The organism is Rhodococcus sp. ARP2 (assembly GCF_001029585.1).
Taxonomy (GTDB): domain Bacteria; phylum Actinomycetota; class Actinomycetes; order Mycobacteriales; family Mycobacteriaceae; genus Rhodococcus_F; species Rhodococcus_F erythropolis.
The window spans coordinates 1-57,671 of sequence record NZ_LEKE01000044.1 but is presented as its reverse complement, the minus strand read 5'-3'; the positions used below and the strand labels follow the sequence as shown (position 1 = coordinate 57,671).

The following is a 57,671-nucleotide window of genomic DNA, read 5'->3' as shown; positions in this document are numbered from 1 at the left end:
AAGGCGTAGAGCATCGTAGGAACGACGAATGTAGCTGTGACTCCGTCATTTTCGATTGCGTCGACAACCCTGTCCGGGTCGAACGACCTGTGCAACTCGAAGCTTGCACCTCGCTGCAGACCGGGTGCGACGAGCAGACCGGCAGCATGAGACATCGGCGTGGTGAGCAGCATGGTGGTATCAGCCGGCCACTCCCACGTGGTGCAGGCCCAGGCATTGGCGACCAAAGATCGGTCCCTGAGCATGACGCCCTTCGGCTCACCGGTAGTTCCACCGGTGTAGAAGAGATACAAAGCTCGACCCTGACCGCCGAAGCCTGAACCTGTTCCCGCCGTAGCCAATTCACACGCTGATTCGAGGGCTGACAGTGACATCACTCGAGTCTGCGCCGCTTCGGCGCGCGCCTGGAACTGTCCGTCGGCAACCAACAGGAGATCGGTACCACTGTCTTTCAGCACCATCCTGTCGTTCTCTTCGGTCGCGAGCGGATGGAGGGCCGTGTAGCGCACGCCTGCCAGACACGCCGCGGCCATGACCGTGAATGCTTCAGGACACGGACCCGCAAGCAGGGCTACCCCGCCTCCGTCCGGCAGAGCGAGGCTACTGAGGACACCTGCAATCCGCTCTATCTGTTCAGCGGTCTGCCGATACGTCAGCTCGGCCCGATCACCGTTCCGATCCGTGAATCGAAACGCGATGTGGTCTGGTCGGCGTCGCAGCGCCGACAGAATCAGATCCGCATATCCCGCTTGCTCGTGCAAGCCTGGCGCCATCGGTTCATCGTTCATCATGTCCGCGTTCATCGTGGCCCTCCCAAGATCGTGACCGCGGCGACGGCTTCCTCGATGCCGTAGAGACCTCCGCCGTTCTCTGCGACCGCGATTCGAGCCCCGGGAACCTGTCGCCGCGCTGCTTGTCCACGCAACTGCGTGACAAGTTCGAAGACCTGCGCTAGTCCCGTTGCCGAGACCGGATGACCACGGGATTCGAGCCCACCTGACGGATTGACCGGACGCACGCCTCCCAATGAACTCGCACCGGACGCAGACCACGCGCCGCCCTCACCGATCGGGCAGAACCCCAAATTCTCGACCTGCTGTACTTCACCGAAGGCCGTGGCGTCGTGGACCTCTGCCACATCCACATCGCCTGGCCCGACTCCGGCTTCCTCGTATGCGCTCATTGCCGCTCGGCGACCGATGTGACTCTCGACGTCACCTGCGGCCCGATCCGTGCCTGACACCAAGCTGCAACCGAGTACCCGCGCCGCCCGCCGAGAGGAATCATGCCTTCGCGCAAAGTCTGCAGTGGTCACAACAATTGCCGCCGCACCGTCACTGACGGGCGAACACATCGGAACGGTCAGAGGCCACGCGACTCGCCTCGCGGCAAGCACCTCGTCGACAGTGAAGGGTTTGCGAAAGTGCGACCACGGATTGTCTACGGAATGCGCATGATTTTTGGCTGCTACGAACGCGAGTTCGAACTCGGTCGTTCCGAATCTCTCCATGTGCGCCCGAGCAAGAGAAGCGTAGATCTCCATGAACACCGACCGCTCACCCTGCGATCCGAGTTCACCCGGCACCGGAGCGGAGAGTGAGGCAAGGCCGGCGAGCGTCTCGTCGCGATGCGCAACGTCGAGTGCACCGTCGAACACCTCCAGACTTCGAGCGGGATCCGAGCACACCAGCTTGTCCACCCCGACCGCCAATGCGACCTCGGACAGACCGGCGCGAACGTGGGCGATCGCCAGCCAGAGTGCCGTTGCCCCGCCGGCGCAGGCATTTTCGACATTGACGACCGGGACTCCACCGAAACCGTAAGGCCTCAAGGCAATCTGGCCTGGGATCATGTGCTGCCGGTCGATCGCCTTCTGACTGACGGTCGCGTAGAAGACTGCACCGACGTCACCGCGGGTCAGGCCCGCGTCTTCGACGGCGTCGATCGCTGCACGCCCCGCCAATTCCGAGGCCGAGGTATCCGCGTGCCGCCCGAAGGGAGTCGCGCCGACACCGAGAACCATGACTTCGCCGCTCACGCCACCACTCGATTCCTCAATACACCGAGGCCGGCGACCTCGAGTTCGACTACGTCTCCCGGTTCGAGGAACCGCCCGTGTTCCAAGCCGCATCCACTCGGCACGGTGCCGGAACAGAAGACTTCACCCGGGTACAGCCGCGTGGAAGTCGAGGCGAACGAAATCACGTCCTCGAAACGATGGTCCATGTCGGCGCTGGTTCCTCGGCTCACCTCGTCTCCGTTGATTCTCGCGGTCATCTCGAGCTGGTACGGGTCACCGACTTCGTCGGCCGTCACGATCCAGGGGCCGAGGACATTCGCGTTCGAAAAGTCCTTGCTCTTACTGAGACCGAGTCCGGTGGAGATCTCCTCGAGCTGAGTATCGCGGGCGCTGAAATCGTTGAAGATGGTGTAACCGAAGATATGCGCAGGGGCATCCGCTCGTGAGATGTCGCTTCCACCGCGCCCCAACACACAGGCGAATTCGAGTTCGTAATCGCGCAGGCTCGAGTACTCGGGCCACACGACCTCAGATTCGTGTCCGGTCACCGCCAATCGGTTCGCTATGTAATACAGCGGGCGCTCCAACTGGATCTTCGGCAGTTCGACGTCCTCGAGTGCGACCCCTTGAATTCGGGCGCGAGCGTTGCGGAAGTGATCCATGAAGCAGCCGAAGTCTCGGATCTGGACCGGCTGAGGTAGCGGCGACATCCAGCGCACGTCACCCGCGTCGACGATCGCACTTGCCGGCTGCTCGTCTGCGAGCCGATCCAGGATCTCCCGTGCCGCCGGACCACCTTCGATGATTGTTTGCATGGTTTCCAGTTCTGGAGCCGGTTTACCCGTCACATCATGATGAGCTCGCTCGAGTAACAACAGTTGCTCGCCGCTGCCCGTCACCAGAGCCGTCTGCTGGGTCTTTTCGTACTCGACGGTCGCAAGTTTCACTGTGAATCAATACCTTTCACTGAATTGTTCGTTAGGTGAGGCGGGAATTCTGCTCAGACGAACGCGACCACACGAGCCGGGGCAGCGCTGGCTCGCGCAAGCTTGATCGGGAAAAACGCCACGTGAAATCCCGAGGGCGGAAGCACGGCGAGGTTCGCCAGTTGCTGAACGATGAATACTTCACGTTCGCGTCCGGCCCGGTGCCCGTCCCAGAGAACCGAGTTGTCGCCGGTGTCTCGAAATTTCTGTGCCATGACTGCAAAGCTCAAGTCCCAGCCGGCAGCGTCGGTGCCCAGCACCTTCGCGCCTTGCTCGGCGAGAAACAGCGTGCCTTCGCGACTCATCCCTGGATACTGAAAGAACCCTGGATCAGCTAAGGTGAAGCTCTCTTGTCCGGTACGGAGCAACACGGCACCACCCTGGGGAACGGACGCACCGTTTTCCGCCAGGGCAGCCTTCAGCGCGTCCACCGAGATCGGCTGATTCGCCTCACACCGGCCGCGCAGGTCGAGCACCACTGTCTCGCAGAATAATTCATCCAACGCGATGTCTGTGATCGTGCGAGAAGGCTTACCCTCCGAGGTTGATCCGTAGTGCAACGGCGCGTCGACGTGTGTGCCCAGATGGCTGTTGAACTCACTCAACATCTCCGATCCCCACCCCTCACCGTCCGGAAGATCATGAACTCCGCACTGCAGTGCTGCCGCGAACTCGTCGCGTCCGGCACCTGCGGGGTGCGAGTAGGTCACCGAGGGGGCAACGACGGAAGCCAGTGCCTTCAAACCCTCGGGGAGCAATTCCCGATCGGCCGGATCGAGAGTTCTAGTCAGATCGATGAGTTCCATGTCCGCCCATTCCGTTAAGTTATTGGACGCTCAGCATAGAACTGGACGATCAACATAGGCAAGAGGGTGTCGCGAGAGGAATACGGCCGGTCGATGGCCGGCCTCGTAGCATGAGTGCGGTGCGCAGGTCTCGGCCCCGACGGGCACGTCGACGTCACCGCGTGCCGGAATTGGCTGCACTCGAGAACGAAAGAAGGCAGGAACACCGAATGGCGTCGACACGCAAGCAGGAGATTTCCGAGGAAACCAGACGGCGACTGGTGAAGGCCGCGGCCGAACTGGCTGCGGAAGGCGGGTCGGCCGCTATGTCCGTACAAGCCGTGGCGGAAAGATCCGGCATCAGCCGAGGGTCTGTGGCCTGGCACTTCGGATCGAAAGACGGGCTTCTACGAGCCGTCGTCGAAGACGCATTCCGGTGGGGCATGGAGAAGTTGCGCGCAGAGTTGGCATCATCCTCGGCGACCGGAATCGAAGCATTGATCGAAGCCAACTTCGTGTTGATGTCGTACCCCGAGGCACGAATTTTCTCGACCATCCTGATCGAAGCCGTGATTCCCGGGTCCACCATCCGCGAGACCTACGCAGAGCAGTACGTCGCAATGCGAACACTGTACGCGGACTACCTGCGTTCGATCGACACACCGGTCGCCAATCCGGAGTTGGTTGCCGTCACCCTTCTGGCCGGCACTCTCGGGATCAACCTCCAACATCGCCTCGATCCCGACAACGTCGATCGACGTTCGGCGGTAACCGAACTCGAATCGATCTATGCCCGCGCGATGGCATCTACCGCAACGTCAGGGCACGAGAATCCGGCAGCACACGAGAATCCATAGGCGAACCGGAAGTTCAACTTCCCGAACAACTTTCGCCCGCAGCCTGGGGCGGGATCGCATCGAGCCTGGAGCGAATGAACCTGGCGACGTCACGTAGCGCGGCGCGGCTCTCCGGCAAGCCAGGCCAGACGGCGGGAAATGCGTGAACCTGGCCGTTCCAGATCTGCAGCGAGCACGGCACCCCCGCGGCGGCGAGCCGTTGCGCCATCACCTCCGAATCGACTCTGAGCACCTCGGATTCGGCGGCGATCAGCAACGACGGCGGCAACGCGGCAAGATCGCCGTCGACGGGCGAGTTCGTCTGTCCGCCAAGCTTTCCGATCGCCATCAATGCCGACACCGGGGCGATCACGTCGCGTCGAGCGTTGGCATGGACCGATTTGGTGGTGCAATCGAGATCGAGGAGCGGTGAGAGGCCGACAAGACCGGCCGGAACCTCGAGCCCCGCGGAAACTGCTGCAAGCGCCGTCGCGAAGACCAGGAAACCTCCGGCCGAATCACCAACGAAGACAACCTTTTCCGGCAAGGCTCCCTGTTCGAGGAGCCACCGGTACGCATCCAGACAGTCGTCGACGGACCCGCTGATGCTCGTGCTCGGCAACTGCCGATACGCGATGTGCAGGACCGGAAGGCCGGTTCGCTTGGCGATGCCGGCAACGACCGGCCGATGCGTGTTGAGCCCGCAGCACATGAACCCGCCGCCGTGCAGGTAGAGAACTACACCCTCGCGCAGATCAGCCGTCGAGCCTGCCGTCCGGACGAGTTCACCGTCGAAACCTGGAAAACGAATCGCTTCCCGATCGATCCCGGACGGAATGCGTACACCCGCGGCCGAGTCCAGAACTGCGGCGCGGCGCATGGCGCCAGGCGTCAGCGGCGCGATCCCGACCACGGGCCGAAGCATCCATCGACACGCGTTGTAGAGGACCTGCGATTCGATACTCGGCCTGCCGTATCGAGTTCCGGTCCTACGACTGACTGTCGGCAACAGAGACATCTGTCCAGATTAGAAGCGATCAGGCACCGAAGAGGTCGACTTCGTCGAGATCGTCGACGATCGTGACCTTTCGTTTCCGCCCGCCGATGACCTTGCCCAGACCACGCAGTCCACCGGACTGAGCTTTCGGGGCGGGCTCGATGCGCTGCGGCGCAACTCTCGTCCGCGCTGCACGCTGTACGGGCTTGGGTGCGGGAGCTGATGCCGGTGCCTCCGGAACGACGGGCGCCGCCGGAACCTCGGGTTCGGGAATCTCTGCTGGAACGACCGCTTCCGGCTCCACGAAGCCCTGAGCAACCGGCGCCTCGGGCGCGACCTCAGCGACCTCAGCCACCTGCTCCACCTGCACCGGTCCGTCGATCACCGGGATGTCCGACGCCCAGCGGACCCGATACTCGAGGCCGCGCGATGCCAGTTCACGCGCGAGATCCGCGTGCCAGACCCCGTCTTCGCCTTCGCCGTATGCCCGTGCGTCGGAACTGACCCAGATGACGTCGACCTCCGGGTTGCGGTCGGCGAGATCGAGCACGGTCAGCCAGTTCAGCGTCGCCGGGTAGCCGTCTCGCTTCTTCTTGTCGGTATAGGGCCGACGCAGCGAGATCGCCCTCTCGGCCACCTCGAGATGCGACACGTCGACTGGATCGACCACTTCGACGCCGATCGCCACGAGGTCTTCGATCACGTCGTCGACATAGCCGTCGGCCTTGTCGTGAGCTGCGTCGACGAATCTGGTGAGGTCGCGCCGCAATCCCAGTCGGTCGTACATGCGCGCCTGGACGCTCAGGGCCGCGATCATCTCCGCCGATTCCTCGCGATAGCGACTCGCAACTTCGAGAACGACCAATCGCGGCACGACGACGCGGTGTCCGAGTGCGCGAGCGTCGGCGATGGCGGCGTCGAACCGTGCGCCCCTGGTCAGGGCCGAAGAATCGAGAACGATGATCATGGGCTCGATTCTCTCCCACGAAACCGGACGAATGCGCTAATCCACCCCGAACCGTTACTTGATCTTGAAGATCACTGCCCGCTGAACGATGAAGTTGATGACCGTCGCGGTGCCCTGTGCGATGACGAAGGCCAGCGGTGTCCGCCACCAATGTTCGTCGAAGACATGGACCATCACTTCGTTGAGTCCGACCTGGACCGCAAAAGTGATCGCATACAACGCGACGACAGCGATGAAGCGGGCGCGAGAAGGCTCGGCCTTGAACGTCCACCGACGATTGATGAGGTACGCCGTCGTGGTGCCTGCGACGAAGCTCAGCGATTTTGCGGCGACGCGCGGCAATCCCAACGCAAAGAGCAGTACGTACAGCCCGTAGTCCACGACCGCCGACAGCCCACCCGTCGCGACGAACCGGACGATCTGCGTTTTCAGGTCCATCGCGTCGTCGGCGATGTCCGTCGTGACAGGAATCTCGACGGGCAGCGGGACGTGGGGTTCGTGCTGGTGACTTGCAGGTGTTTCGGGCACGACGACGAGAGTAACCACTCGAGTCGGAGCCGTCGGCACTACTCCCAGGTAACCTCTACCTTGATGTCCACGACAGCAGAAGAGACGCCGAAGCCGGCTCTCCACACCCAAGCCCGCACCCTCACCGGTTGGGGACGCACCGCCGCCACCACCGCACAGGTGCTGTCCACCCCCGACGTGGAAGTGATCGCGAACGCGGTCGCCCAGGTTGCGGAACAGAACGATTCCAAGCCCTCGCATCTGCGACGCGGCGTCATCGCGCGCGGCCTCGGCCGCTCGTACGGCGACCCGGCGCAGAACGCCGGCGGGCTGGTCATCGACATGAATGCACTCAGCCGCATTCATCGCATCGATCGCGACACCGCTCTGGTGGACGTCGACGCCGGCGTGAATCTGGACCAGCTGATGAAGGCTGCTCTGCCGTTCGGCCTGTGGGTTCCGGTCCTGCCGGGTACTCGCCAGGTCACGATCGGCGGCGCCATCGGCTCGGATATCCACGGCAAGAACCACCACAGCGCGGGCAGCTTCGGCAACCACGTCGTGTCGTTGGATCTGCTGACGGCCGACGGCAAGGTTCGCACTCTCACCCCCAAGGGCGGGCGCAACGATCCCAAGGCCGCGCTGTTCTGGGCCACGATCGGCGGCATGGGCCTGACGGGCATCATCCTGCGCGCCACCATCAAGATGACACCGACCGAGACGGCGTACTTCATTGCCGACGGCGACGTCACCAACAGCCTCGACGAGACCATCGCGCTGCACAGCGACGGCAGCGAGGCCAACTACGAGTACTCGAGCGCCTGGTTCGACGCGATTTCCGCGCCCCCGAAGCTCGGCCGTGCGGCAGTCTCGCGCGGATCGTTGGCGAAGCTCGACCAGCTTCCGGCCAAGCTGCAGAAGAACCCGCTCGCCTTCGATGCGCCGCAGTTGCTGACGTTCCCCGATGTCTTCCCCAACGGGCTGGCCAACAAGTTCAACTTCACCGCGATCGGTGAGGTCTGGTTCCGCAAGTCCGGCAAGTACCGCGGCAAGGTCCAGAATCTGACGCAGTTCTACCACCCGCTCGACATGTTCGGTGAGTGGAACCGGGCGTACGGATCCAACGGATTCCTGCAGTACCAGTTCGTGGTTCCGCCGGAGGCCGTCGACGAATTCAAGAAGATCATCGTCGACATCCAGCGCAGCGGGCACTACTCGTTCCTCAACGTGTTCAAGCTCTTCGGCGAGGGCAACCAGGCGCCGCTGAGCTTCCCGATCCCGGGCTGGAACATCTGCGTCGACTTCCGCATCAAGCCGGGCCTGAACGAGTTCGTCACCGAACTCGACAAGCGTGTCCTCGAATTCGGTGGGCGCCTGTACACGGCCAAGGATTCGCGGACGTCCGCGGAAACTTTCCACGCCATGTACCCGCGCATCGACGAGTGGATCGCGACGCGCCGCAAGTACGACCCCACAGGCGTTTTCGCCTCCGATATGTCCAGAAGGCTGGAACTGTGATCAACGCTGTAGGTAACCCGCAAACCGTTTTGCTTCTCGGTGGAACCTCCGAGATCGGCCTCGCCATCTGTGAGGAATACCTGAAGAAGGCGCCGCTCCGCGTCATTCTTGCGGCACTTCCCGGCGATCCGGGACGCGAAGCTGCGGTCAAGCAGCTCGAAGCGAAGGGTGCCACCTCGGTGGAGCTCATCGACTTCGACGCCGTTGATTTCGAATCGCACCCGAAGGTGATCGACCAGGCGTTCTCGAACGGGGACGTCGACGTCGCGATCGTCGCCTTCGCATTGGACGGTGACTCCGAAGAGCTGTGGCAGAACCAGCGCAAGGCGGTTCTGGTCGCAAACGTGAACTACACCGCGTCCGTCTCGGTCGGTGTTCTTCTCGGCGAGAAGATGAAGGCTCAGGGCTTCGGCAAGATCATCGCGATGTCGTCGGTTGCCGGCGAGCGCGTCAAGCGTGCCAACTTCGTCTACGGCTCCACCAAGGCGGGCCTCGACGGTTTCTACCTCGGACTCGGCGAGGCTCTCGCGGAATTCGGACCGCAGGTCACCGTCGTCCGTCCCGGCATGGTGCGCACGCAGTTCAGTGCCCACGTCAAGGAAGCTCCGCTGACGGTCAACAAGGACATCGTCGCGAAGCTCGCTGTTGCCGCCTCGGACAAGGGCAAGGAAATCGTCTGGACTCCCGGCCCGTGGCGTTTCGTCATGATGGGTCTTCGCCACGTGCCGCGCCCGATCTTCCGGAAGTTGCCGGTTTAAGCTCCTCCCGTGCCAGAAACAACGACTGCTCCGAGTACAGAACTTTCGACCCCGTCGCCGTGGCGTAATGCCGCGGCGACGGTGGTGGAAATGGCCCTCGGAGCGCTGGTCGCCGCTGTTGTAGCCGCTGTCGGGCTCTTTGCTTTCGGCCGAGTGCAGTGGCCGGCGTTCACGTCTTCCAACGTCACGCAGGCCGTCACGACGGTGCTGCAGGTGCTCTGCATCGCAGTGGTCGGTGTTGCGGTTCTGATGTTCCGCGCCCGCAAGGCCGAGCGGGTCGCAAAACTCCTCTCGTGGGCCGGGCTCTCCGGTTTCGTCACCACGACGCTCGGACTTCCCCTGGCCGCGACGAGTCTGTATCTGCACGGCGTCTCGGTCGATCAGCAGTTCCGGACCGAGTACCTGACCCGGCTGACGGATTCGGCTGCGCTGCAGGACATGACGTACGTGGATCTGCCGCCGTTCTACCCGGCCGGCTGGTTCTGGATCGGTGGACGCGTCGCGAACCTGCTGGGCATGGACGGTTGGGAAGCGTTCAAGCCCTACGCGATCGGCTCGCTGGCTGTCGTCGCCGTCGTCGCACTCGTGTTGTGGACCAAGCTGATTCGACGCGATTGGGCCGTCGTTGCAGCGTTGGCCGTCACTGCCGTCGTGTTGGCGTACAACTCCCCCGAGGCGTACGGCGCCGTCATCAACCTCCTGATCCCGCCGGTGCTGATCCTGGCGTGGGGGGCTCTCGATCGCCCGGGTGCCTCTCGATTTGCCGGAGCCGGCGCAATTCTCGGGACGGGCCTGTTCCTCGGTTTCGCCGCAACCGTCTACACGCTGTACCTCGGATTCGCCGCATTCGCCGTGACTCTGATGGCAGTCGTTGCCGCAGTACTTGCCGCCCGCGCTCAGAACACGTGGAAAGCCGCACTGGGTCCCCTTGTCAGGCTCGCCGCAATCGCGATGATCTCGGGTTTGGTCGCTCTGACGGTCTGGGCGCCCTACCTGTTGAAGGCACTCTCGGGTGCCACTGCAGAATCCGGCACGGCAATGCACTACCTCCCCGATTCCGGTGCGGTACTGCCCTTCCCGATGCTGAGCTTCACCCTCGTCGGCGGACTGTGCCTACTCGGCACGGTCTGGCTGATTTCTCGTTTCCTCTTCTCCCGCCGCGCCCGGGCACTCGGTATCGGTGTCATTGCCGTGTATCTGTGGGCACTGCTGTCGATGACGTTCACCGTTGCCGGCAGTACGCTCCTCGGTTTCCGACTGGAGCCGGTTCTGATCGGACTCCTTGCCGCCGCCGGCGTGTTCGGATTCTTCGAGTTCGCCGGTTGGATCGTCCTGGCCACCAGCGAAAATCCCCGCGTCAAAGCGGTACTGGTTGCACTCGGTGCCATCGGAGCCATCGCCTTCGCGCAGAACATCCCGCAGGTGCTGGCGCCGGATATCGCTGTGGCATACAGCGATACCGACGGCAACGGCGAGCGCGGGGACAAGCGACCTCCCGGGGCCGAAGCCAATTACGCGGACATCGACCGGATCATCCGCGAACAGTTGGGACGTGAACCCCATGACACGGTGGTACTCACCGCCGACATCGGCTTCCTGAGCTTCTACCCGTACTTCGGTTTCCAAGGTCTGACGTCGCACTACGCAAACCCCCTCGCCGATTTCCGTGCCCGCGCCGCACTGATAGAGCAGTGGTCGGAACTGAAGACCCCTGACGAACTGATAGCTGCGCTGGACGCGTCGCCGTGGCGAAGTCCCGACGCCTTCGTCTTCCGCCAGGGCGCCGACGGGTACACGCTGCGGTTGGCCGAGGATGTCTACCCCAACGACCCGAACGTCCGCCGCTACACGGTCACGTTCCCCAAGGAACTGTTCGACGATCCTCGTTTCACAGTCACCGAACAGGGTCCGTTTGTGGTCGTTACCCGCTCTGACGCGAGCTAACCAGGAGATACGTCACAAAAGGCTTACCGTCGGGGTCGTTGACGCGACCCCGACGCACCCCTAACTTCATACCGTGACCCGAACCGATGCCCGAGCGGCAATGATCGATGCAGCCGAGCGTCTGGTTGCCGAACGAGGTCTGGCCGCTCTGACGCTTCGTGATGTTCAGACCGAAGCCGGACAGGCCAACAAATCGGCTGCGCAGTATCACTTCGGTTCACGTGAAGGTTTGCTGGCGGCCGTCGTCGAGTCCAGAATGCGACCTGCCGGTGAGCGTCGACGCGAGTTGCTCGACACGATCGATCTCGACGCGAATCCACCGACGATGCGTGCCCTCGTCGAGGCTCTCGTGCTGCCGTTGGCGGAACAGACAATCTACCGCGAGGGCACGTTGTACGCACGGTTCCTGGTGCAGTCGATCTTCGACCCGGCCATGTCGTCGACCATCCGTGATCACATGCAGGCCGAGAGTTTCCGCGAAGTTCAGCGGCGGATAGTCGCTGCGTCCTCGTTGCCGGCAGAGATCGCCGAACTTCGGGCGGCAACTCTGACCGTGCTCGCCGTCGTCACTTTTGCCACGTGGGAGGGTCGCGTCGACAGCCGAGAACGTGCTCACGTGATTGTTGCCGACCTGATCGAAAGTTGCCTCGGAGCACTCTCGGCCCCGGCTGCGCAAATCTGACACGCTGTCCGGCGAGTTTGTTTCCGAAACTGCCGGGGTACTCAGCCCCTCCAAGCGCAGTCGAGCAAACGGCCGCATCAACCACCGGCGGGGTAGGTGATGACAGTGAGCGAACTCGTTACGCAAAGCCGCGAGCTTGTACCGCATCGTGCAGTTCTCGATTCCGCAGAACATGTTCTGGTCATTGCGCGCGGCAAACCGTTCGGGCGCGAGCAGGCCTTCCACGAAGTGTTGAGCGTCGCGATTCGCAATCGCATCGAAGTACTCACCCTGGCAAGGGCTCTCATCGACGTTTCCGAGTCCCGCGACTACCGCGCGATCCCGACCGACACCGCACACACCGTTGCGGTGCTCGAATGGGGTGAGCTACTCGAGATCCCGACCGAACACCACGAGAAGTCCAGAGCCGAATCGGCTGGAGACGCCGATGAAACGAACGACTTCGACGATCCGATCGAGCCGGAGTATCTGGTCGAGACCGACGTGGGCGGACGCGTCGTCTTCGTCGCCCTCGCGTTCACGATCGGCGGGATAGTCGGATTCTTCGCGCACGACTGGGCGCTTCTGCTTCTGATCACCGCCGTGTACCTCGTGTGGATCGCGGCACGGCTGGTCGCGAAACTCGTCAGTGTTTCCCGCAGTGCCCATTGGGCGGACGCCGAGCCTATTCGTGGCACCGATTCGACAACTCACAACTCGGAACGCTCCCACCACCACGCTGTTGCAGCGTGAGGGCGGGAGCGCCGGTACTGCACTACAACCGTTGCGGCACACCGTAAGTGACGACGGTATCGCCATTCGACGTGACAGCCTTCGCGTAGGGCCTGATGGTTACCGGCCCGATTGCTCCCTGTACGTATCCGTGAACTCCGGAGAGCCGGACGGCTGCTTCAGGTCCGTCGAATTCCTGGTCTTCGAGTAGCGCGACGTCGGTGATACCGCCCGGCGCCAGATCGACGTCCAGTTCCTGTGAAGGAATGATGTCGCCGCCGATGGCGAACCCGTTCGAAATGTCCAGGCCCAGTTCGAAGTCCGGAACCAGACCGATACCGAGGTTCGTTCCGCTCTCGACTGCCCAGTCGAGGCCGGGACTGTTGAGAACAACCGTCGCGCCGGTCAACGCGATCGGGTAGCCGATTTGATAACCGATCGTCAGCTTCGTTCCGGTGAAGCTTGCCGCGTCCGGCCCGTCGATCTTCACGCCGGCAACCCCGTCGTGGAAGAACTCGACGCTCAGCGGTGAGCTGTCGAGAGGCGGAAAGACGTGGATAGCGGTATCAGCCTGATAGACCTCTATCCGATTTCCTTTGACGTCGGTGATCGAACTGGTGTTGTCGACGCCTGCCGACGCCGTCCCACCCCCCAGGACAACGGCCAGTAAGGCCACTGCTCCCACTGCGCTACTGCGAACTGCTGTCTTCGACATGCACAAGCACCATCCCATCCGGTATAGGCCCCGGACGTAGGTTCCAACTCTTCGTCGAGGATGGGATTCGTCGGGGCTGCCTGAACAAACGCGAGCAAGATCCTTGTTGCGATACCCCGGTCACGAACCCGTCAAACGATGCACGAAAACATTACTTTCCGGACAAGTCGGGTGGCCCGGTTTGTCCCGTCGACTGCGCCCGCTCGCGGACGCGAACCGTTTTGTTCGTTACTCTGACAGAGGAAGTTATCGAATCGAGACCTAAATAGGCCACCCCGAACTTCTGAGAACTGCCACTTCAGGGATGGGCGCCAGAACCGAAAGGCACCGACTGCATGACCGAGACCTTGCCCGACGTCCAACTGCTCGAAGAAGCACGTCCAGGGCGAGTCCGTTCAGCAGTGCGGCGCTCGGTCGTCCAGCGCGGGCGTCTTGTCGACCTCGCGATCATGGCGACGTTCACCGTTGCGGCGATCTACGTGATGTCGAACCTGTGGAGCGATCTGCAGTCCGGCTATCTGTTCAACGCGGGCCGCGACCAGGCCATGTGGGAATGGTTCTTCGCCGACACCGCCCACGCGCTCGCCCAGTTCCGCAGCCCGCTGTTCAGTGACCTGCAGAATTACCCGCTCGGCGTGAACCTGATGGCCAACACCGCGATGTTCGGCATCAGCATCCCGCTGGCCCCGATCACGCTGATTTTCGGACCGACGGCCACGTATGCGATCGGGCTGACCGCCGGACTCGGCGGCACCGCCATAGCTTGGTACTGGGCATTCTCGCGGCACGTACTGACCGGTGTCTCCGTCCGCTCCAAGATCGCCGCCGCCGTCGGAGCGGGGTTCTGCGGATTCGCGCCCGCCATGATCTCGCACGCCAACGGTCATCCGAACTTCGTCGCTTTCTTCGTACTCCCCTTCATCTTCTTGCAGGTAGTACGCATCTCGAACGGCAAGCGTCCGGTTCGCGACGGAATCGTTCTCGGCCTACTCGTCGCGTGGCAGATCTTCCTCGGCGAAGAGCCGCTCCTCATCTTCACGATGTCAGCCATGGTGTTCGGCGCCGCCTATGCACTGCCTGACCTGGCCAAGTCGCGCCAGGCGATCAAGCGCGCGATGCCCGGTCTCGTGATCGGCGGCGCGGTCACACTCCTGATCACCGCGGTGCCGCTGTGGTCGCAGTTCTTCGGCCCTGCGAGCTACGACGGCGTCTCACACGGTCAGGCCGGCAACGACACCGCTGCACTCACCACGTTCCCGACCGAATCGGTCGCGGGCGATCCCGAGGGCGCGGAGTTCCGGATGAACCCGACCGAGGAGAACGCGTACTTCGGATGGCCGTTGGTGCTCCTGCTTCTCGGCGCAACGGTGTGGCTGTGGCGCATCCGTCTGACCCGCGCTGCCGCCGCCGTGATCGTGGTGATGGGTGTGCTCTCGCTCGGTTCCGAACTGACCATCGACGGTGACAAGACCGGCATCACCCTGCCGTGGAAACTCCTCGCCGACTTGCCGTTGTTCGAATCGGTGCTCGAATCCCGATTCGCCATGGGCGCGATTCCGGCGATCGGGCTGCTGCTCACCCTCGGCACCTACCGCGCTTTTGTCGAACTTCGTGGACCGCGCCGCACGGCAGCCGGTGTCTGGCTGGTGGCACTCGCCGTCGCGATGATTCCCCTGATCCCGACCCCCATCGACGCCGATCAGCGATCTGCGACGCCCGAATTCATCACCAGCGGCTCGTGGGAGAACTACGTCAGCGACGGCACCCTGGTGACGGTCCCCGTCGCGAGCGCCGAAGACGCCCGCGCACTGAGCTGGCAGGTCGACGCCGACTTCGGCTTCCCCATCGCCGGCGGGTACTTCGTCGGCCCGGATTCGAAGACCCGCGCCGGAATCTACGGCGCCGAGTCCCGGCCCACCTCGACCCTGCTGGTCAATGCCAAACAAACCGGCAAGGTCCCGTTGATCGATGTGGGCACCAGAGCGAACGCCCTGACCGACCTGCGGTACTGGCACGCCGACGTACTGGTGCTTCCCCGATTCTCCGGCGACGACGCCCTGCGCCACACGGTCGACGAGCTGGTCGGCTTCGACGCCAAGCGCGTCGACGACGTGTGGGTGTGGGACGTACGAGACCTCGTGAGCGGCAAGACCTCCAACCAGAGCTGAGCGGGTTGATCAGCGGGTCATGATCACCGGACCGTCTTCGGTGATCGCGACAGTGTGCTCACTGTGCGCAGCCCTGGCGCCCGAAACGGTGCGAAGGGTCCACCCGTCGGCGTCGTGCCGGTAGTCGTCGGTTCCGTCGGCGATGAGCATCGGTTCGATGGCGATGACCAGGCCGGGCCGTAACCGGAAGCCTTTGCCTGCTCGACCTTCGTTGGGCACATCCGGCCCTTCGTGCATCTCGCGGCCGATGCCGTGCCCACCGTGATCGGCGAGCATTCCGTATCCGAGGCCGCGCGCGTACTGTCCGATCGCGGCACCGATGTCGCCCAATCGGTTTCCGGGCTGGGCGGCGGCAATGCCACGGGCTAGTGCCTCATCGGTCGCGTCGATCAGTGCCTGATCCTCACTACTTCCCTGTCCGACGGTGAAGCTGATGGCGGAGTCGCCGCACCAGCCGTCGAGTCTCGCACCGCAGTCGATACTGATCAGGTCACCGTCACGGAGTCGGTACCCATTCGGGATACCGTGCACCACAGCATCGTTCACACTGATGCAGGCGACGCCGGGAAAGGGTATCGGCGCCGTCGCCGGCCGGTAATTCAAGAACAGCGCCGAGGCGCCGGCAGCCGAAATGACCTCCGCGGCAACGGCGTCCAATTCGAGCAACGTCACTCCGACGCTCGCCGCCTCACGCGCCGCAGCCAGAGCCTGCGCGGTGATTCTCCCCGCCGCCGCCATCGCGTCGATTTCCCCTGCGGTCTTGATTTCGACCATCTCGAACACCTTCCTTGTCGAATAACTATACCGGTATTACTATAATCACATGGTGCGCGTGCCGCTGACGGCGGAAGAACTCGAACGAGGACTAAGACTGGGTGAACTCCTGCGATCGGCGCGGGGGGACCGAAGCATGGTTCAGGTAGCGCTCGACGCCGGTATTTCCGTCGAAACGCTGCGCAAGATCGAAACCGGACGCATCGCGACACCCGCCTTCTTCACCATCAGCGCGGTCGCGGAAGTGTTGGGTATTTCACTCGACACCATCGCCCGAACACTTGAAACACCACAATCCGAACAGGAAGTTGCATCCTGAGTAGTTCTCTCAGGATGTGTGGGCCCGCACTCGCCTAACATCGTTCCTTGTGCCGTCTGAAGTAGTAGTGCCCCCGAAACCCGTGCCCACTGGCCCCGACGCTCCCCGAGAATCGGATTCCCAGAGAGTCCGGACGGCACGACTCATCGCGATAGTCACCGGCCTTCTTGGCCTGCTTCTTGCACTCGCGACGCCGTTCCTGCCCGTCAAGCAGGAAGCCGCGAGCATCGACTGGCCGCAGGGTGGGACCGTCAACAGCGTCTCGTCGCCGCTGATCTCCTACTCGCCCACATCGCTCGACATCAGCATTCCCTGTTCCACCCTCGGCCAGTTGGGCGGCAGCGGCGGCACACTGCTCTCGACCATGCCGAACGGTGCGCCGGACCGAAACGCCCGCGGCCTCACCGTCCGCACCACTGCCGACCGCCTGGAAGCACTCACTCGCGATTCGGTGTTGATCTCGGCTCCGCTCGATCAACTGAGCGGGTGCACGGCGATCACCATCACGACCAACTCCGAGCAGACCGTCGCGGCGGTCACCGGAATCGACGGCGTCGGCACCACCCTGACCGGTGACTACCGCCCACAGGTTGTCGGCATCTTCACCGACCTGCAGGGCGCAGCGCCCGCCGGACTGTCCGCCCACATGGACGTCGACTCGCGGTTCTCGTCCAGCCCCACACTTCTCAAACTGTTCGCGATGATCGTCGCCGCACTCTCGACCGTCGTCTCGCTGTACGCACTGCACCGGATCGACGGCGTCGACGGCCGTCGTGCCCGGCGGTTCCTTCCGGCACGGTGGTGGAAGTTCACCGGCATCGACGCCCTGGTGATCGGCACGCTGGCGCTCTGGCATGTGTTCGGCGCCAACACTTCCGACGACGGTTATCTGCTCGGCATGGCCAGAGTCTCGGAGCACTCCGGGTACATGGCGAACTACTTCCGTTGGTTCGGCGTCCCCGAAGCGCCGTTCGGTTGGTACTACGACGTGCTGGCGCTGTTCGCGAAGGTCAGCACCGCGAGCATGTGGATGCGCCTGCCCGCGTTGATCGCCGGCATTCTGTGCTGGATGGTCATCAGCCGCGAGGTGATACCGCGACTCGGTGTTGCGGTGCGCCGCAACAAGGTTGCCATCTGGACGGGAGGGCTCGTGTTCCTTGCCTTCTGGTTGCCGTACAACAACGGCCTGCGTCCCGAACCCATCATTGCCCTCGGCGCCCTGCTCACGTGGTGCTCCATCGAGCGCGCCATCGCCACCGGACGTCTGTTGCCCGCCGCGATGGCCGTGCTGATCGCCGCATTCTCGCTGGCCGCCGGGCCTTCCGGGCTGATCGCCATCGGCGCTCTGATCGCCGGAGCCCGGCCGATCCTGCAGATCCTGATCGCCCGCGGCAAACGCGTCGGCTTCCTGTCCCAGGTCATGCCGATCCTCGCAGCCGGAACCGTGGTTCTTGTCGCAGTCTTCGCAGATCAAACCCTCGCAACGGTTCTCGAATCCACCAGGGTGCGAACCGCCGTCGGGCCGAACGTTCCGTGGTTCGAGGAGCGGTTGCGGTGGGACGCACTGATGACCATCTCCCCCGACGGCTCACTGGCCCGCCGCTTCGGCATGTTCGTCATGATCGTCGGACTCGTCTTCTGCGTCATGATGATCCTGCGCAAGGGCCGGATCCCCGGTACCGCGATCGGGCCCTCGCGCCGAATCCTCGGCATCGTGTTCGCGTCGCTGCTCCTGATGCAGTTCACCCCCACCAAGTGGACTCACCACTTCGGTGTGTACGCCGGTCTGGCCGCTACGGTTGCCGTGCTCGCCGCCGTCGGCGTGAGTGCGTCGAGCATGCGTTCCAAACGAAACCGCGCGCTGTTCGCCGCGGGCATCCTGTTCATCCTCGCTGTGGCGTTCACCAGCTCCAACGGCTGGTGGTATGTCTCGAGTTACGGCGTCCCGTGGTGGGACAAGCCACCGTCAATCGCCGGCAAGGGATTCTCGACGGCCTTCCTCGGCCTCACGATCCTCACGCTGCTGTTGGCAGCTTGGTACCACGTCATGGAGCCGCGGGAGCGAAACGGTGCGGAAGACAGCGTCAAGAAGACAAGGCGACTTCGCCTTCTCGCCCCGTCACCGTTGACCATCGCGGCCGGAGCCGTCGTGCTCTTCGAGGTGCTGTCCCTACTCAAGGGAGCGGTCGCTCAGTACCCCGCGTACTCGATCGGCAAGTCCAACATCGAATCCGTCTTCGGCGGAAGCTGCGGTCTCGCGGGCGAGGTACTCGTGGAGTCCGATCCCAACACGGGCGTCCTGCAATTGGTGGACAGGCCCACCGACCTCGCCGGCGCCGGAGCTTTCGGTGCAAGCGAATCGACCGGATTCTCGCCGGACGGAGTCGCCGGCGACCTCACCGCAGACGCCGAGGACTCGACGGCGGGCAGTGCAAACAGCCTCGACACCACGACCTCTCAGTCCGGCACCACCAGCACGCCCGGAACCGGATCCGGAACCGCTGGCGGCTCGCAGTCGACCTCGGGCGTCAACGGCAGCAACGTCGCGCTCCCGTTCGGGCTCGACCCCGCAAAAACGCCGGTGCTCGGTAGTTACGGAGCGCCCCAGAACGCGTCGCTGACCACCGGTTGGTACTCACTGCCCGAGCGCAACGACGCCGCACCGCTCCTCACGGTCGCCGCGGCCGGACGAATCCGCTACGTCAACTCCGACGGCATCGTCACCCCCGGCGCGGTCTTGCAGGTCGAGTACGGCAAGAAGCAGGCCGACGGAAGCGTCGACGCGCTGGGACGAGTCGATCCGATCGACATCGGCCCGTCGCCGTCGTGGCGCAACCTGCGCGTTCCGATGGATCAACTGCCCGCAGACGCCGACACCGTGCGTCTGGTGGCCAGTGACACCGACATCAGTGCCGACCAGTGGCTGGCGGTGACACCGCCGCGAGTGCCGACCATGCGCACGCTGCAGGACGTCGTCGGATCCACCGATCCGGTGCTGATGGACTGGGCCGTCGGTCTCGCCTTCCCGTGCCAACGTCCGGTCGATCATCTGTACGGCGTCGCCGAGATCCCCGAGTGGCGCATTCTGCCCGACCGCATCGGCGCGGAGTCCACCAACGCCTGGCAGGACCACTACGGCGGCGGACCGCTCGGTTGGACCAGCGAACTGCTCTCGGCCAGGGCATTGCCCACCTATCTGGACAACGACTGGGATCGTGACTGGGGTTCGCTCGAGCAGTACACACCGCTCGATCCGGACGCAGTTCCCGCGCAAATGAACGTCACCACCGAGACCCGTTCGGGCACCTGGACACCGGGCCCGATTCGTTACCAGTCGTAACTGTTACGCGTGGACCTACCAACCACCCGGTCACGGTAGGTCCACGCTCAGCCCTGACATACCATCGGTAGCCGTGCCCGACGCCGTGACAGCTTCACCCCAGACTTCGAGTTCGCCGCCTCCTGCTGGTCAGGATGCCCGCGAGCGTTTCCATCGCACTCGATGGGTTGCGATCATCGCCGGCTTGCTCGGCTTCGTACTCGCACTGGCAACTCCTCTGCTTCCTGTCGTGCAGACGACGGCGACGGTCAACTGGCCACAGAACGGCGTGATCGGCGACGTCGAGGCACCGCTGATGGCGCAGGTTCCCATCGACGTCAACGCGTCGATCCCCTGCACCGCGGTCAGCTCACTCCCCGAGGGCGGCGGCATCCTGATGTCGACGGCACCTGCTCAGGGCGACGGTGCCGCGCTCTCGTCGATGTTCGTCCGCGTGTCCGCTACCAGCGTCGACGTGCTCGATCGCAACGTCGTCGTCGCTTCGGCAGCGCGCGAGGACGTCGAGTCGAGTCGCTGCGGCGCCATCGCGTTCAGCTCTGACGTCAACCGGACCTCGGCAGAGTTCGTCGGCCTGACCTATCCCGACGGCAACCCGATTCGTGGCCAGCTCGACGGCGACTTCCGCCCGCAGGTGGTCGGCGTCTTCAGCGACCTGCCCGACGGCGCTGCCCCCGAGGGCCTCGGCTTCTCGATGACGATCGACTCACGTTTCTCGTCGAGCCCCAGCGTCCTGAAGCTGGTCGCGATGATCGTGGCCGTCCTCTCGACCATCGTCGCGCTGGTCGCCCTGGCTCGCCTCGACGGCACCGACGGCCGCAAGCACCGACGCTTCCTGCCCGAACGCTGGTGGAAGTTCTCCGGTATCGACGGAGTTGTGGTCGGCACGCTGGTCGTCTGGCACTTCATCGGCGCGAACACCGCCGACGACGGTTATCTCCTGACCATGGCCCGAGTCTCGCCGGACGCGGGATACATGGCCAACTACTTCCGTTGGTTCGGCGTTCCCGAGGCCCCGTTCGGCTGGTACTACGAAGTCCTGGCCGTGATGGCGAAGATCTCGACGGCGAGCCCGTTCATGCGTCTGCCCGCTCTGCTCGCCGGAATCCTCTGCTGGATGGTGATCAGCCGCGAGGTCGTCCCGCGTCTCGGCCGGGCGGTTCGCCGGAGCAACGTCGCCCTCTGGACCGGCGGTCTGGTATTCCTGTCCTTCTGGCTGGCGTACAACAACGGTCTTCGCCCCGAGCCCATCGTGGCTCTCGGCGCACTGCTCACCTGGTGCTCCATCGAGCGCGCCATCGCCACCGGACGTCTGCTGCCCGCGGCCACGGCAATTTTGATCGGCGCCTTCACTCTTGCCGCGGCACCCACCGGATTGATGTGTATCGCAGCCCTTCTCGCCGGTGTGCGCCCGTTGGTGCGCATCGTCGTCAAGCGTCACCGACTGGTCGGCACACTGCCGCTTCTCGCTCCGATCGCCGCTGCCGGAACTATCGTGCTGGTGGTCATCTTCGCCGACCAGACCTTTGCCGGCGTCATGGAAGCCACGCGCGTCCGAACGATCATCGGGCCCAATCTCGAGTGGTTCCAGGACTTCCTGCGCTACTACTACCTCTTCGTCCAGACGGTCGACGGCTCGGTTGCCCGACGCTTCGCGTTCTTGACGATGATCCTGTGCCTCTTCACGACGCTCTTCGTGTTGTTGCGCCGCGGCCGCGTCCCCGGCGCGGCAACCGGTCCGTCGTGGCGCCTGGTCGGCGTCGTCTTCGGCACGATGTTCCTGATGATGTTCAACCCCACCAAGTGGACTCACCACTTCGGTGCGTACGCGGGCATCGCCGGTTCTCTCGCCGCGCTGACCGCCGTGGCTGTGTCCGCGTCTGCCCTGCGCTCGCGTCGTAACCGATCGGTGTTCGTGGCCGGACTGCTCCTGATGCTCGCGTTGACGTTCGCCGGCATCAACGGCTACTGGTACGTCTCGAGTTACGGCGTTCCGTGGTTCGACAAGACCATCTCCTACGACGGCCGTGAATCCAACACACTGTTCCTCGCGCTCTTTGCTCTCGCCTTGGCCTTTGCCGCCTGGCAGTACCTGCGTGAGGGATTTGCTGCCCCGCCCGAGAAGCCGAACACGGCCAAGGGCAGACGAATTCGCAAGTTCGCGGCCGCTCCGCTCACCGTGATTGCCGGTCTGATGGTCCTGTTCGAGGTGCTCTCGCTACTCAAGGGCGCAGTGTCGCAGTACCCGGCGTACTCGCTGGGCCGAAGCAACATCGAGGCACTCGCGGGCAGGACCTGCGGCATGGCCGAGGACGTTCTGGTCGAGACCGACGTCAATTCCGGGAATCTGCGGCCTCTGCCCGCTCCCGGATTCAACGCGGAGGATCCGTTGTCCGGAGTTGATTCGAAGGGCTTCTCCCCCAATGGGGTTCCCAGCGATCTGACTGCGGATTACATCGAAGTCAAGCAGGGCATGGGTAATACCGACAGCCAGAGTGTCGGCCCCACCTTCGCCACCGGTTCCGGCGCCGGAACCAGCGGCGGCACCGGTAACCTCGGCGTCAACGGCAGCACGGCCAAGCTCCCCTTCGGCCTCGATCCGTCGAAGACACCGGTCATGGGCAGCTACCAGCCCGGCGTGCAGGAACCTGCTTCCCTCATCTCGAGTTGGTACGGATTGCCCACTCGCAGTGAAGAATCACCGCTGGTGGTCATGTCCGTGGCGGGCCGCGTGTGGTCCGTCGACAACACCGGTGCGATCACGTACGGCCAGTCGCTTCTGGTCGAGTACGGCAAGACTCAGCCCGACGGAACCGTGCAGGTTCAGGGTTCGTACATGCCGCGAGACATCGGCCCGGCGCCGTCGTGGCGCAACGTCCGTATCCCGATCGACGAACTCGCGCCAGATGCCGATGCCGTTCGGGTGGTCGCGTTCGATCCCAACCTCACGGGCGATCAGTGGATGGCGTTCACGCCGCCGCGCGTGCCCAAGCTCGAGTCCCTGGACTCGTACATCGGCAGCGAGCAGCCGGTCCTCCTGGACTGGGCTGTCGGCCTTCAGTTCCCGTGCCAACGTCCGTTCACACATCAGAACGGTGTGGCCGAGATGCCGAACTTCCGCATCCTCCCGGACCGTCCCCTGGCCGTCAGCTCCACCGATACCTGGCAGTCCGCAGACAACGGTGGACCGCTCGGATTCACCGAGGTCCTCGCCGGTGCTACGACGGTTCCGACGTACCTGAAGGACGACTGGGCACGGGACTGGGGATCACTCGAGCGCTACGACCGGTACTTCCCGAATGCTGTTCCGGCAGAGGTGGAGACGGGCACCGCAACCCGCTCGGGCATGTGGATGCCCGGCGAGATGCGAGTGCACTAGCCTGCGCTACCTACTCGGGTGACTGCTCGGGTGCGACGTATGGAGACGGCCGAGACCGCTCCGACAACGACGACGCACCCGAGTAGTTGCCCAACGCCTGGCCGTTCGCCGAGCAGCACAACCGCCAGCAGCACGGCGAGGACCGGTTGCATGAGCAGGAGCGTCGCGCCCACCTCGGCGGGAAGCCGAGGGAGCGAGTGCCCCATCAGCATCCAGCCGAACACCTGGCCGACCAGCGCCAGTGCCGCGAGCCAGCCGAACGCTTCCCAACCCGGGACGAAATCGATCCGGCCCCACAGTGATCCGATGACGGAGCCGGCGATGCCCGCGGACGTCGTCGAGATCAACACCTGGCTCGCGGCCCGATCCGCCTCGCCCGTACGACCGACCACGAAGATGTAGCCGCCGTACGCGATTCCGGAGACGAGCGAGAGCGCCGTTCCCCACAGCAGGTCGTCGCCGGTTCCCCCGCCCCCGAACACGCCGCCCGCCAAGGCGATTCCCGTGAACATGAACGGTAGGGCGAAGACGAAGCGCATCGGCACCCGATTGCCGAACACCAACCAGGACAGTGCGGGCACCACAATCACCTGCACGTTCACGACGACGCTCGCCATACCCGCGCCGATCATCAGAATCGACTGCGACCACAACGCGAAATCCAGTCCGAGCAACAGACCGCCGAGCACCTGCAGAACGGCTGCCCGCCGGCTCGGTTTGCCCACCCGGCGGTACTCTCGCCACGCCAACCACAACAGCGGCGGCAAGGCCAGGAAGCAACGGAAGAAGACGGCCGTCGAGGGCCCGACATCGGCCAGCTTGATGAGGAGCGAACTGATCGAGATCGCGGCTGCGCCTCCGACGACCAGCAATCGAGGGTCGATGCGCCCCCGAGGAGTTCTGGTGGGTTTCGGTGTCTGCGCAGTCACGGAGGTCAGAGTGGTCACTCGACAATGTTCCTGCCGCTAACTATTCAGCACAAGCAAATGTTCAGACCGTATATTCGGTAGCATTACTACTGTGTTGAATCTCGAAAGACTTCGCGCCCTGCACGCTGTCGCCGAGAACGGATCAGTAGCGGCTGCCGCCCGCACCTTGCATGTCACACCCTCCGGAATTTCGCAGCAGTTGAACAAGCTCGAGCGCGAGGTCGGTGTTCCGCTCCTCGAACCGCAGGGCCGCGGTGTACGACTCACCGAAGCGGGCCGGATCCTCGCGCGCCGAACCGCAGAGGTTCTCTCGACGCTCGCCCAGGCCGAGGCGGAAATCGCGTCGCTGCAGAGCGAGGTGACGGGCCGCGTACGCATCGGGGCCCTGGTCTCCCCCAGCAGGACAGTGCTGCCGCGAGCCATCGCCGAGATCAGGCACGCGCACCCCCAGCTCGAAATCACCTTCAACGAAGGCGAATCCGAAGAACTCCTCCCCGCACTGATTCGCCGCGACCTCGACGTCGTGGTGGTCGACAGTTGGAGCACTCTGCCCGTCGAACTTCCCGACGGAGTCTCCTTCACGCCCGTGTACGACGACGTGGCGCTGCTCGCTCTCCCCGCGTCACATCCGCTGGCGGAGAACAAGGTCGTCGCGCTCAGCGAGCTGTCCGAGCATGCCTGGGCGACGTGGACCCGGGGAACGGACTTTCACACCTTCACCGTCAGGACCCTGCGCGCGCAGGGGTTCGACCCACGAATCGAGTACGAGGTCGCCGAGTTTCCCACCCAGGTCGAATTCGTAGCTCAGGGCCTCGCCGTCGCTTTGATCCCGCGCCTCGCGAGAGTTGTACCACCGGAAGGTGTTCGAATGCTCGACACCCTTCCGCCGCTGGGCCGCGACATCTACCTCGCCTGGCGGACCGACAGCGAAAGACCTGCCGTCCTGGCGGCGATAGAAGCGCTACGCCGCCAGTTCGACGCCCTCGGTGACAAGAAGAATTAGAGCGGCATCAAGTTGTGCTTGCGCGGGTTCTTGAAGATCGTCTTGTCCTTGAGCAACTTCAGAGCCTTGCGGATTTCGAGACGCGTCTGCGAAGGCTCGATCACCGCGTCGATGTATCCGCGCTCAGCCGCGATGTACGGCGTCGCGACGAACTCGTTGTAGAAGTTGATCAACTGAGCACGCACCGCGGGTGCGTTCTCTCCCGCCTCGGCGAGCTGACGACGTCCCATGATGTTGACGGCACCCTCGGCACCCATCACGGCGATACGAGCGGTCGGCCACGCGAGGTTGATGTCGGCACCGAGCTGCTTGCAACCCATGACGGCATAACCGCCGCCGTACGCCTTACGAACCACCACAGTCACCTTCGGGACAGTGGCTTCGATGTACGCGAACAGGAAACGCCCGCCGCGCTTGATGACACCGACCTTTTCCTGATCGACGCCGGGAAGAAAGCCTGGTGTGTCGACGACAAAAACGAGCGGGATGCTGAAAGCGTCGCACAGGCGCACAAAATGGGCAGCCTTGTCGGAGCTGTCCGCATCGAGGGCGCCGCTGAGGTACGTGGGCTGGTTGGCCACGACACCGACGGGCAGGCCGTCGACGCGGGAGAACCCGGTTATCACGTTGTGCGCGACCTGGGCTCCGATTTCATGGAAGGTTCCGTCGTCGAAGATCCGCAGAATGATGTCGTGCATGTCGTAGCCGGCATTGTCGGCATCCGGCATGAAGGCGTTGAGTTCGAGATCCGACTCGGTGATCTCGGGTTCGAGACCCGGGTTGATCAACGGCGCCTTCTCCGTGCACGAGGACGGCATGAAGCTCAGGTACTCACGCACCCAGTCGAATGCAGCCTTCTCGTCGGGAGCGACGTGATGGATGTTTCCGTACTCCGCCTGCTTGCGCGCTCCGCCCAGATCCTCGAGGCTGACCTCTTCGCCGGTGACCGACTTGATGACGTCGGGTCCGGTGACGAACATGTACGACTCTTCGGTCGCGACAACGACGTCGGTGTTGATCGGTGCGTACACGGCACCGCCGGCGCACTTACCGAGGATGACCGAGATCTGCGGGCAGACGCCGGACAAGGGCTCCTGACGTGAACCCATGTTGGCGTACCAGGCCAATGAGGAAACGGCATCCTGGATTCGAGCTCCACCGGAATCGTTGATACCGACGACCGGGCAGCCCACCTTCAGTGCAAAATCGTTGACGGCGGCGACCTTACGGCCGAACATCTCTCCGGCGGCACCGCCGAACACAGTCTGATCGTGCGCGAACACGGCAACCGGACGCCCGTCGACAGTTCCGTGACCGGTCATGACGCCGTCGCTGTACGGGTTGTCCTCGCCCGCCATCTTCACCAGGGCGCCGACCTCGACGAAGCTACCGGGATCGAGCAACATGTCGATGCGCTGGCGCGGCGTACTGTGCCCTGCTGCATCGCGCTTCGCAATGGCCCGAGCCGAGCCGGGTTCCTTTGCCTTCTCCAACTTTTCGCGGAGTTCAGCGAGCTTCTCCGCGGTGGTTGTCGTCACTTCTGAACTCCGGTTTCCGCTGCTTTGGTCTGAGCTGTCTCGATCTGGGCCAGCTTGGTGGTGAGGTCTGCCGCAACCTTCGCGATGTACGGCTCGTCGACGATCTGCAGGTGGTCCCCGCCGATGTAGACGACCTCGAGGTTCTTCACGTAGTCACCCCAACCACCATCTGCCTTGCGGGTCTTGAATGCGGGCTCGAGCGTCATCAGCTCGTCGTGGTACTTGTCGGCCATGTAGAGCACGACGTCGCCGTCGTAGCTGCTGAACTCGGCCGTCTGGATGGCGCGGTTGTCCAACCACGACGTCCGCTGATGCTCGATGATGCCGCCGGGAATCTTGGCGCCGCTCATCTTGATCATGTCCATCAAGATCTGGATCTGATCCTCGTCCGCTTCGGTGGAGGCCAGAACGTCAAGCGGCAGCGGAACATCCAGGTTGTAGGTGCGCTTGGCGAACTTGCCGTAGCGCTCCCAACGCTTGCGTCGTTCCGCCTCGGTGTCCGGCACGACCTCGCCGGCCATGACGGTGTCGAGAAGTCCAACCACACGCACGTCGGCGCCCTGCTCACGCAGCAACTTCGCGACCGCATACGACATCACGCCGCCGAACGACCAGCCACACAGTACGTACGGTCCGTCGCCCTGGATCTCACGCAGCAGCGGAACGTAAGCAGCAGCACGGGTTTCGATCGAGCCCTCGACCCGCTCGAACCCGTACATCGGCGTGCCGGCGGGCAGGCGCTTGAGCAAAGGCTCGTACGTCACCGTCGAACCACCGGCAGCATGGAAGACGAATACCGGTACGGCAGTGGAACCTTCGGGACGGGCACGCAGAGTGCGTACGAGTCCGTCGATCTTGCCGTCGTCCTCGAGGTACTGGCGCACGACGTCCGCAAGCTCTTCGATGGTCGTGGAATCGAGAACGTCGTCGAGAGTGATCTCGCCGCCCGCACGCTCGGAAAGCCGAGCAGCAAGCTTCTCGGCGACCTCGTCACCGACGATCGGCAGATCGTTGAAAATACCCTTGGCGGACTTCCCGGTGACGACGGCCCACGTCGCAAACGTCAAGCGCTCGGCCGCATCTCGCGGCGGAACATCGGAGCCGGCATCGTCGGCAGTTCCGGCCCGAGAAGGATCGGAAGGCGCAGCAGCAACCGGAGCAGTCGCCGGCAGTTCCACCGACTCCTCAGCGGGAGCAGCGTCCTCGTCAGCCGCATCGGCCGCCAACTTCTCGGCAGCCTGCTTGTCGGCCATCGCCTGAACCTCTTCGCGATTGTCGATCGCGTAGCGCAGGTACTTGTTGACCTCGTTGAGGCTCGCGTCCTTGACTGCCTGGAGCTGGAGCTGCGGAATGTCGAACTCGTACTCGACGCGGTTCTTGATACGCATCGCCATGAGCGAATCGAGACCCAGTTCGATGAGCGGAACCTCGGCCGGAAGATCTTCCGGCGAGTACCCCATCGACTCGGCCACAACGATCTTGAGGCGGTCGTCGAGGCTCTGCGAACCGTTCGGATCCCACTTGTCTCCGGCGTCTTCGACGACCTCGGCCAGGGTTTCCATCGGCGCGCTGGTCTTGACCGGCGCGCTGACGACCAGCTCGGGCAGCGGCTCACCGGACGTGACGACGGCGTCGAACAGCAAACGGAACGTAGCGCCCTCGCGTGCGTGCACCTGCACCGACGCTCCACCCGGATGCGGGTTGAGGGTTGTCGTCAGGGTCGCAGCGCCGGCCAGTTCACCGTGCGGAACGGCAGCGGTGAGAGCGACATCCGAGAGCACCTGTCCGGCAGCAGCGCTCACGAGCACAGCCAGATCGGTGACGGCGGATGCGTCGACCTCCCACACGTGGCGGCCGTCGGGCAGAGCGACGTGCGAACCGGGTACGCGAGCCGAACCGCCGGCACTGACGCGAATGTCGAGCCAGTACGGCTTACGCAGGAATGCAGTACGCGGAACCGAGGCGAAATCGCCTGCAGGAAGCAAGGACTCGAGGTTCACGGCATGGCCGTGCACGTACAGCTGTGCGAGAGCGGCAAGCACACCCGCGGACTCGTCTTCCTTACGCTTGAGCGTCTGGATGAGTTCCATGTCGTGCAGGCCCGAATCGAACGCGGTAGCCGCCACCGACATCAGCGTCACCGGGTTGGGTGCAAGCTCGACAAAAGTGGTGTGGCCGTGGGCAACTGCACCGCGTACCGCATTGGTGAAGTACACGCTGTGGCGAAGACCCTTGACCCAGTACGCCTCTTGATGGATCGGCTCGTGACCGGGACGGTAGAAAGTGTCCTTGTCGACGGACGAGTAGACGCCGAGCTTCAACGTGGTCGGCTCGATACCGGCCAACTCCGCGGCAAGCTCGCCGAGCAAAGGATCGACCTGTGAGGTGTGGCTGGCGCCCTTGGTCTGCAGGACACGCGCCATCTTGCCGTCGGCCTCGGCGGCCGCGACGATCGCCTCGATGTCCGGCTGCGGTCCACCGATCACCGTGTGCGTCGGAGCTGCGTAAACGCAGACCTCGAGCTTGGGGTACGTGGGCAGCAACGCCTCGATCTCGGATGCGCTGTACTCGAGCAGTGCCATCAGACGGATGTCGTCACCGACGAGTGCGCCCTCGGCCTCACCCATCAGCCGTGAACGTGAACAGATCACGCGCACAGCGTCTTCCAGGTTCAGACCACCGGACACGTATGCGGCAGCGGCCTCACCCATCGAGTGCGGAACCACGGCTTCGGCTTCAGCGCCGTGGTGACGCAACAACGCAGCCAGACCGACCTGGATGGTGAAGATTCCCACCTGTGCGGTCTCGACGTTGTACTCGATCGAATCGTCGAGGAACATCTCGACCATCGAGTAGCCGGCCTCGTCCTGGATCAGCGCATCGACCTCGTCGACGGCTGCCTTGAAAGCCGCGTTCTCCGTGTAGAGCTGCTTGGCCATCTTGCGGTGCTGCGAGCCGAAGCCCGAGAACACCCACACCGCGCCCTTGGGCGACGGCGAGTCGGCCGAGAAGACTCCTTGAGCCGGCTTGCCTGCGGCGACGGCGCGCAGCGAGCTGATGGCCTCGGACCGCGTCTTCGCCAGAACAGCGGCGCGCGAGCGTCCGTGGTTGCGACGCGCGAGTGTGCGGGCAACGTCGGCGAGGGGCGTCTTGCTTCCCTCTTCGGTTTCGAGCCAGTCGGCCAGATCTGCAGCTGCGCGGCGACGACGCGAAGGCAGCGCACCGGACACAGCCAGCACAACGGTGCTCTCGTCTTCCACAGGTGCATCGGCGACAGGGGCATCCACTACCGTCTCGGCAGGCACGTATTCCTTGACCACGACGTGCGCGTTGGTTCCGCCGAAACCGAAACCGGAAACGCCGGCGACGGCCTTGCCGGTGTAGCGCGGCCAGTCGGTGGCCTCGGGCGTCACCTGCAGGTGCGCCTTCTCGAAGTCGATGTGCGGGTTCGGGCCCAGGTAGTTGATCGTCGCGGGAATCTTGTTTTCCTGCATCGCCAGAACGACCTTGATCAGGCCGGCGGCGCCCGCAGCTGCTTCCAGGTGCCCGAAGTTGGTCTTCGCACTACCGAGCAGAGCCGGCTTGTCGTCGTCACGGCCACGACCGACGACACGACTGAGCGCGTCGGCCTCGATGGGATCACCGAGATCGGTGCCCGTTCCGTGCGCCTCGATGTAGTCGACTGTGGTCGGCAAGATTCCGGCGTCGCGGTACGCGAAACGCAACACGTCGGCCTGGGCGTCAGGGTTGGGCGCGAGCAGACCGTTGGAACGGCCGTCCTGGTTGACCGCGGATCCGGCGATCACCGCGAGGATGGAATCGCCGTCACGCTCGGCGTCTTCGAGACGCTTGAGCACGACGAGTCCGCCACCCTCACTGCGAACGATGCCCTGAGCGTGTGCGGAAAATGCACGCAGTTTTCCATCGGGAGCGAGCATCCCGGTCTGATCGAAACCGAGGGTTCCGGGAGGGGCCAGCAGCATGTTGACGCCACCGGCCAGCGCGATGTTGGAATCACCACTGCGCAGCGAACGCACAGCCTCGTGAACGGCAACCAGCGAAGACGAGCACGCGGTGTCCAGAGCGATGGACGGTCCACGGAAGTCGAAGAAGTACGAAACCCGGTTCGCGACGATGGCCGTCGACGTTCCGGTCAGTGCGTACGGGTGCGCCGTCGTCGGATCACTGACCGCGAGCAGCTGGTAATCGTTGGCGGAACTGCCGATGAAAACACCGACCTGCTTGCCCTTGAGCCCGCTGGCCGGAATGCGCGCGTGCTCGAGCGCTTCCCACGCGAGTTCCAGGGCGAGGCGCTGCTGCGGATCGACGTTGACGACCTCGAGCGGAGACATCGCGAAGAACTCGGCGTCGAAGCCCTTGACGTCGTCGAGGTACCCGCCCTTGGTGTTGGCGTTCTCGACCGCGGCCTTGATGGCGGGATCCGACATGAACTCGGCCCAGCGGTCCTCGGGGAGGTCGCTGATGCCGTCGCGTCCGGCCGCCAGCATTTCCCACATGTCCGAAGGCGTGTGCCCGGCACCGGGGAATCGTGTGGACAGACCGACGATGGCGATGTCGTGGGCGTCCGTCGTGGCGCCTGAGACGTAGTACGACGCGTCGACGGTCTCCTCCGGCGCCTCGGGCTCACCTTCGATGATCCGAGTAGCCAGCGAGGCGATGGTGGGGTGTTGGTAGACGATCGTGGCGGTCAGCGTGACACCGAGCAGATCCTCGATGTCTCCGCTCAGAGCAACTGCGTCCCGCGAGGCGAGTCCGAACTCGTCCAGCGGCCGGTCGTCCACAATCGTCGACACCGGCTGACCGGTCGCGTCGGCGATCCAGTTGCGAAGCCACTCACGCAACTGCGCGACACTCATTTCGCTCACAACGTCTTTGCTCTGCACACCATCTTGTTCAACCATCAACTCACCAAGCCACCGATCATGAAGGGACTGCTCCTCAAACGCTATCGGGGAATGCGGTCTGCTGATAGCCGCCTCGCAACGTTCCCTCGATATAACTCGCCTTACACGCGCGGCGAGCGATCTTGCCGCTGGACGTACGCGGAATCGAACCCGCGGGGACGAGCAGGATGTCTCGGGCCGTAACACCGTGACGGGAAGAAATCGCCGCACGCACGGTGTCCGCGATCGGCTGCGGATCGGCCTTGCCTGCGCCGGGAGCACGCTCGGCCACGATGACCAACTGCTCCGACGAATCGTCGTCGTCGAACTTCAGACCGGAGTGCGTGTTGGAGAACACGACAGAAGGCAGCTGGTTGGCCGGCACGGCAAACGCAGCGATGAAGCCGGGGCGCAGGGCGGGGCTGGCTTCCTGAGCCGAAGCCTCGAGGTCCTGCGGGTAATGATTGCGACCGTCGACGATCACGAGGTCCTTGACGCGGCCGGTGATGTACAGCTCGCCGTCGACGTAGACGCCGAAGTCGCCGGTACGCATCCAGTTGGCATCCGCCGGCGTGCCCTCGGTGTGGCTGTCTTCGCTCAACCGATTGTCCAGCTTGTTGTGGAAGGTCTCCGCCGTCTCGTCGGGGCGACCCCAGTAGCCGATGCCGATGTTCTCGCCGTGCAACCAGATCTCGCCGACGTGATTGTCGGGGACCTCGGTCAGAGTTTCGGGATCGACGATCGCCGCCCACTGACTGCGCGAGACGTACCCACAGGAGACCTGTGCGATGGCGTTCTCGGAGTACTGGTCGACGATGACCATGCGGCCCTTGTTGAGTTCCGTGCGGTCGACGTAGATGACCTTGGCCTCGTCGGAATGCTTGGTCGAGGAGACGAAGAGCGTCGCTTCGGCCATGCCGTACGACGGCTTGATCGCAGTCTTGGGCAGACCGTACTGAGCAAAAGCGTCGTTGAACTTGCGCATCGACGACGTCGTGACCGGCTCACTGCCGTTGATCAGGCCGATGACGTTGCTCAGGTCCAGGGTCTCGCCGTCCTTCGGCAGGCCGCGCGCGGCAGCGTGCTCGAAAGCGAAGTTGGGAGCGGCGGCAAAGGTGCCTGCGCCGTCGGAAACCGCAGCCAGTTCCTTGATCCACCGGTACGGCCGCTGCACGAAAGCGCGCGGGCTCATGATGGTGATGTACTTGCCGCCCAGAGCAGGCAGGATGACCGTCAGCAGGCCCATGTCGTGGAACAGCGGCAGCCACGTGACGCCGCGTGAGTCCTCGTTGAGTTCGATGGAGTCGACCATCTGGAGCGCGTTCGTTCCGACAGCGCGGTGGGTGATCTCCACGCCGGCGGGAACTCGGGTCGAACCGGAGGTGTACTGCAGGTACGCGATGTCGTCGAGTTCGATGTCGGGACGAACCCACGTTTCACCGACGGTGTCGGGAATCGCGTCGACGGCGATGATGCGCGGACGCTCGGCAGCGGGAAGCGAGCGGAACAACTGACGAACACCGGCTGCCGACGATGCGGCAGTCAGAATCGCAGTCGGCTTGCAGTCACCGAGAACAGCGTGAAGACGGTCGGTGTGGCCGGGCTCGTCCGGATCGAAGAGCGGCACCGCGATGGAACCTGCCTGAATGGCGGCAAAGAACGAAATGACGTAGTCGAGCCCCTGCGGCGCAAGAATCGCGACACGGTCGCCACGCTTGGTGACCTGCTGCAAACGGGCTGCAACAGCGCGCAGACGCACACCGAACTGCTCCCAGGTCAGCTCCAGGGCTTCACCGTCACGCTCGCGTGAGTAATCGATGTACCGATACGCGAGCTCGTCCGCGTTGACACGCGAGTGTTGCTCGACGTAGTCGACCAGCGTGAAGCCTGGTTGCAGGCGGATCTGGCCCTTCTCGTCGAGAAAGCCATCGAACAGCGCGTTCATTCCATCTCCTCCGAAGCGATCACACAAGCACTGTCTTTCATGCCTGCGCCCCAGACTTCCTTCGCTCTCTCGGGTCCATCTTCGATCAATCGAATCGCACTTTGTGCGCAACTCACCTGAATCACTTCATCGATCCCAAACCATCGATATGTTACAGATTCGCATCGTCCGTATTCTCCGGCCTACTCGCCCGCCAGTAACGGGATGATCGGGGCGAACGCTTCCATCTGCGTCGGGAAGACCCCGACGTACGACATGGACGTCTTCTCACGGACCAGTCGAATCTGGTCTGCGATTTCCTCGAAAGTGCCCACAGCCAGGTATGGAGAGTTCAGCAACTCCTTCACGCTCAGCTTACGATCCACTTCGATGTTCGGCGGAAAACCTTGGTCCAGAGCGGCGATTGCCATCTCGGCAGCCTGCTCTCGATCGTCGGTGATCATGATCATGGTGATGGTCCAGTTGAGTTCGATCTCATCGAAACGCTCGCCGGCAGCTTCGCGGATCCGCTCGACACGTTCGATGGTCTTTTCCATCGTGATTCCGGAGAGCAGAAGCCGCCCGTCACGGTTGGTCGGTGTGGCGACCGAGATGATGTCCGCGTACTTCGCGGCGAGAGCGAGCATCTTCGGTCCACCGCCTCCGACGATGATCGGCGGCCGCGGGCCCTGCCGCGGTCGCGGGCTGCCCTTGAGGCCACGCACCTGATAGTGCTTGCCTTCGAAAGTGCATTCCTGCCCGCGCAGCAGTGTGTCGAGAATCTGCAGAGACTCCTCGAGTTTCTCGATGCGAACGCCGGGGCTTTCGTATGCGATGCCGCCCTTGTCGAACTCTTCCTTCATCCAGCCTGCGCCGATACCGAGTTCGAGTCGACCACCGGACAGCACGTCGATAGTCGCCGCGTCCTTCGCGAGCACAGCAGGATGACGGAAGCCGTTGGCCAACACGGCAGTGCCCAGACGGATCTTGTCCGTGGCCACTGCGAGCGCTCCCAGAGCGGCGATCGGTCCGACCTGATTACCCAGGTGGTCCGGAATCATGAACGAGTCGTAGCCGAGTTCCTCGGCCTTCTGCGCAAGCTTGATGAAACGTCGCGCACCACCCTCTTCGGCGTTGCCCTCGCCACCGGCCGCAAACCGGAATTTGCGTAGGGCATCGCTGCCGTGGGTGGAACTCATATAGCGATTCTCCTGTGATGGACACGTACGTCGTACTCGGACTTCGAAACCGGACAAATCGAACCTACTCGCCAGTCACTTACGTGACAGCACTGTAGAGGACGCCCCCGGACCGTGCAGCACTCTACCGGGACCAAACGAGCAGATTACCCGCGAGCGAACTCCCGAGACGCCCGATTGTGACGAATCAACAGTGCGGCGGTGACTCAACTGTGGGGCGGTGTCGGTGCGGCGTCGATCTTCTCCGCAGCCCACTGTGCCATCCATTGGGTGGCCGTCGTGCCGTTCGGATCGACTTGGAAGGAGTTGTACATCGCGTGCACAGGGTTGTTGTAGTACTCGAGAAGCCGCGGCGCCGAACTCAACCAGTTGGTCGGATTGAGAGCGGCGGCCGGAGCGTCGCAGATACCGTCGCTCGGCGCGCAGATCTGATAAGTCCGGTCGTTGAGGTCGCCGAATCCGCCTGGCCTCGGGCCGGTCATCGTGAGACCGGGAAGCTTCAGCCCGTTCAGCGACAGCTCGGCGCCGACACCGGCAACGCTCGGGCCAACCGTGTTCCCGAACGCCGGATCGCGCCGACCGTCGGCAATCAAGCCCACGCCCAGAACCAGATCGGCAGGCACCGCGCCGGTACCGTCGCCGATACTCGCGGCGACGTCACCCGCGATCACCGCGCCCTGGGAAAATCCGGTCAGGACGTAGCTCGTGAGCGGGCACTCGGCGTGCCGCTTCATCAGAAAGTCGTTAGTGGCAGCAGTTCCCGCAGCCCGGCTGTTGTTGTAGGACTGCTGTCCGTCCGGCGGGATCGCAACCGGATTCGAAAACTGTGCGACGTAAGGAACGGTGTAGACGTCGGCCCTCGAACTATCGAACTTCTCCTGAAGAGGACGGGTCACGTTCAGCATCAACGACGCCGGATTGGCCGTCGGGTTGTACGGGTCGTCGGTAGCGCTCGACTCCCACGTACCCGGTATGGCTACTACCTGGACATCGGGGCAACTGGCCGGCTGAGAGACCGGTGGCTCCGGACTCGGCGGGATCGGAGTCGGCGAAGGCACCCGCCCGGCCAGGATGTACCAACCGCCGATCACGACCGCTGCGACCACAAGAATGATCAGCAGCGGGATCAGGCACCCACGACGCTTTCCAGACCTCGCCATGACCCGCGCCTACTTGCAGTAGGTGGTGTTGGCGACGTCGATATAGATCTGAGCGTTCGCACCTGCCTGCTCGGGAGTGATCTGCTTGCCTTCCGCCGACGCTTCCTGGCCGACGAAGGCAGTCACGAAGGTCAGGACCTCGTCGTCGGTCTGAGGACCGGCAGCGCAGATGTAATTGGCCGTGTTGACGGCGATGCTTCCGTCACCGGCTGGGGTGATGCCCTTCGCCTTCAGTCCGTCGAGGAACTTCTGTGCCTCTGGACTGACCTCGACGACTGTGGGGCCCGGGAAGCCTTCGATGCTCTGCGGCTGCTCCGGCGGCGCGGTGGCTGCTGCTCCTGGACTGGTGGGTGCAGCCGACGCCGTCGTGGTCGCAGAGGCGGACGCAGACGCCGAACCGCTCGAGGACGAAGCCGCAGCGGACGTCGTGGTGACCGGATTGGAGGTTGCAGTGGAGTCGTCACTACCGCACGCGACAAGCGCGCCACCAGTGGCGAGCGCCAAGGCGCTGACCGCGATCGCGCGTGCACAAGTGTTTCGGTTACCCGAGAAAAGCGACATCAATGTCCGTCCTTGCCTTCAGTCGAAAGTCCATCAACAGGTTACGCAACGCACGCGGGCGGGCACCGATCCGTGATCGGGCCCGCCCGTCGTGCACCACTGTGAGTTAGTGAACTTCTGTCTTGTCACCGATCACCGTGATGTAGCCGAACTGGAAGTTCTGCTGGACACCACCGGGAATGTCGAATTTGTCACTGATCGGGAATCCGAGGCGGCCGCCTTCGTATCCGACGCTCTTCCAGCCGTCGAAGAGCGGGCCGTTCTCGACGGACCATGCACCGGTGCCGGGGCTCCAGTAGATGTTGCCGCCCTCGAACTCGGTGAAGCGCCCGTTGTCCTTGATGGGAACCTCGTTCGACTTCGGGAATCCGAGCCAGCCGTTTTCCCAACCGAGTTCGCCGTACTTGCCCATGATCATTCCGAGAACCGCGTGAGTTCCGTTGGCGCTGCTGTACATCGCGCCGATCTCGAATCCCTGAACCTTGCCCGGCTTGCCGGGGGTCGCGATCTCGTCGGCAGTCGGGTAGCCGAGCGGGCCACCTTCCCATCCCTGTGCGGACCACTCGGCGAGAATGTCGCCGCTGACGGGGTGAGCGCCGGTCTGCGGGGTCCAGTAGATGGAGCCGTTCTGGAAGTGGTTGAAGCGTCCGCGTCCGTCGGGGGTACCGAGCTCCGGAGTACGCGGGAAGCCGAGCGGGCCGGCCGCTGCTCCGGTGTTCATGTACGCGCCGGCGATACGACCGGCGACAGGCTGGGCGCCCGTTCCACTGGTGAAGTAGATGCGACCGTTGCGGAAGTCCTGTGCCAGGCCACCCGCGACGCTGTACTCGGGGGTGATGCAGTCGCCGATCCAACCGTTGGCTGCAGCCGTCGCACCGATCTCACCCGAAGTGCCGCAAGCCGGCTTCTCCACCTCGACGCCGATGGCGTTGGCCAACTGCGGCCACAGCTGATGAAGCTCGAACTGCCAGTACGGCCACGAGTGGGTTCCGGACGGGCGGTAGTTGACCTGCGCGGGGATGCCGAGCTGGTTGAGTTTGGTCGCGAAGGTCTGCGAGGTCAGGCGAGCGAGGATCTCGAGGCCCATACCTGCGTAGTTGGTGCTGACGCCGGGAATTCCCGACGGCTGGTCGTACGGGCCGGTCGTACCGCTACCACTCGAGACGTACAGGCTGACGCCCTTGAGCTTCTCGGCGAGCGCATACGGATCGTGTGCAGCCCACTGTGCGTTGGACGGCGGTCCCCACATCGCGGCGGAGTTGTATCCACCGGCGTCGGTCATCGCGAATTGGATTGCCTGAGGCATGCCGAGCGAGGTGGTGGTGAGGATGCCGGACAGCGAAGCCGCGAACTTGAAGAAGCCGGGGTTTCGCGCCGTGAGAAACATCGCGGACGTGCCGCCCATCGACAGTCCGACGACTCCGCGCGTCTGCGTGGTCCGCCAGTCCTTTTCGAGGATGGGGGGCAGTTCCTTGGTCAGGAACGTCTCCCACTGGTAGTTCTTGCCGTTGTCGGGCTCGAGCCAGTCGGAGTAGAAGCTGGACTGACCGCCGACGGGAAGAATGACGTTGACGTTCTTGTCCGCGTAGAAGGACTCGGCGTCGGTTTCGTAGGTCCAGGCGTTCTCGTTGTCGGTCGCGCGAAGACCGTCGAGCATCCAGACCGAGGGGAAGCTGGCCGACGGATTGACGTTCCAATCGCGAGCCAAGAGGATCTGCACCTGAATCGGGGTGCCCATCGCGGGAGAGTTCACCCACAGCGCGACGCGACGCTCACTGAGCCAGTCGACCTTCGTGACCGCTGCGCCGGTGGGGTTCTGGGTCACGGCCGGTGCGGCCTGAGCAGGTGCCGGCGCGGCTGCCGCGGTTCCGGCCGTCGTCAAGCCCGCGGCGATCGGCAGTACCAGCATCGCTGCCAGTGCGCCGACGACCTTTGTCCGGAAGGTTGCCCGGGACCGGCGACGGTCCTCCGTGGCAAGGCCTACTCGCATGAGCTCACTCTCTTTCCTTACGTTCGGTCCGCGCGTCGATCGTGTAGCCGCCTGAGCAGCCAGACCCCCGTTGAAACTATTTCTACACGCAAACGATCCCCGCTTGGGGTAGCCGCGCTGTTACTGGTGGTGCAATTGTTACTGACCTCAGGCGATCGTGCAGCACCTGAATACACAAGTGCCGTCCCGGTTTCCCTTGGAGGGAGTCCGGAACGGCACTGGTGAAGTGACTAGGTCACGGGATGGCGCACGATCACCAAGCGTTCATGGTGTCGAGGATCTGGCCGCGAGCCTTCCACAGCTCTGCCGACCAGTACGGCCACGAGTGCGTGCCGTTGGACGGGAAGCTGTAGGTGGCCGGGATACCCAGCGAGTTCATGCGGATCTGGAATGCACGGGTGTTGACCAGGGCGAGTGCTTCGAGGCCCATGCCGTTAGCCGTGTTGTAGTAATCGATCGGTGCGCGCGGGTGGTCGTATTCACCGGGCAGGCCGCTTGCCGACGAGATGTACATCGACAGGCCCTGCAGACGCGGTGCGAAGACGAACGGGTCGTTGCGCAGCCAGGACGGGCTCCACGGCGGTCCCCACATGGAGTCGACGTTGAAGCGACCGGCATCGAGCATTGCGACGCGGATTGCCTCGCGCATGCCGGGAGCCGAGATGTTCAGGTAGCCCGACAGCGAGCCGGCGAACTTGAACTGGTCACGGTGGTAAGCAGCCAGCGTCAGAGCAGCGCTGCCACCCATCGAGAGACCGAGAACCGCGTTGTTGTTCGGCGAGACGCCGTAGTTCGCGAGGAAGTTGGGGAGTTCCTGCGTGAGGAACGTTTCCCACTTGTACGTGATCTGCTGGCCGTTGAAGTTCGACGGTGCATACCAGTCGCTGTAGAAGCTGGACTCGCCGCCGACGGGCATCACGAGGGTGATGTTGTCGTTGCGGTACTGGTCCATCGCGTTGGTCTCGAAGCTCCACGCGTTGGCGTCGTTGCGCGCACGCAGGCCGTCGAGGAGGTAGAGGGCAGCGTTTCCGCCGCGTGCGGCCCACTGGACCTGGACCTTGATGTTGCCCATCGAGGAGGGCACCCACAGCTCGTCGTATCCGCCGGAGGGGGCGGTGTGGCTGGGAGCAGTGTGCGCGGGCGCAGCAGAGGCGACAGCACTACCGGCAACTCCTGCAGCAAGGGGTAGCACAAGTGCTGCGGCACCGATGGCCAACGCTCGGTGCTTGAGGCGCTGGGTCAGCCTCTTTCTGGCAAAACGCATGGATACTGCTCTCTCTCTTCGTCTGCGGCACTCACTCGGTGGAGTGGCTCCGGCGGATTCCGTCGGGGAACAGGCTTTTCTGCCAGCCCGAACAAGTTCGGGTCGGCAGCGGACCTCTTCCAAGTCACACTGCGCTCGCTGGACTTTATGTCACAGGTTCAGCTGTGACAAATAGACAGACCGTTACGTCTCAGTCCGCGGGCGACGCCGTCATCACCCCTAGGGAGTGATTCAGGTTAGGTGAATCGTCTTCGAGTACATCGTGGCCAATCGATTCGGTGTTACTGAATCGAAATATTCAAACCTTCAACGGTCGGTGATGCTGATCACATCACTTCGACGGCTCCGGCGGAACGAGCCCGCAGCGTTCCAATTCGTAGGCCGGAACCCGGTCGAATCGGTACTTCGCGAAGTCGAAAGCCTGCTGGAAGTTCTGTTTGAATCTGGCCCAGGTCAGCTCGGAGCGATACGACGTGAGCAGCTCCTGCGTTTCCGGGCACGTGATGGCCAGCTTCGCGTCGGCAACCCAGTCCTCGTCGAGGAAGAACGGCAGCCAGGGGCGAACGTCGATCATTCCGGTATCCGCGACCACCCAGTCCGGGTAAAGGTTCTTGTCGTGGCCGATCCGGCCGTCCTCTAGTCGCTCGGTGTGTGCGGCCAGGGGGTACGCCAGCCCCATCTGATCGAGCACCCGAACGTCGAGGCCCACGTTCATGCTCGTCATTCCGAGGTTGAGGAAGAAGACGACGTGCTCGGCAGGCTCCTCGAGCGGCCCTGGCGGTGGGACGACGAACCAGGAGTCGTAGCTCGCCGACGGCAACAGCAGCCCACCCTCCGGAGTCCGCGCGATGGTCTCCACCATGGCACGCATTCGCGGATAGTCGAGGTAGTCCTCGGCAAGAATCGGGTGCTTGTGACCGGTGTTGAGTGCATAGAACGCACGCTCGTCGACGATTCCCGAGCGACCCACCACGGAGCCTTCCGGCATGCCCGTCGTGTTGGCAGCGAAGAAGGCCCAGATGATCGTGCCGATCCACAGCACCGCCGAGACTCCGAAGATCGCGGTGTCGCGGTTACTGCCGAACGCTGCCCGCGCCGGAACCCGCAGCGGAATGACGGCGACCGGGATGAGCAGGCAGAACAACACCGGCAACAGGACGCGGCCGTGCATGAAGTCGCCGCCGACGCGCAGAGAGTAGATCCCGAGGATCAGCCCACTGCCGAGGATGAACGTGACGACGGCCCGCGGCGTGCGCAGAAACTGCTGAAAGCGCTGCCACAGCGAGCGTGCGGGTTGATCGGAGGCGGTAGCAGGTGCGTCCGCTCGGCTTCGCCACACGAGCAGCAGCGCGCCGATGAGCAGGAACAGCAGCGGCAGCCAGAGCAGGTACGGCCCGACGAGGTTCCACAGGTACGCAAAACCCTGCGCCCACTTCGCGCCACCGGCGTCCTTCGACACCGCGGTGTTCGGGTACGGCAGGGCGTAATAGCCCATTCGCCAGATCTGATAGCCCACCGGCACAAGTCCGGCGACGACCACGATCAGTGCACGAATCTTCCAGGTCAGGCCTGCGGAGAGAACGATCATCATCAACGCGGCAGCACCGGGAATTGCCATCTCGGGTCGAACCAATGGTCCGAGGCCTGCCACGAGCGAGAGAGTCAGGATCGACGCCGTGGACGGCGTCGACGCCTGCGCCCACCGAACGAGCAGTAGCCACAGGAGCGCGATCCAGAAGATCACCAAGCAAGTCTCGAGCCCGGAAGTGGCGAAATCTCGCGCAGGCGGAACCGCGATGTAGACGAGAACACCTGCCGGTACCAGCAGGATCGTTCCGCCCGCCGACGGCCGAACGCCGCGGTACAGACGACCGGTGCCGAGCATCGCCAGCACGACGGCAGCAGTCGATAGCACGAGCGCGATCGTCAGAACGACGTATTCGAGGCGGATCTGCGTGAGCCAGCTGAACGCGTAGACGATGTACGTCCACGCGGTACTCGTGTTCGCCTCGACACGCTCACCCGCATTGAAGACCGGGCCGTTCCCCGCGAGCAGGTTGCGGACGGTTCGCAAGACGATGAGTCCGTCGTCGGCGATCCAGCGACGCTCCCACGCCCCCCAGAACATGAGGGCAGCAGCAAGCACCACCCCGCCGAGAAAAACTCCTCGACTGAGGGTGGTGCGATTCGCCGCAGTGTCGACGTGCGGGTCGGCCTCGGTGCGTGGCTCAGACGAGGTAGACAGCGACACCCACTACTCCGATCCACGCAATCGCGAGGAGTTGCAGCACCCGGTCACCGAGCGCGATCTCCTCAGGCTCTCCGGCTTCGCCGCCGTCGACGTCCACCGCGTATCGCAGCACCGCGATGGTGAAAGGCACCATCGAGATGGCATACCAGTTGGTGCCCTTGATGGCGTCCTGTTGGAACGCCCACAGTCCGTAGCAGAGGACCAGCGTCGTCGCTGCCATCGTCCACACGAAACGCAGGTACGTCATCGTGTAGCTCTCGAGGGACTTACGGATCTTCGCGCCGGTCTTCTCGGCCAACTGCAGTTCGGCGTAGCGCTTGCCTGCCGCCATGAAGAGTGAGCCGAACGCCATCATCAGCAGGAACCACTGCGAGAGATCGATCTCGGCGGCAACGCCACCGGCGATCGCTCGAAGCAGGAAGCCGGACGAGACGATGCAGATGTCGATGACGGCCTGATGCTTGAGACCGAAGCAGTAGGCGAGCTGAATGACGATGTACACGCCCATGACCACGGCGAGTTGCCAGTTGGCCAGGAAGGACAGCCCGATCGCACCGGCAAGCAGCACGACTGCCATGCCGTACGCGATGTTGACGGGTAGAACTCCGGCCGCGATGGGACGGAATCGCTTCGTGGGGTGAGCACGGTCGGCTTCGACATCCATCGCGTCGTTGACGAGGTAGATGCCCGATGCAGCCATGCAGAACACGACGAACGCCAGCGCGACGGGCAGGAGCACGTCGGCTTCGGTGGCGGTTCCGGCCGCGATGGGCGCTGCCAGCACAAGGACGTTCTTGACCCACTGACGTGGGCGAAGTGCCTTGACGATGCCGGCGGGCAGGGACTTCGGGGGTCCGCTGACCGTAGCCGGTTCCTCGCTCATTTATCTCCACATTTCTGTTCGGCTCTGGCTTCTTCGACCCGGCGAACTACCGCCGCGGATGCGGCTCCCAGTGCCGCTCCGGCGAGTACGTCGGTCGGGTAGTGAACTCCCAGGACCAGACGCGAGAGCATCATCGGGGGCACCAGCAACGCCGGTAAGGGTAGCCCGGTGAGTCGACCGATCAGCACAGCCGCCGCCGTCGTCGACGTCGCGTGTGACGACGGGAAGCTGAGCTTGCTCGGTGTCGAGACGTTGACCTGCACCGAAGGGTCGGAAGGTCGCTTGCGCCTGACGACTCGTTTGATCACCACGGAGGCGGCGTGTGCACCGAATGCTCCGACGGCTGCTCCGGCCCATTCACGTCGACGCGGCTTGTCCACAGCAGCTCCGACGGCAGCGATCGCGATCCACCCGAGGGAGTGCTCACCGAAGTGAGACATACCGCGGGCGACCTTGACGGCTCCCGGCAGCTGCCCGACGGTCGATTGAATTCCGGCCAGAATCTGTACTTCAGGAGATGCCGAAGACACGTTCCCACCTTTCCGTGCTGGTCAGTGAAGGAACGGCGTCCTGGTACTGCTTCTTGAGTTCAGGGAAACGCGCGGCGAGTTCGCGGCGCAAACGCATGGCTTCCTTGAGCAGTTCGAGTGCCTGCTTGGGGTTGCGCTTGCGGTAGACGACGCCGCGGCCGTCGGCGGTGGTGACTGTGACGCCGTCGACCTGCGAGAGCAGGTACCACCTGGCGTCGATGGTCGGCACGTTGAGCTGAGGACGCTCGTGATGCTCAGGGTGCGCAGGCTTGAGGTTGTGTACCACGGCCTTGCCGACGCGGACGATCTTGGCGACGGGGTTGGTCGGCGCGCTGACGTCCCCGACCTCGGCGCCGGAGGGCAGCGGTAGTGCGGTTGCCGAGGGCACCACGACGGCGTCGGGGTACTCCTTGCGCTGGGCATGGACCTCACCGAGTGCGGTGGGCAGCATGTTCGCGACGTGTTCCGGTCCGGCAAGGAAGTCCGCGATGGCCTTGTTCTGGATCGCAACGGTGGAGTACTCGAGGCACAGCAGGTGCTTGAGAGTCGCCTTCACCGTGTTGACCACAAGGCCGCGGCCGTTGCCCGGCATATGGAGCGCGGCCACCACCAGACGGTTACGGAGGTGGAAGTACGCCTGCCAGTCGATGGCGTCGTCCTTGTCGCTCCACGCCATGTGCCAGATCGCGGCACCGGGCAGCGTGACGGTCGGGTATCCGGCTTCCTTTGCGCGCAAACCGTATTCGCAGTCGTCCCACTTGATGAACAGTGGCAGCGGCTGCTTGAGCTCTTCCGCGACCTGGCGCGGGATCATGCACATCCACCAGCCGTTGAAGTCGACGTCGATGCGACGGTGCAGCAGTTTCGAATCTCGCAGCGAATTCTTGGAGAAGTCGTGGTCGTATTCGACGTTCGGCGCCGCAGACCACATGAAGATCCCGCGGTTGACCACTTCACCCATCACATGAAGGTGGCTGCGTTCCTGCAGGTTGAGCATCTGCCCACCCACCAGCATCGGCGACTTCGCGAAGCGCGAGAAAGCAAGCGCGCGAAGGATCGAGTCGGGTTCGATCTCGATGTCGTCGTCCATGAACAGGATGTGCTGGCACTGCGTGGTCTTGAGTGCCTCGTACATGATTCGGCTGTATCCGCCGGAGCCGCCGAGGTTGCCCTGATCGTGAATGGCGAGCCGATCACCAAGTGCTGCAGCAGCTTCGGCGAACCCGGGCTCGTCACGCACCTTGCGGGTGCCCTGGTCCGGCATGATGACGGCCTTGATCACGTCGGACACCAGAGGATCCGAGGACAATGCAGCCAGCGCCTTGACAGCGTCGGTCGGGCGATTGAACGTCGGAATACCAACGGCAACAGTCGCTTCGCCGGGCGCCTCGACGGGCGCGTACCAGCCGCCGCTCTCGACGACTACGGCCGTATCGGTGGTGATGTCGAACCAGATCCAGCCACCGTCCTCGAACGGCGTCAGTTCCACCTCGAACTCGACCGCGGCATCACCGTCGGCAAATTCCTTGCCTTCCACGTGAATTCGCGAGGAGTCCGCCTTGGAACGGTAGACATCCACGCGGCCGTGTCCGGACAGTTCGAGTCGAAGGACCACCGATTTCAGGATGGACCAACGGCGCCAGTAGCTGGCGGGGAACGCGTTGAAGTACGTGGCGAACGAGACCTCGGTCTCGGCGCCGAGCGCGACGGACGTCCGCGAGGTGGAGTGAGCCCGACGACTGTTGGTCGAAGCTTCCTCCAAGTACAGCGTGCGGACGTCGAGAGGTTCGCCGGCGCGGGGAAGGATGATCCGGGAGAGCAGGGACTTGCCGAGGTAGGTCACCTCGTCGCCGGTGACGACTTCTTCGCCTTCGAGTAGATGACGTGCGTTCATTCGCTCTCCCCTGCCAATTCCGCACCCGTTTCGAGATGCGGGCGCAGGGTGTTCTCGAACATCGTCAGCGCGCTGGCGATCGCCATGTGCATGTCCAGGTACTGGTAGGTGCCGAGACGCCCGCCGAAGAGGACCTTGTTCTCCGCGGTCTCCTTCTTGGCGCGTGAGCGGTACGCACTGAGCTTCTCGCGATCCTCGGGCGTGTTGATCGGGTAGTACGGCTCGTCCTTCGCCTCCGCTGCACGTGAGAACTCACGCATGATGACGGTCTTGTCGGTCGGGTACTCGCGCTCCGGGTGGAAGTGACGGAACTCGTGGATGCGGGTGAACGGGACGTCCGCGTCGTTGTAGTTCATGACGGGGGTGCCCTGGAAGTCTCCGGTGGGCAGAACCTCGGTCTCGAAATCGAGGGTGCGCCATCCCAGTGCACCTTCGGAGTAGTCGAAGTAGCGGTCGAGCGGGCCCGTGTAGATGACGGGTGCGTCGGGGCTCGCGGCGCGCAGTTCGTCGCGGACGTCGAAGTAATCGGTGTCGAGACGGACCTCGATCTTCGGATCCTTTGCCATGTTCTCGAGCCACGCCGTGTAGCCGTCGACGGGCAGGCCCTCGTACGTGTCGTTGAAGTAGCGGTTGTCGAAGTTGTAGCGGACCGGCAGGCGGCTGATGTTCGCCGCGGGCAGCTCGGTGGGGTCGGTCTGCCACTGCTTTGCCGTGTAGTCACGCACAAATGCTTCGTAGAGCGGGCGTCCGATCAGGGAGATCGCCTTCTCTTCGAGGTTGGAGGCATCCTTCGAATCGATCTCGCTGGACTGCTCGGCGATGAGGGCGCGCGCCTCTTCGGGCGTGAAGTACCGACCGAAGAACTGCGACACGAGGCCGAGACCCATCGGGAACTGGTACGCCTGTCCCTTGTGCAGCGCGAAGACGCGGTGCTGGTAGTTCGTGAACTCCGTGAACTGGGTGACGTAGTCCCAGACCTTCTTGTTGGAGGTGTGGAACAGGTGGGCACCGTACTTGTGGACCTCGATGCCGGTCTCCGGCTCAGCCTCCGAGTATGCGTTCCCCCCCAGGTGGTGACGGCGATCCAACACCAGCACGCGCTTACCCAGCTGGGTAGCGGCACGCTCGGCGATGGTCAGCCCGAAGAATCCCGAGCCGACGACGATCAGGTCGTACTGGGCACGGGCGGTCTCTGAATTTGCAGCGGTCACGATGAACCAGGGTATCGGACCTGTTCGGACGCCGAGGGTTGGATGCGTCACCAGGGACGATGCGGCAAGTCAGGACGTTGCAAGACCGATCAGACCGGAAGCACTCGGTGCACCGCTCGAATCGAATTCGATGGTGATCGGTTCGTCGACGGGGAAGTGTGCGGGAAGTAGAAGCAGTCCCTCCGACGCGCAGCGTTCGAGAAGTTCGCGGCGGGTGACCCTGGCGATCTCGGGATCCGCGTCGCCGCCCTGGCTGAGGTCCGGGTACAGAAACTGGATCGGATGGTGGATCACGTCGCCGGCGATGACGGCGCCGCCGTCGGCAGTGCGGATCTCGATCACGATATGGCCCGGCGTGTGGCCGGGCGCGCTGCGCACGACGACGCGTGTGCCTTCGGACTCGGCCAGGACGTGGCCGTCGTCGACCGCCTCCCACTTCGCCCCGTCCAGAACGGGACGGACGCTGTCCTCGAAGGTCTGCGCCAGATCCGAGACCACTCCTTCGTGTGGACCGTCGGCGGCGAGTTGTTCGAGCGCGGCCAGTTCGGTGCGGTCGAAAATGTAGGTCGCGCGGGGAAAGGTGGGCCGCCAGGTTTCGGCCTCGAGGTTGGTGTTCCAACCACAATGATCGGGGTGCAGATGTGTGCTGACCACCAGATCGACGTAGTCCACGTCGACGCCGGTGTCGGCGAAGCGCGAGAGGTAGTCGGTACCGAACATGTGGTGCGGCAGGAGGTTCGGCCGGTGCTTGCTGTTCCCGTTGCCGGTGTCGACGACGATGGCCTTGCCGCCGATTTCCACCAGGTAGGTGTGGATGGCAAGTACGAGGTCACCGCTACCCGCGTCGAAGAACTCCGGTGTCAGCCGCGCCGACGCGTCCTCGATCTCCGCATCACCCGCGTGCGGAAAAAGCTCTCGCGGCGGAAACGGCCAGTGCGCCAGCTCCGTCAGTTGGGTGACGCGCGCCGATCCGACGTCGATGGTGAAGCTCATCAGTGATTGCCTTCCGAACAGCTCGATACCGCTTGTAGGCACACACAAAGGCACCCACCGAAATGCTCGGTGGGTGCCTGGTCGGTGTCAATGGTTTTCGACGCCGGTGATCAAAGACTCTTCGCGATGATGCCCTTCATCACTTCGTTGGCGCCGGCGTAGATCTTCTGGACGCGGGAGTCCTCGTACATGCGCGCGATCGGGTATTCACGCATGTAGCCGTATCCGCCGTAGAGCTGCACGCACCGGTCGACGACGGCGCACTGCTGTTCGGTGAGCCAGTACTTGACCATCGCGGCGTCTGCGCCGTCCAGCTCGCCATTGAGGTGATCCTCGATGCAGTTGTCGAGGAAGACACGGCAGGTGCGTGCGATCGTCTGGCACTCGGCCAGCTCGAAGGCGGTGTTCTGGAACTCGAAGAGGCTGTGCCCGAACGCTTGACGCGCCTTGGTGTACGCGACGGTCTCCTCGACGGCACGCTCGATGGTGCCGATGGCCTGTGCGCCGATGATGAGGCGTTCCTGCACCAGCTGCGCCATCAACTGACCGAAACCGAGCCCCTCGGACTCGCCGAGGAGGTTCGAGACGGGAACGCGAACATCGGTGAAGGACAGCTCCGACGTATCGGCGCCGTGCTGACCGACTTTGTCGAGGACGCGGCCGACCGCAAAGCCTTCGCAGTCACGCAGATCCACGATCAGGAGCGAGACACCCTTGGCGCCCGCCTTGGGATCGGTCTTGACGGCAAGCACGATCATGTCTGCGCTGCCACCGTTGGTGATGAAGGTCTTCGACCCGTTCACGACGTAGTGGTCACCGTCGCGGATCGCGGACGTGGTGATGGCCTTGAGGTCGGAACCTGTTCCCGGCTCGGTCATTCCGATGGCGCCGAGGATCTCGCCCGTCGCCATACCTGGCAGCCAGGCCTTCTTCTGCTCTTCGCTTCCGTACTCGAGCACGTAGTGGGCGACGATGCCACTGTGCACGGAGTTCCCGAGTGCATAGTCCCCGCAGTAGCCCTGCGCCTCGAAGACTGCAAGATCGTGCGCGAAAGTTCCACCGCCCCCGCCGTATTCCTCGGGAATCGAGCAGCACAGCAGGCCGAGCTTGCCGGCTTCGAGCCACACGGACCGGTCGACGCGATGCTGAGCGTCCCACTGCTCACGCTTGGCGATCAGTTCACGATCGAAGAAACCACGGGCCAGTTCGGCTACTGCGGTGATCTCGTCGTCATGCCACGACGGCTTGCGCTTGGTCGCCATGATCAGACCCGCTTCAGCAGGGCAGCGAGTGCCTGACCGCCGCCGATGCACATGGTGACGATGCCGAATTCGAGGTCGCGACGGACCATGTCGCGTGCCGCGCGCAGCGTGAGGATGGCTCCGGTGGCACCGACCGGGTGTCCGAGGGCGATTGCTCCGCCGTACGGGTTGGTCTTCTCCGGATCCAGGCCACTGTCACGGATGACGGCGATGGCCTGCGAAGCAAAGGCCTCGTTGACCTCGGCGGTGCCGATGTCGGACGGCTTCAATCCTGTTTGCGCAAAAAGCTTTTCGAGAGCGAGCACGGGAGCGTAGCCCATCAGGCCGGGCTCCATGGCTGCCGTCGTGACGGTTTCGAGCGTGACCAGTCCGGTGAGGCCGCGCTTGGCTGCCTCGGTTCCTGTAGCGAGGACGAGTGCGCCGGCGCCGTCGTTGATGCCCGACGCGTTACCGGCGGTGACGGATCCGCCCTCTTCGAATGCAGGGCGCAGCTTGGCGAGGGTTTCGACAGTGGTTCCGGGCTTGGGGTGCTCGTCTTCGGTGACGGTGACGGAGCGCCGACCACCGGTCTCGACGGGAGTGATCTCCTCGGCGAATGCTGCCTTGGCTGCGTCGGTAGCAGCGCGGCGCTGAGATTCCACGGCGAACTCGTCCTGCTGCTCGCGGCTGACGCCGTACTTGCGGGCGACGGCTTCGGCGGTGCGGCCCATATGAGCCTTGCTGAACGGGTCGGTGAGCATGGCGACGGTGCCGTCGACGAGGCTGCGATCGCCGAGCTTGTAGCCCGAGCGGGCGGCGAAATCGTAGAACGGCATGCGAGACATGCTCTCGTCGCCGCCGGCGAGGGTGATGGCAGCTGCGCCCCAGCGCATCTGCATCGCCGCAGACCACACGGCCTGCAGGCCGCTGCCACAGAGGCGGTTGACGGTGTAGGCGGGAACGTTCTCGGGCAGTCCAGCGGCGATGCCCACGCGGCGTGCGTTGTAGGCGTCGGGGCCGACCTGGCCGATGCAGCCCATGACGACCTCGTCGATGTCTTCGGGTGCAACGCCGGCGCGGCTCAGCGCGGCCTTGGCTGCTGCGGCACCCAGCTCGTGTGCGGGTACGTCCTTGAAGACGCCGCCGAAGCTACCGACGGGGGTCCTGGCCCCGTCGACGATGACGATCGGTTCGGGTGTGGTCATGATTGTCCCCATCTGCTGTGCTCACGTCGATTTCTCTGTCCGTGGCCGATACTAGGACATCTAAGTATCTCGCAGATGGGGACGTTGGTGTCAGGGTGTGGGAGCGCTCTCGGACACGGGTACAACCTCGGCGTCGGCGCCTTCGGCGTCCTCGGTCTCTTTGTGGTTCCGGTATCGGTAGAGCCCGATGCCCACGAGGATCGCTGCGAGCCCCAGGGACACGATCATCTGACTGCGCGTCGAGTCCAGGGTGAGCATGCCGATGCAGAGCGCGATGATGGCGGCGATCGTCGCGTAGGTCAGGTACGGGAAGAACCACATCTTGAGTTCCAGCTCCTGGCCCGAAGCTTCGAGCTTGCGGCGGGTGCGCAGCTGGGACACCGAGATGACGAGCCAGACGAACAGAGCGATCGCACCGGAGGAGTTGACCAGGAACAGGAAGACCTTGTCCGGGGAGAGGTAGTTCATGCCGACGGTCAGGAAGCCGACGATCGTCGAGACCAGGACAGCGCGCATCGGGACGCCGGTCTTCTCGATACGTGAGAGCGACTTGGGGGCGTCGCCGCGGCCGGCGAGAGAGAAGATCATGCGGCTCGCGGTGTAGAGACCGGAGTTGAGGCAGGACAGAACCGACGTGAGGACGACGACGTCCATGATGTTGCCCGCGGCCGGAATGCCGTAGGAGTCCATGACGGCGACGTACGGGCTGAGCGCGACCGATGCGCTATCCCAGGGAAGCAGGGTGACGACCACCGCGATCGAGCCGATGTAGAAGATGAGAATTCGCCAGACGACGGACTTGACGGCAGCGCGAACAGCTTCGAGCGGGTTGGCCGATTCACCGGCGGCGATGGTGGCGATTTCAGCGCCGAAGAACGAGAACACGACCACAAGGACTGCGGCGAGCATGGCTCCTGTTCCGTTCGGCAGGAAACCGCCGTGACCGGTCAGGTTGGTCATTCCCGGTGCTTCGACGCCGGGCATCCATCCGCAGATCGCCACGATGCCCATGCCGAGGAACGCGATGATGGCGACGACCTTGATGGAAGCGAACCAGAACTCGAACTCGCCGAACGACTTGACCGAGATGATGTTGGTCAGCGTCAGCACGATCATCAGAATCAGAGCCCAGGTCCACTGGGGAACGCCGGGAACCCAACGATTCATGATGAGGGCACCGGCGGTGGCCTCGATGCCCAGCACGATGATCCAGAACCACGCGTACAGCCAGCCGATCGAGAAGCCCGCCCAGCGGCCGATGGCCTTGTCGGCGTACGACGAGAACGAGCCGGTTTCCGGCGACGCTGCCGACATCTCGCCGAGCATGCGCATCACGAGGATGACGACTACGCCGGCCAACGCGTAGGAAACCAGGACACCCGGTCCCGTCTCCTGGATCGCCACACCGGAGCCGACGAACAGTCCGGCGCCGATGACGCCCGCGATCGCAATCATCGACAGATGCCGCTTCTTCAGCGTGTGCTGAAGTGCCGGCTGGTCTGTACTGGACATCAGTACTCCTTGTGGGCTGTTCGGGAGGGTGGATCTCGGTGACGCTCTTCTGGAGCGCATTTTCGATAGCGCCAGTGTCGGACCTTCGGCAAGCTCGCGTCAGGCTCCACTTTGTACAAACGTGACCGCAGGCACTACAAAGTGGCGAGTCCGAGGTGTCAGACTGGACCCATGCCCATCACGCTCCGCCAGCTTTGTGCGACCGAACAGTTCGGCCTTCGCGTCCTGGCGGGGCACGATCAGCTCGATCGCACCCTGACCTGGGCACATGTCTCCGAACTTCCCGACCCGACGCCCTTCCTCGACGGCGGCGAACTACTACTCATCACTGGAGTGTCGCTACCGACGACGGCCGCGGAAACGACCCGTTTCGTACGCACCCTGGTGGCGGCCGGAATTGCCGGAATCGGTTTCGGAACCGGCCTCGGATACGAGCAGGCGCCGCAGACTCTGGTGGATGCGGCCACCCGTTTCAGTGTGCCCCTACTCGACGTCCCATTGCGAACACCTTTCATCGCCCTGACCAAAGCGGTGTCGAAGGCGCAATCCGACGACGACATGAAAGCGCTGCGCAGCAACTACCAGAGCCTGCGGCGACTGCTTCAAGCTGCAGTGACGGTCAACGGCACCCGGGCAGTCGTACGACGGGTGGCGGAATTGATCGGCGGATGGGCGGCCCTGCTGGACTCGGCCGGCCATACCGTCGAGATCTCACACACCGCTGCTGCCGCAGGAATCGAGCGAACGGCTCCCGAGCGCGACGCCCGCCCGATGGAAGTCAGTTTCCTCACGAGTGAGAACGAGGACGTCATCTCGCACCCTTTGATGACGTCGAGGGGAAAGCTGATGGGGTATCTCGTCGCCGGCTGCCCCGGCGCCGTCGGCTCTCTGAATCAGGGCATCGTCATCGCCGCCGCGTCTCTGCTCACGTTGATGACGGCTCGAACCCGAGATGCGCAGTTGACGATGAACCACTTGCGTACCGTGGCGATGCATCAGCTGTTCGAAGGACAGAATGCGCTCGCCCGCAACATCTCCGGGGAACTGTGGGGAGGATTTCCGGTCGAACCTTTCCAGGTCTTCCACGTAGCGGGCCCGAGTGGCCTGCTCGAGAGCGTGTCCGTCTCACTGCTCGACGGCCTCAGCCGCGATCTGGCGTTCGGCATCACCGACGGAGCGTTGATCGCCGTCGTCTCGGCTACCGACAGCGGGCGAATCCTCGCCCGTGTCAACGAAATCGACGTAACCGTCGGCGTGTCGGACATGCTGTGGTGGGACGATCTCTCGCGCGCCAGACGCCAAGCCGCGCAGGCAGCAGCCGAGGCCGGCGCCCGCAACCTGCCTTCGATGCGGTTCGCCGAACTCTCGGAGAGCGGATTGTCCGCGTTTCTCGATCAGGATCGCTCGACCGCATTCGCGGCGGCACACTTGCGCCCGCTTCTGGAAGCGAAGGGCGGTAGCGATCTCTACCGAACCTTGGCCATGTGGTTGGCACACAACGGTGTGGGCGACGCCGCAGCCACAGCGCTGAATATTCATCGGCATACGTTGCGCAGCAGACTCGCTCGGATCGAGAGCCTTCTCCAACTGGACCTCGGCTCCCCCACGGAACGTGCGGAGTTGTGGCTCGAGTACCGCTTGCTCGGCGACGCTCCGACCATCTGACCGACAACCAATGAGCCCTGAACGACCTGAAGGGCCTCCGCCGGGTTACGGCAGAGACCCTTCAGAGTCGATACGTGCGAGTCGCTACCGACCGACCTTCCCCTAGCTTCCGCCCGTCGGTATCCACTCGCGGAGCACGTTGGCATCTACTACCTGCGCACCCAAAACCTTTGTCCAGATGATGGTTCCGTTTTCGTAGACACGGAAAGTGCCTGCTTCGGAGGGCAACTGCATCTCCGGGCCGGCAGGAGCACCGAGAGAGCCGCTTTCACCGCCGAGCTCCCGATACTTCTTCTCGATCTGCGTCTCCGTAACCGTACCCGATGGATCGCCGGATGGCGAATTGGATTCCGGCACTGTCGATTCCGAATCCGGTGCCACTACCACACCAGCGCCGTCGCCGACGGTAAACCAGTCCGATTTCAGGCCGAGTTTCTGACGGAACTGCATTCCGGTGGCGCCAACAGTTGCATCTGTTCCGACCACCTCGACTGCCGTCACTCGCCCGCCGTCGGTACCGAATCCGTTGCGCGAGAGAATCTTGAGCGATTGCAGCTCGCCCACATCGAAGGCGTCCGCAATCTCACCCGCGGTCAGATTCACTGTCCAGTCGTGATTGGGCGAAAGGGCGTCACCGAGATCCTCGACGGCCGGGAATTCACCGCCGGAGCTGTAACCTCCTGTGGACGAAGAGAATTCGGTGGCAACAATCTTGCCGTCACGCGACAGAACGGCGCCGGCGGTGGACCGAACGGCTTCAGTGGTCCGGGGATCTTCCTTGCCAGCTCCGCCGTAGACCTGGCAGTCCTGAGTGTCGCACGTGTCGGCGTACGAGCTGCGATGCTCGGTCGCAGCGTACGAGCGCGCCGCCACGGCTTGCGCCCGTAGTGCTTCGGCCCCACCGGAATCGGCCCATTCGGCTTTCGCCTCGACCGGCACCACGCCGAGCAGGTAGTCCTCCATGTCGAGGAGATTGACCGTCCGAGCCGAGCCGTTGTCGAGCACTACGCCGAGGGCGCCGCGATAGGGCGCGTCGTTGTTGCACAGCTTCAGGAACTGGTCGGCGGGTCGATCGGGACTGAGATCCACAGGATCCACCCACGGATGCTCGGTGACCGCTTCCCAGACAACCCCGCCACCACACCCGCTGGTGACAACCACCTGCGCACCGCCACCGGGCAGTGCAGTGAGATGGGCAGCCTCGCCCGGCGCGGTGCGCTGACCGTTGACCACGAGGCCGGCGTTGGAGTAGACGTCGAGCGTCGAGTTGTCCTGGGCTGTGAGCCGCACACTCATCTGGGCGGGCGGCAAGGAGTCCAGGACGGTTCCGCCGTAGTAGTGACTGAGGATTCGCTCGCCGGACCAGCCGTCGTTCTTGGCGTAGCCGTAAGCGCCCCACTGCCCCATTCCGCGGCCGTGTCCGTTGCCATGACCGGAGAGCGTGAATTGTGTATCGGCGGCGACGGCGTGCAGGATCGATGGCTCGTCAGCGCGGATTTGCGTGAAACCTCCGATCGCGACGCCGAGCGCAAGAGCCGGAACGAGACCGAGGACCGAGACCCGCATCAGCGAGGTTCGCCTCCCGGGTCCGCCCACCAGAAAGCGACCTGCGCGACCGGACACAGGCTTCTTACCTGCAGTTCCGCTTCTTCCGCTTCTCGCCATCAATGCTCTCCTCATCGCTACCGGCCTCACGAGTCCGCGAAGTCGGTACTTCGCGCGCAGGCCAGTCCACAACGATTTAACTAAAGTCTCACCCTAAGGTTGAGCGTTATGGACTTTTGTGACTAGTGTGGCAAGAGTGTTTGGAGTTAGCAACACCAGTCACACGAGTCACATCAGCATCACGAGTTGCAGACGTACGCGTCCGAAAACTGGAGTTCAACCCCAGAACATGGCATCCGACCTGCTCGGATCCGGTTTTGAAGGATTCCGTTCACGGCCGTCATCGGCCCTGAAGTTCGCTCGCAAGTAACTACAACCGAGGAGTAATCCCTTGCCACACCGTCGACCGAAGCCCTCGCTCGTACTCGGGGCTGTAGCCGCAGTGGCTGTCGCAAGTCCTTTTGCGGTCTACGGCTTCACGAGCACTACGTCCGATGTACGTTCCGCGAACGAAACGACGTCAGTAGCAGTGCCGACCCAGATCGCAGAGGTGCTCCTCGCGTCGGTGCCCGACATCATCATTCCGGTCAAGGAGCTGACCGGTCTCGATCTCCCCGACATCAACCTGGGCGATCTCAGAAACCTCAAGCTCCCGACCGAAATCCCGCTACCTCCAGGGATCACGTTGCCGACCGAGCTCTTCCCGGCACCCGCTGCTCCCGGTGCTCCGACCGAAACCGCTCCGGTCCCTTCCGAGGAAGAGCCAGGTGCCGTGGTCAAGGAAGTCACCCGCGACACTCCGTTCAGCATGGTCGCGTTGACCTCGGACACGCTCGCCTCGGCGCAGTCCAAGGTCCGCGCCCTGGCCGAGGACGGCACCTGGGGTCCGTGGTTCACCCCTGACGCCATCGACTCCGCCAGTTCGGATCAGGCCACCAACGCCGGTACCGCCACCGAACCTGTCTTCGTCGGCGCCACCAAGTCCATCCAGATCCTCACCCCGCAGGGTGTCGCTGCCCCCGCGGCCGAAGCTGTGCCGGCTCCGGAAGCCGCACCCGCACCTGCTGAAGCGCCTGTTCCTGCCGAAGCACCGGCCGAAGCACCTGTGCCTGCGGAAGCACCCGCAGCCACCGGCGAACTCGGGTACACCCCGGCTTCCGTGTCCAAGCCGCTTCGCCAGGCGACGACGGCAGCAGATGCCGTTACCGCAGTGTTGATCGATCCGGGTACCAGCGACGCGGACAGCAATCTGCAGGCAGTCGCGGCACCGCTCGGCGGCAGTGGACCCTCCGTCATCACCCGCGCACAGTGGGGAGCAGACGAGTCACTTCGCTGCGACTCCCCCACGTACGACGACTTCACCGGTGGAGCAACTGTCCACCACACCGCGGGCAGCAACAACTACACCAAGGAAGAATCGGCCGGCATCGTCCGCTCGATCTACGCCTACCACGCACGCACTCTCGGCTGGTGCGACGTCGGATACAACGTCCTCGTCGACAAGTACGGTCAGACCTTCGAAGGCCGCGCAGGCGGACTCGACAAGGCAGTTCAGGGCGCGCACGCCGGCGGCTTCAACGAGAACACCACCGGTATCGCGATGATGGGTGACTACTCCACCGTCGAGCCTTCGCAGGCGACGCTCAACGCCGTCGGCAAGTTCCTCGGTTGGAAGCTCGGCCTGGCCGGCCTCGACCCGAAGGGCCGAACGACGATGTACTCCGAGGGCACGGAGTTCACGCCGTACCCGCAGGGCGCAGCAGTGGATCTGCCGATCATCTTCGCCCACCGCGACGTCGGAAACACGGCTTGCCCTGGTGATGCCGCATACGCACACATGAACGACATCCGGAACATCGCGGCCGCGAATATCGGCGGATCGTTGAACCCGTCGAACCCCTCCAATCCGTCGACGCCTGCGCCCAAGCCGACCACTCCGGTCGACACGGTCACCGGTGGCACCGGATCGTCGATCCCGGATCTGGTCACCCAGATTCTGAAGATCACCGACAATTCGCCGCTCGCGCAGAAGTGGATCGCCGAAGGTGGTGACCTCGGACGCCTCGGCCAGGCGCTGTCCGGAATCCTGCAGGCGAAGCTCGGCAACCAGGGTGCGTTGTTCCAGAACGGCGCTGTCTACACCTCACCCAACGGCGGAGTGTTCACCGTGCTCGGCGAGATCTTCAAGTCGTGGCAGAGCTTCGGTTCCGACGCGGGTGAACTCGGATTGCCGATCTCGGACGAATACTCGATCCCGGACGGCCTGCGCAGCGACTTCGAGAACGGTTCGCTGATCTTCAACCAGATCACCGGCATGGTCACGAAGGTCCTCAAGACCTACAACGAGACCTTTGCCCAGGAAATGGCCAACAGCGCGCCTGTCGGCTGACACTCGAGCAGTACACGTCCTCGGGCGCTGGTGGGTTCTACGACCACCAGCGCTCGAGGACTTTTGCGACCCCGTGCGCCGAATTGGTGTCGGTGACCTCGTCGGCTGCGGCTTTGGCTTCGGGGTGAGCGTTGCCCATGGCAACGCCGAGTCGAGCCATCCCCAGCATCGGGATGTCGTTGGGCATGTCCCCGAAGGCAACCAGACCCGACAGGTCGAAGCCGAACCTTTCAGCGGCGGCAACCAGGCCGGACGCCTTCGTGATTCCCGGCGCCGAGAGTTCGATCAGTCCGTTCTCGGTGGAGTACGTCATGTCGGCGAGCGCACCGACGTGCGGGGCGAGCGTGTCGTACATCGCCGTGCTGGTCATGCCTGGACGGCGAATCAGGAGTTTGACGGCAGGTGCCGCAAGCACTT

The 57,671-nt window shown here is 63.7% G+C and carries 42 protein-coding genes (1 of these 42 running past the window's edge); 13 read left to right on the top strand and 29 right to left on the bottom strand.

Going from position 1 to position 57,671, the window contains the following annotated elements; genetic code table 11:
* The 4 genes in view from ABX74_RS09900 to ABX74_RS09885 are tightly spaced (at most 53 nt apart) and all read right to left on the bottom strand, a layout consistent with a single transcriptional unit that may run on beyond the window.
* Positions 1-803, bottom strand: partial view of an AMP-binding protein gene (locus tag ABX74_RS09900; protein WP_052740904.1) — the 5' portion only. It extends 745 nt beyond the left edge of the window; only the first 803 of its 1,548 coding nucleotides appear in the window; the start codon lies at positions 801-803; its stop codon lies beyond the left edge, outside the window.
* Positions 800-2,038, bottom strand: a complete 1,239-nt coding sequence (locus tag ABX74_RS09895) for a thiolase family protein (RefSeq protein WP_046377749.1) — start codon at positions 2,036-2,038, stop codon at positions 800-802. Before ABX74_RS09895 ends, ABX74_RS09900 begins: the two co-directional genes overlap by 4 nt.
* Positions 2,035-2,967, bottom strand: a complete 933-nt coding sequence (locus tag ABX74_RS09890; protein WP_019746428.1) for a fumarylacetoacetate hydrolase family protein — start codon at positions 2,965-2,967, stop codon at positions 2,035-2,037. Before ABX74_RS09890 ends, ABX74_RS09895 begins: the two co-directional genes overlap by 4 nt.
* A 53-nt stretch (positions 2,968-3,020) precedes the next feature.
* Positions 3,021-3,812 carry a cyclase family protein gene (locus ABX74_RS09885; RefSeq protein ID WP_053062006.1) on the bottom strand — a complete coding sequence of 264 codons (792 nt, stop codon included), beginning with the start codon at positions 3,810-3,812 and terminating at the stop codon, positions 3,021-3,023.
* Between the two features lie 209 nt (positions 3,813-4,021).
* Here ABX74_RS09885 and ABX74_RS29685 point away from each other — a divergent pair, with 209 nt between their 5' ends.
* Positions 4,022-4,648 carry a TetR/AcrR family transcriptional regulator gene (locus tag ABX74_RS29685; protein WP_124566830.1) on the top strand — a complete coding sequence of 209 codons (627 nt, stop codon included), beginning with the start codon at positions 4,022-4,024 and terminating at the stop codon, positions 4,646-4,648.
* 13 nt (positions 4,649-4,661) lie between these two features.
* Here the strand turns inward: ABX74_RS29685 and ABX74_RS09875 are convergent, their stop codons facing one another.
* The 3 genes from ABX74_RS09875 to ABX74_RS09865 are packed head-to-tail and all read right to left on the bottom strand — an operon-like array spanning position 4,662 to position 7,119.
* Positions 4,662-5,645, bottom strand: a complete 984-nt coding sequence (locus ABX74_RS09875) for an alpha/beta hydrolase (protein WP_047888760.1) — start codon at positions 5,643-5,645, stop codon at positions 4,662-4,664.
* Between the two features lie 19 nt (positions 5,646-5,664).
* A complete protein-coding gene (locus ABX74_RS09870) occupies positions 5,665-6,591 on the bottom strand; it encodes a PIN domain-containing protein (protein WP_047888759.1) in 927 nt (308 codons plus the stop codon).
* 54 nt (positions 6,592-6,645) lie between these two features.
* A complete protein-coding gene (locus ABX74_RS09865) occupies positions 6,646-7,119 on the bottom strand; it encodes a GtrA family protein (protein ID WP_302622415.1) in 474 nt (157 codons plus the stop codon).
* A gap of 63 nt (positions 7,120-7,182) precedes the next feature.
* Here ABX74_RS09865 and ABX74_RS09860 point away from each other — a divergent pair, with 63 nt between their 5' ends.
* From ABX74_RS09860 to ABX74_RS09840, 5 genes are all read left to right on the top strand, one after another.
* Positions 7,183-8,616 carry an FAD-binding oxidoreductase gene (locus ABX74_RS09860; protein WP_047888758.1) on the top strand — a complete coding sequence of 478 codons (1,434 nt, stop codon included), beginning with the start codon at positions 7,183-7,185 and terminating at the stop codon, positions 8,614-8,616.
* Positions 8,613-9,374 (top strand): decaprenylphospho-beta-D-erythro-pentofuranosid-2-ulose 2-reductase, encoded by a 762-nt coding sequence (locus ABX74_RS09855; RefSeq protein ID WP_019746424.1) that lies wholly within the window; start codon positions 8,613-8,615, stop codon positions 9,372-9,374. Before ABX74_RS09860 ends, ABX74_RS09855 begins: the two co-directional genes overlap by 4 nt.
* A 90-nt stretch (positions 9,375-9,464) precedes the next feature.
* On the top strand, positions 9,465-11,318 hold the full coding sequence (locus ABX74_RS09850) for a galactan 5-O-arabinofuranosyltransferase (RefSeq protein WP_047888796.1): 1,854 nt from the start codon (positions 9,465-9,467) through the stop codon (positions 11,316-11,318).
* Positions 11,319-11,391: 73 nt separating this feature from the next.
* The gene (locus ABX74_RS09845) at positions 11,392-12,000 is read left to right on the top strand and encodes a TetR/AcrR family transcriptional regulator (protein WP_019746422.1); all 609 of its coding nucleotides are present in this window, start codon (positions 11,392-11,394) and stop codon (positions 11,998-12,000) included.
* 99 nt (positions 12,001-12,099) lie between these two features.
* A complete protein-coding gene (locus ABX74_RS09840; RefSeq protein ID WP_189637324.1) occupies positions 12,100-12,732 on the top strand; it encodes a hypothetical protein in 633 nt (210 codons plus the stop codon).
* Positions 12,733-12,754: 22 nt separating this feature from the next.
* On the opposite strand, the gene ABX74_RS09835 is transcribed toward ABX74_RS09840, so the two are convergent.
* Positions 12,755-13,426 (bottom strand): MspA family porin, encoded by a 672-nt coding sequence (locus ABX74_RS09835; RefSeq protein ID WP_020968119.1) that lies wholly within the window; start codon positions 13,424-13,426, stop codon positions 12,755-12,757.
* Between the two features lie 335 nt (positions 13,427-13,761).
* On the opposite strand from ABX74_RS09835, the gene ABX74_RS09830 reads away from it, so the two are divergent.
* Positions 13,762-15,594: a glycosyl transferase gene (locus tag ABX74_RS09830; protein ID WP_019746419.1), complete on the top strand. Its 1,833-nt coding sequence runs from the start codon at positions 13,762-13,764 to the stop codon at positions 15,592-15,594.
* Between the two features lie 9 nt (positions 15,595-15,603).
* Here the strand turns inward: ABX74_RS09830 and map are convergent, their stop codons facing one another.
* A complete protein-coding gene (map, locus tag ABX74_RS09825; RefSeq protein WP_029537381.1) occupies positions 15,604-16,368 on the bottom strand; it encodes a type I methionyl aminopeptidase in 765 nt (254 codons plus the stop codon).
* Between the two features lie 49 nt (positions 16,369-16,417).
* Between map and ABX74_RS09820 the strand changes: the two genes are divergently transcribed.
* From ABX74_RS09820 to ABX74_RS09810, 3 genes are all read left to right on the top strand, one after another.
* Complete coding sequence (locus ABX74_RS09820; protein ID WP_003943854.1) at positions 16,418-16,687, top strand: helix-turn-helix domain-containing protein; 270 nt, start codon at positions 16,418-16,420, stop codon at positions 16,685-16,687.
* Between the two features lie 82 nt (positions 16,688-16,769).
* Positions 16,770-20,027, top strand: coding sequence for an arabinosyltransferase domain-containing protein (locus tag ABX74_RS09815; RefSeq protein ID WP_047888757.1), 3,258 nt, complete (start codon positions 16,770-16,772; stop codon positions 20,025-20,027).
* Positions 20,028-20,100: 73 nt separating this feature from the next.
* Complete coding sequence (locus ABX74_RS09810; protein ID WP_047888756.1) at positions 20,101-23,403, top strand: arabinosyltransferase domain-containing protein; 3,303 nt, start codon at positions 20,101-20,103, stop codon at positions 23,401-23,403.
* Here the strand turns inward: ABX74_RS09810 and ABX74_RS09805 are convergent.
* Positions 23,400-24,350: a DMT family transporter gene (locus ABX74_RS09805; protein WP_047888755.1), complete on the bottom strand. Its 951-nt coding sequence runs from the start codon at positions 24,348-24,350 to the stop codon at positions 23,400-23,402. The genes ABX74_RS09810 and ABX74_RS09805 overlap by 4 nt on opposite strands.
* Before the next feature lie 73 nt (positions 24,351-24,423).
* On the opposite strand from ABX74_RS09805, the gene ABX74_RS09800 reads away from it, so the two are divergent.
* Positions 24,424-25,335: a LysR family transcriptional regulator gene (locus tag ABX74_RS09800; RefSeq protein ID WP_020968113.1), complete on the top strand. Its 912-nt coding sequence runs from the start codon at positions 24,424-24,426 to the stop codon at positions 25,333-25,335.
* Here the strand turns inward: ABX74_RS09800 and ABX74_RS09795 are convergent.
* From ABX74_RS09795 to ABX74_RS09715, 17 genes are all read right to left on the bottom strand, one after another.
* A complete protein-coding gene (locus ABX74_RS09795) occupies positions 25,332-26,873 on the bottom strand; it encodes an acyl-CoA carboxylase subunit beta (protein WP_019746413.1) in 1,542 nt (513 codons plus the stop codon). The genes ABX74_RS09800 and ABX74_RS09795 overlap by 4 nt on opposite strands.
* The gene (gene pks13, locus ABX74_RS09790) at positions 26,870-31,795 is read right to left on the bottom strand and encodes a polyketide synthase Pks13 (protein WP_047888754.1); all 4,926 of its coding nucleotides are present in this window, start codon (positions 31,793-31,795) and stop codon (positions 26,870-26,872) included. Before pks13 ends, ABX74_RS09795 begins: the two co-directional genes overlap by 4 nt.
* A 37-nt stretch (positions 31,796-31,832) precedes the next feature.
* On the bottom strand, positions 31,833-33,722 hold the full coding sequence (fadD32, locus tag ABX74_RS09785; protein WP_003943899.1) for a long-chain-fatty-acid--AMP ligase FadD32: 1,890 nt from the start codon (positions 33,720-33,722) through the stop codon (positions 31,833-31,835).
* A 182-nt stretch (positions 33,723-33,904) separates the two neighbouring features.
* A complete protein-coding gene (locus tag ABX74_RS09780; RefSeq protein WP_047888753.1) occupies positions 33,905-34,900 on the bottom strand; it encodes an LLM class F420-dependent oxidoreductase in 996 nt (331 codons plus the stop codon).
* Between the two features lie 206 nt (positions 34,901-35,106).
* Positions 35,107-36,060, bottom strand: coding sequence for a cutinase family protein (locus ABX74_RS09775; protein WP_019746409.1), 954 nt, complete (start codon positions 36,058-36,060; stop codon positions 35,107-35,109).
* Positions 36,061-36,069: 9 nt separating this feature from the next.
* Positions 36,070-36,621 carry a DUF732 domain-containing protein gene (locus ABX74_RS09770; RefSeq protein WP_047888752.1) on the bottom strand — a complete coding sequence of 184 codons (552 nt, stop codon included), beginning with the start codon at positions 36,619-36,621 and terminating at the stop codon, positions 36,070-36,072.
* Positions 36,622-36,727: 106 nt separating this feature from the next.
* A complete protein-coding gene (locus tag ABX74_RS09765) occupies positions 36,728-38,611 on the bottom strand; it encodes an alpha/beta hydrolase-fold protein (RefSeq protein ID WP_020905771.1) in 1,884 nt (627 codons plus the stop codon).
* A 253-nt stretch (positions 38,612-38,864) separates the two neighbouring features.
* Positions 38,865-39,875 (bottom strand): alpha/beta hydrolase, encoded by a 1,011-nt coding sequence (locus ABX74_RS09760; RefSeq protein ID WP_020905770.1) that lies wholly within the window; start codon positions 39,873-39,875, stop codon positions 38,865-38,867.
* Positions 39,876-40,206: 331 nt separating this feature from the next.
* Complete coding sequence (gene zomB / locus ABX74_RS09755) at positions 40,207-42,126, bottom strand: flagellar motor control protein ZomB (protein ID WP_047888751.1); 1,920 nt, start codon at positions 42,124-42,126, stop codon at positions 40,207-40,209.
* On the bottom strand, positions 42,104-43,009 hold the full coding sequence (locus ABX74_RS09750; protein WP_003943808.1) for a decaprenyl-phosphate phosphoribosyltransferase: 906 nt from the start codon (positions 43,007-43,009) through the stop codon (positions 42,104-42,106). Before ABX74_RS09750 ends, zomB begins: the two co-directional genes overlap by 23 nt.
* On the bottom strand, positions 43,006-43,539 hold the full coding sequence (locus ABX74_RS09745; protein ID WP_003943893.1) for a phosphatase PAP2 family protein: 534 nt from the start codon (positions 43,537-43,539) through the stop codon (positions 43,006-43,008). The genes ABX74_RS09750 and ABX74_RS09745 overlap by 4 nt, the downstream gene beginning before the upstream one ends.
* On the bottom strand, positions 43,520-45,433 hold the full coding sequence (locus ABX74_RS09740; RefSeq protein WP_047888750.1) for a glycosyltransferase: 1,914 nt from the start codon (positions 45,431-45,433) through the stop codon (positions 43,520-43,522). The genes ABX74_RS09745 and ABX74_RS09740 overlap by 20 nt, the downstream gene beginning before the upstream one ends.
* Positions 45,430-46,644: a UDP-galactopyranose mutase gene (glf, locus tag ABX74_RS09735; RefSeq protein ID WP_024488040.1), complete on the bottom strand. Its 1,215-nt coding sequence runs from the start codon at positions 46,642-46,644 to the stop codon at positions 45,430-45,432. Before glf ends, ABX74_RS09740 begins: the two co-directional genes overlap by 4 nt.
* A gap of 69 nt (positions 46,645-46,713) precedes the next feature.
* On the bottom strand, positions 46,714-47,637 hold the full coding sequence (locus ABX74_RS09730; RefSeq protein ID WP_047888749.1) for an MBL fold metallo-hydrolase: 924 nt from the start codon (positions 47,635-47,637) through the stop codon (positions 46,714-46,716).
* A gap of 110 nt (positions 47,638-47,747) precedes the next feature.
* On the bottom strand, positions 47,748-48,899 hold the full coding sequence (locus ABX74_RS09725; RefSeq protein WP_007731824.1) for an acyl-CoA dehydrogenase family protein: 1,152 nt from the start codon (positions 48,897-48,899) through the stop codon (positions 47,748-47,750).
* Positions 48,900-48,901: 2 nt separating this feature from the next.
* On the bottom strand, positions 48,902-50,083 hold the full coding sequence (locus ABX74_RS09720) for a thiolase family protein (RefSeq protein WP_007731825.1): 1,182 nt from the start codon (positions 50,081-50,083) through the stop codon (positions 48,902-48,904).
* Between the two features lie 90 nt (positions 50,084-50,173).
* Positions 50,174-51,595, bottom strand: a complete 1,422-nt coding sequence (locus ABX74_RS09715) for an amino acid permease (protein ID WP_019746401.1) — start codon at positions 51,593-51,595, stop codon at positions 50,174-50,176.
* A 171-nt stretch (positions 51,596-51,766) separates the two neighbouring features.
* On the opposite strand from ABX74_RS09715, the gene ABX74_RS09710 reads away from it, so the two are divergent.
* Complete coding sequence (locus ABX74_RS09710; RefSeq protein ID WP_019746400.1) at positions 51,767-53,260, top strand: PucR family transcriptional regulator; 1,494 nt, start codon at positions 51,767-51,769, stop codon at positions 53,258-53,260.
* A gap of 102 nt (positions 53,261-53,362) precedes the next feature.
* Here the strand turns inward: ABX74_RS09710 and ABX74_RS09705 are convergent, their stop codons facing one another.
* On the bottom strand, positions 53,363-54,925 hold the full coding sequence (locus ABX74_RS09705; protein ID WP_047888748.1) for a SpoIID/LytB domain-containing protein: 1,563 nt from the start codon (positions 54,923-54,925) through the stop codon (positions 53,363-53,365).
* A gap of 331 nt (positions 54,926-55,256) precedes the next feature.
* Here ABX74_RS09705 and ABX74_RS09700 point away from each other — a divergent pair, with 331 nt between their 5' ends.
* Positions 55,257-57,254, top strand: a complete 1,998-nt coding sequence (locus ABX74_RS09700) for an N-acetylmuramoyl-L-alanine amidase (protein ID WP_029254203.1) — start codon at positions 55,257-55,259, stop codon at positions 57,252-57,254.
* Positions 57,255-57,291: 37 nt separating this feature from the next.
* Here the strand turns inward: ABX74_RS09700 and ABX74_RS09695 are convergent.
* Positions 57,292-57,671, bottom strand: a 380-nt coding sequence (locus tag ABX74_RS09695; protein ID WP_047888747.1) for an HAD family hydrolase, incomplete at its 5' end; no start/stop codon positions are given.

Excerpts from the sequence above, each read along its gene's own strand:
- ABX74_RS09720 (WP_007731825.1), bottom strand. The coding sequence starts at position 50,083 with ATGACCACACCCGAACCGATCGTCATCGTCGACGGGGCCAGGACCCCC.
- ABX74_RS09780 (WP_047888753.1), bottom strand. The coding sequence starts at position 34,900 with ATGAGTTCCACCCACGGCAGCGATGCCCTACGCAAATTCCGGTTTGCG.
- ABX74_RS09885 (WP_053062006.1), bottom strand. The coding sequence starts at position 3,812 with ATGGAACTCATCGATCTGACTAGAACTCTCGATCCGGCCGATCGGGAA.
- fadD32 (WP_003943899.1), bottom strand. The coding sequence starts at position 33,722 with ATGAACGCGCTGTTCGATGGCTTTCTCGACGAGAAGGGCCAGATCCGC.
- ABX74_RS09725 (WP_007731824.1), bottom strand. The coding sequence starts at position 48,899 with ATGGCGACCAAGCGCAAGCCGTCGTGGCATGACGACGAGATCACCGCA.
- pks13 (WP_047888754.1), bottom strand. The coding sequence starts at position 31,795 with ATGGTTGAACAAGATGGTGTGCAGAGCAAAGACGTTGTGAGCGAAATG.
- ABX74_RS09840 (WP_189637324.1), top strand. The coding sequence starts at position 12,100 with ATGACAGTGAGCGAACTCGTTACGCAAAGCCGCGAGCTTGTACCGCAT.
- ABX74_RS09875 (WP_047888760.1), bottom strand. The coding sequence starts at position 5,645 with ATGTCTCTGTTGCCGACAGTCAGTCGTAGGACCGGAACTCGATACGGC.
- ABX74_RS29685 (WP_124566830.1), top strand. The coding sequence starts at position 4,022 with ATGGCGTCGACACGCAAGCAGGAGATTTCCGAGGAAACCAGACGGCGA.
- ABX74_RS09705 (WP_047888748.1), bottom strand. The coding sequence starts at position 54,925 with ATGGCGAGAAGCGGAAGAAGCGGAACTGCAGGTAAGAAGCCTGTGTCC.
- ABX74_RS09820 (WP_003943854.1), top strand. The coding sequence starts at position 16,418 with ATGGTGCGCGTGCCGCTGACGGCGGAAGAACTCGAACGAGGACTAAGA.
- ABX74_RS09860 (WP_047888758.1), top strand. The coding sequence starts at position 7,183 with ATGTCCACGACAGCAGAAGAGACGCCGAAGCCGGCTCTCCACACCCAA.
- ABX74_RS09835 (WP_020968119.1), bottom strand. The coding sequence starts at position 13,426 with ATGTCGAAGACAGCAGTTCGCAGTAGCGCAGTGGGAGCAGTGGCCTTA.
- ABX74_RS09760 (WP_020905770.1), bottom strand. The coding sequence starts at position 39,875 with ATGCGTTTTGCCAGAAAGAGGCTGACCCAGCGCCTCAAGCACCGAGCG.
- ABX74_RS09750 (WP_003943808.1), bottom strand. The coding sequence starts at position 43,009 with ATGAGCGAGGAACCGGCTACGGTCAGCGGACCCCCGAAGTCCCTGCCC.
- ABX74_RS09830 (WP_019746419.1), top strand. The coding sequence starts at position 13,762 with ATGACCGAGACCTTGCCCGACGTCCAACTGCTCGAAGAAGCACGTCCA.
- ABX74_RS09770 (WP_047888752.1), bottom strand. The coding sequence starts at position 36,621 with ATGTCGCTTTTCTCGGGTAACCGAAACACTTGTGCACGCGCGATCGCG.
- map (WP_029537381.1), bottom strand. The coding sequence starts at position 16,368 with ATGGTCGAAATCAAGACCGCAGGGGAAATCGACGCGATGGCGGCGGCG.
- ABX74_RS09850 (WP_047888796.1), top strand. The coding sequence starts at position 9,465 with ATGGCCCTCGGAGCGCTGGTCGCCGCTGTTGTAGCCGCTGTCGGGCTC.
- ABX74_RS09775 (WP_019746409.1), bottom strand. The coding sequence starts at position 36,060 with ATGGCGAGGTCTGGAAAGCGTCGTGGGTGCCTGATCCCGCTGCTGATC.
- ABX74_RS09765 (WP_020905771.1), bottom strand. The coding sequence starts at position 38,611 with ATGCGAGTAGGCCTTGCCACGGAGGACCGTCGCCGGTCCCGGGCAACC.
- ABX74_RS09710 (WP_019746400.1), top strand. The coding sequence starts at position 51,767 with ATGCCCATCACGCTCCGCCAGCTTTGTGCGACCGAACAGTTCGGCCTT.
- ABX74_RS09870 (WP_047888759.1), bottom strand. The coding sequence starts at position 6,591 with ATGATCATCGTTCTCGATTCTTCGGCCCTGACCAGGGGCGCACGGTTC.
- ABX74_RS09740 (WP_047888750.1), bottom strand. The coding sequence starts at position 45,433 with ATGAACGCACGTCATCTACTCGAAGGCGAAGAAGTCGTCACCGGCGAC.
- ABX74_RS09730 (WP_047888749.1), bottom strand. The coding sequence starts at position 47,637 with ATGAGCTTCACCATCGACGTCGGATCGGCGCGCGTCACCCAACTGACG.
- ABX74_RS09715 (WP_019746401.1), bottom strand. The coding sequence starts at position 51,595 with ATGTCCAGTACAGACCAGCCGGCACTTCAGCACACGCTGAAGAAGCGG.